Raw genomic sequence first — 56,715 nt, 5'->3', positions numbered from 1 at the left:
ACTGCGGCCGTCACCGCGAACAATGAGGAACATCAGCGCGTCGGCTCGGTCGGTCGACCGATCCCGGGCGTCTCGGTGGCCATCGCCGACGATGGCGAGGTGCTGCTGAAGGGCCCGGTCGTGTTCGGCGGCTACTGGAAGAACGAGAAGGCCAGCACCGAGGCGATCGTCGACGGCTGGTTCCACACCGGCGACATCGGCAAACTCGATGACGGCTATCTCTTCATCACCGGCCGCAAGAAGGAACTGATCGTCACCGCCGGCGGCAAGAACGTCTCGCCGGCACAACTGGAGGACACCATCCGCGCCCATCCCATGGTCAGTCAGTGCCTCGTCGTGGGTGACAACAAGCCGTTCATCGCGGCGCTGATCACCATCGACCCGGAGGCGGCACCGGGGTGGCTGGAGCGCCACGACCTGCCTGCGGACACCTCGATGTCGGATCTCGCGACCAACGAGACGCTGCGGGCCGAAATTGACGAAGCCGTGACGAGTGCCAACACCACGGTGTCCAACGCCGAGGCAATCAAGAAGTTCGCCATTCTGGAGGGTGACTTCACGATCGAGTCCGGTGAACTGACGCCCACGATGAAGCTCAAGCGCAACGTGATCCACGACGCGCACAAGGCGGCCATCGCCGACCTGTACACCTGATCGGATAGCCGACGCGACGCCCGGCTTCCCGCCACTGACACAAGGCGGGAGCCGGGCGTTGTCGTCGCCGACATCACTGTCGCGCGATGACGAGTTCCGACGTGAGCGGCGGTATTCTCACTCGCGATGAATCGAGATCTCGCCATCGACGCGACGCGGGGGCTCGCGATCTGGAGCATGATCTCGCTGCATTTCGCCGCCGGCACGCGTATCGCCGCGCCCACCCACATCTACCCGTACGTCGACGGGATGTCGGCGTTCGTCCTGTTGTCCGGCCTCGTTCTGGGCCTGGTCTATCGGCGGTGGATCGAGCGGCACTCGTTGGGTTTCGCCTACCGACGACTCGCGCGTCGGATCGTGGTGCTCTATCTGTGTCAGCTGACGATCGCGCTCACTGCGGTCGCTGCGGGGATGGCGGGTCATCGATGGCTCACCCTGCTGTTGCCGGTCGATGATTGGTGGCACGGGCTGGAGCTCGCGATCACCATGCGGTACCTGCCCAGCGGCGGCAACATCCTGCTGCTGTACATGCTGCTGATGGCGTCGGCCTACCTGCTGTTCCCACTGCTGATGCGCAACCGGTGGCAACTCATCCTCGCGGGTTCGGTGCTCGCATACGCCATCTCGCTGGTGTGGTCACCGCACTGGTTCTACGTCACCTCGTTCACGGCCGGACACCGGATCCAGAACTGGGCGGCCTGGCAGATCATGTTCGTCCCGGCGGTCGTCGTCGGCTGGAAGTGGCGCGAGTGGGATGTTGCCGGTTTCGTCGACCGCCATCTGGCACCGATCATCGTGGTGGCCGTGGGGTTCGCCCTCGTTCTCCATCTCGGCGTGGATGCCGGACCATGGATCAGGTTCGAACCCACGCTCGCCGACAAACTCGACTTCCGCCCTGCCCGCGCCGTCGGCGCATGGCTGGCGGTACCGGCGGTCTACGGCATCTTCCGCCTCCTGCTGCGCCACTGGCACCGGGACTGGGTACGCCCACTGGTGATGACCGGCACGCGCAGTCTGGATTCGTATGTCCTGCAGGCGCTCGCGCTGGTGGTTCTGCCCATCCACATAGCCCACCGGCCGTGGAACACCGCCACCTCGCTGTGCGTCGTGGTTCTGGTGTTCGGGTTGTGTTGGGCCTGGGCGGAGTTCCGCCAGGAATTCGGTATCGACAAGCTCCACCGGCTACCGATGGTGGTTCGTGATCGCCTGTGGGCAGCCCGAAAACCGACAGCGCCCATTCAGATTCCGGAGCCGAGCTCGCCCGCGACTGTCACCCCTGACCACTGAGGAGCGAGCCTGCGAGCGTCACGAAGGGCGTGGTCGACTCACGTCGCCTCGTACAGAATCCCCCGCCCGATGGCTTCGCGAACCACCGGCAGAGCGGCTGCGGCGAGGGCATCGGGTTCCACTCCATGGAAGCCCGCGAGCAGTTCGAGCAGCGCGCCCAGCGGCACCTGTCCCCGGCACCCGGCCAGCAGGGCCCGCGAGACCTCATCCACCGCGAGGACCGCACCCGGACCGCCCGGACGTCGCACCGTCGCCGAGACCTGTTGCCACCCCTCACCCCCGGGCAAGGACTGTTCCTCCAGAAACACCGGCGATGTCGACAACCGAGTGGCAAGCAACCGTTCGTCGGAGATGTCGCGCAAGTAGTGCCGGCGAGCAAAGAACGCCTCGGCCTCGACCCCTGTCACCTCCTCGCCGGCGCCGGTGATCTCCTCGATCGTCTGATCGGGTTCACCGCCGTCCCGGGAGCGCCTGCGCAACGTGATCGAGCCCATGCCGATTCCGTCGATACCGTTGGCCGCGAACCAGTCCAACCATCGCGCACCCCGGTCGGCCGCCTGTTGTGCCGATTCCCCGGCGTCCGAGAGCCATAACGAGATGTAGGTGATGGGATCGGCGAACTCGCGTTGTACCACCCAGGCGTCCAGGTCGGTGCCGGCCAGCCAGCCGCGCACCCGCTCGCGCCAGTCGGTGTCATGCGGCACTACCCAGTTGGCCAGGATCTGCGCGGTCCCACCCGGATTCAGGTGATCGGGAATCTGCCGGATCAGGTCCGCGCACAGCCCATCTCCGGCAACCCCCGAATCACGGTAGATGTAGTCCTGGCCTCCGGCACCCACCACAAATGGCGGGTTGGAGATGATGAGGTCGAACCTCTCCCCCGCCACCGGCTCGAACAGGCTGCCCGCACGCAGATCCCAGGCCATCTGATTCAGACGCGCTGTAGCCGCGGCCAACGCGAGGGCCCGCGGGTTGGTGTCGGTCGCCACGATCTCGTCACAGTGGTTGTCCAGATGCAGCGCCTGGATACCGCAGCCCGTGCCGATGTCGAGGGCCCTACCCACCGGCGTGCGGATCACCGCCCGCGCCAACGACACCGACGCCCCACCGATCCCGAGGACATGGTCGGCGGCCACCGGACCGGCGCGCATTGCGGAGTCCTGATCGGACACCACCAGGTACTCCCGGACATCGTCGGCGTGGGGGCGGATGTCCAGGGCGGCGCGCAGCGAATCGTCTGCGCCGCCGACCGTCAACACACCCGCGTCGACGAGCGCGTCGGGACGCACCGACGGAAAGGCCCGCGCCACACCATCGGCGGGTTCGTCGGCACCGAGCAAGAACAGCCGGACGATGGCGGCCAGCGGCGCGTCGTGGTCGGGGGCCGCCCGGGTGGCGGCAAGTGCCGGCCACCAGACGCCGCGGCCCAGTGCCTCATTGGCGGATGCGCCGATCAGTTGATTGACGCCTTCGGATGTGTACCCGGCGGCCCGCAGGTCCTGACCGAGACGATCGACGACGGCGTGGTCGGCCAGTGGGTGTGGCCCGGTCATCCGAATCTCCGATACTTATTGCGCATCGCCTGGGTGGACACTCCCAGCACCCTGCACCAGCCATCGTCGATCGTCAACATTGGTTGACATCGGGCCGAGATCTGCCACAACTATGTTGTGCACAACATAAATCGTGTAGGGTCGGATCCGTGACCGACGTTCGACTCGACGAGCAACTGTGCTTCGCGCTCTACTCCGCGTCTCGTGCCGTGATCGCGGCGCAACGGCCGGGGCTCGCCGAACTGGGTCTCACCTACCCGCAGTACCTGGCGATGCTGGTGCTGTGGGAGGAGGACGAGATCACCGTGTCCCGGTTGTGCCGTCGACTGCAGTTGGATTCCGGGACCGTGTCACCCCTGCTCCGCAGGCTCGAGACGCTCGGATACCTGAGCCGGCGGCGGTCCGCCTCCGACGAGCGCTCGGTCACCGTCGCCCTCACCCCCGAGGGCGTCGCACTCGGAGCCCGCGCGGATTGCGTCTACGACTCGCTGACCGCGGCCATCGCGGAGGCGGCCGAAAACCAACGAGACGACGAATTCTCCTTTGACATAGACGATCTCGCCCAACTGCGCTCGACCCTGCATCAACTCACCGACGAGCTCCGTCGACATCTCGACGAACCCACGAAAGGACGCCCGACATGACCCCGATCTACACCGCGGAGGCACTCGCCACCGGAGACGGCCGCAACGGTCACGCACGGACATCGGATGGCAAAATCGATCTCGACCTGGACATGCCCAAAGAATTGGGCGGGTCGGGGGTGGGCACCAATCCCGAGCAACTGTTCGCCGCCGGGTATGCGGCGTGTTTCCACAGTGCGCTGCGTCTGGTCGCCGGACAGGCCGGCGCCGACGTCACCGACTCCTCGGTCGGCGCTCGGGTTTCCCTCGGTTCCAACGATTCCGGCGGTTTCGAGCTCGCCGTGGAACTTGAGGTGATCCTGCCCGCCGTCAGCGCACCCGAAGCTCGCCAACTGGTGGACAAGGCGCATGAGGTGTGCCCGTACTCCAACGCCACCCGCGGGAACATCGAGGTCTCACTCTCCGTGGCCGAAGACTGATCACCCGAACACACTTTTGACCGGAAGGGCACCATGGCCTCCATTCTGCCGAGCAGTGAACCGACGTCGCGGCGAGCCGCACGACTGATTCTGGGCACCATCTTGACGACCGCCGGCATCGGCCATCTCACCTTCCAGCGCAAGGAGTTCCAGGCCCAAGTGCCAGACTTCGTGCCGTTGGACCCCGACCTGACCGTGGTCGGCTCCGGGGTCGCCGAGATCGCCCTCGGCGCCGGATTGATCGCACTGCCGAAGCATCGTCGGATGATCGGAACCGTCGCCGCCGCGTTCTTCGTGGCGGTGTTCCCCGGCAACATCCATCAGTACCGCAACAAGATCGATGCCTTCGGGCTGGACACCGATCGAAAGCGATTCATCCGCCTGTTCGGCCAGCCCGCGCTGGTTGCCGCCGCCTGGCACGCTCGCGGCTGACAATCGACGTCACGGCCGAGTCGCGATTCACCGCGGCTCGGCCGTGGTGCGTCGCACCACCAGTTGCGGTGTGTGCCGATATATCTGCTGCGGGGCGTCGAGCCTGCCCATCCGCCGCAGCAAGAACTTGGCCGCTTGCGCGCCGACCGTGAAGTTGCCATTGTCCACAGAGGTCAACGAAATGTGCCGCAGACTGGCCAATTGCGTGTCGTCGTAGCCGATCAACGACAGATCGCGCGGTATCGACAATCCGCGATCGTCGGCGGCCGACATCGCCCCCAGCGAGGCCATGTCGTTGAACGCCAGGATCGCCGACGGCGGCGACGACGAGTCGAGTAGGCGTACCGTTGCCGCATATCCCCCCTCCTCGGTGGTCCCGCCGTATTCCACCACGCACTCGTCGGCAGCACCCGCCGCGGCAATCGTCTCCTCGAAGCCTTCGCGGCGCAGCCGGCCGACCATTCCCGGCCCCTGGATGTGGCCCAGCCGGCGATGCCCCAGTGTCAGCAGGTGTTCGGTCGCCAGGCGCGCACCGACCCGATCGTCGTCGACTGCGATGTCGACGGTCGGCAGGTCGGGCTCCAGCGTGCCCGCCAGCACCACCGGGATCGATTGCGCCGCACGCTCCACGTCGACCCGCGCGTCGGTGGTGCCGACCACGACCAGCCCGTCGACCTGCCGCGACAGCAGCGTCTCCACGGTGTCGCGGCCGACTTGGTGGTCCAGACGACTGTCGACCAACAACGGCGCGATGTCGACGGCGTCGAAAGTCGTCGCGAGGCCCTCGAGAAGGCTCACGTACCAGGGGTTGCGCAGATCGTTGATGACCACGCCGACCGTGCCGCTGCGCGACTCCGACAGTCCGCGGGCGATGGTGTTGGGCCGGTACCCGAGTTCGGCCATCGCGTCGCGGACCCGCGCCCGCCGCTCCGCACTGACATTCGGCTCATCGCGCAGCACGCGTGACACCACTGACTTCGACACCCCCGCATGAGCGGCGACGTCCCGGATCGTCGCCGGTCGCCGGTTGCCGACGAGGTCGATCTCCGCTTCGTTCTCACTCACGATCGATCATCCTATTGCCTCCGTGATCCACACCACGTATCGTGACTGGGACCGGTCCCAGTCATGTCCCACAGCTGTCTCACACAGGAGTCCCAATTGGTACGCATCGCTCTCGTCGGCGCCGGCTTCATCGGTTCGGTGCATGCGCGGAACCTCGCCGAGCACCCCGAGGTGCGGTTTGTGGGTGTCGGAGACATCGATGCTGCCCGGGCTGGTGACCTCGCCGTCCGGATGGGAACTCACCGGCTCACCGACGCCGAGATCTACGACTCCGACCAGGTCGACGCGGTCCTGATCGCATCGTCGACCGATACCCACGCCGACCACCTGCGTCGCGCGGCCGTAGCGGGACTGCCCACCTTCTGCGAGAAGCCGATCGATCTGGATCTGGCACATGCAATCGACACCGTGGCGCGGGTGACCGCGTCCGGCGTGGCGACCATGGTGGACTTCAACCGACGATTCGATCGCGATCACAGCGAGTTGCACCGGTCGGTCCGTACCGGCGAGATCGGCGGAGTGGAGCTCGTCCAGTTGACCTCGCGCGGCCCGTCGCTTCCGCCACTGGACTACATCGCGACCTCCGGCGGTCAGATGCGCGATCAAACCGTGCACTTCTTCGACCTGGCCCGCTGGATCACCGGCGAGGACCCGATCGATGTGTTCGCTGCCGGGTCCGTGTTCACCGACCCGCGAATGGCCCAATTCGGCGACGTCGACACCTCGGTCGTCACGCTACGGATGCCCAGCGGCGCACTCGTGCAGATCGACAGTGCACGGCGAACGGGGTACGGCTACGACGAACGTATCGAGGTTCTCGGTTCGGATGGCATGATCGAATCCGGCTGCCGCCCAATCGGATCGGTATCCCGTTACGGGCCCGGCCGCATAGTCGGCGACGGGCTGCATGCCGGTTGGTTCGAGCGTGTCGCACCGACCTACCGCGCCGCACTCGATCATTTCCTCGCGGCCCTCACCACCGGCGCAGACATCGGCCCCACGCTCGGCGAGGCGCTCAAGGCGCAGGCCATCGCCGAGGCCGCCGCGCGCTCGCTGCGGACCGGCAACCGCGAAACCATCACCTACCCGGTGACGCCCAGCGCAGTCACCACGCACTGATCGACCCGACCCACCGAAGGGATACACCCACATGAGCAACATCGTCGTCGGCTCCGCACCGGATTCCTGGGGCGTCTGGTTTCCGGACGATCCGCAACAGACCCCGTACACCCGATTCCTCGACGAGGTCGCGGCATCGGGCTACGAGTGGATCGAGCTGGGCCCGTTCGGCTATCTGCCCACCGACCCGAAGCAACTGCTCGATGAACTCGGCGAGCGTGGACTGAAGCTGTCGGCCGGCACTGTCTTCGAGCACCTGCACCAGGACAATTCGTGGGACGCGGTATGGACCCAGATCGAGGACGTCGCCAAACTCACGGCGGCGGTCGGGGGCAAGCACGTCGTGGTGATCCCGGAGATGTGGCGCGATCCTGCGACCGGTGACGTCCTCGAGGACCGCGACCTGACCGAGGAGCAGTGGCGCAAGAAGACCGAGGGCATGGACGAACTCGGCAAGGCGATGTTCGAGAAGTACGGTGTGCGTGCGCAGTATCATCCGCACGCCGACAGTCACGTGGACACCGAGGAGAACATCTACCGCTTCCTCGAGAACACCGACGGTGAGTTCGTCAACCTCTGCCTCGACACCGGTCACGTGAGCTATTGCGGCGGTGATAATCTCGCCATCATCCGCAACCACCCCGAGCGGATCGGCTACCTGCACCTCAAGCAGGTAGACGAAACGGTACGCGCCAAGGTGGCCGCCGACGATCTGCCGTTCGGTGAGGCCGTGCGCCTGGGCGCGATGACCGAACCGCCACGTGGCATCCCGGAGATGCCGCCGCTGCTCGAGGCGGTCGCCGACCTCGACATCGACATCTTCGCCATCGTCGAGCAGGATATGTACCCCTGCTCCCCGGATGCTCCGTTGCCCATCGCCCAGCGGACCCAGAAGTACCTGGGTTCCTGCGGTGTCCCGGCCGTCCGCTTCCGCTGACCACGCTGAGGAGTTTCGACGATGAAGGTTGCACTCGACCCCACCCCGTTCCACCACAGCTATTCACTGCTCGAATTGCCCGGCGTCGTTGCCGATCTCGGCTACGAGTACCTGCAGTTGACGCCGCACGTGGACATGATCCCCTTCTTCAATCACCCCAAGGCCGACGACGCCCTGGTGGCGAAATTCCGCAAGGCCTGCGCCGACGCGGGCGTCGGCATCGCCTCGGTGCTGCCGGTGCTGCGCTGGTCGGGGCCCGACGAGGACGCCCGCGAGGCCGCAGTCCGCTACTGGAAACGGGCGATTCAGATCACCGTCGACCTCGGCGTCAACGTGATGAACACCGAGTTCTCCGGCCGCCCCGAGAAGCCCGAGGAGTCCGAACGGGCCTTCTTCCGGTCGATGGAAGAACTCGTGCCGATCATCGAGCGCGAAGGCATCGACGTCCGGATCGATCCGCACCCCGACGATTTCGTCGAGGACGGCCTGGCCGCCATCCGGATGATCCGCGGCATCAACTCGAAGAACTTCGGGCTGGTGTACGTCGCCTGCCACAGCTTCCACATGGGCGGGAACATGGCCGAGATCATGACCACCGCCGGTGACATGCTGCGTCTGGTGCATGTCGCCGACACCATGGATCATCATGCCTCTCATGGTCTTCGCTACATCACCAATCCGCCCGGAAATGCGGTGCGCGTACATCAGCACCTCAAGATCGGCGATGGCGACGTCAATTGGGACGAATTCTTCGGCACCTTGGGTGAGATCGGCTTCTACGATCGCGACGACACGGTCATGGTCTCGAGTGTGTTCGCGGAGAACGAGAATGCCCACGAGGTCTCGCGCTACCAGTTGTCCGCGATGACCGACTACGTCGCCAAGTACCGGGGCTGACGTGCTGACACGGTTGCCCGCACCTCGCACCCTCGATCCCATGACCGCCCCGGTACTACGTTGGGGTGTCATGGGTCCGGGGTGGATCGCGCAGCGCTTCGTCGAAGCCCTCATTGAGAACACCACCCAGCAGGTCGTCGCGGTCGGATCGCGTTCCGCCCAGCGCGCCGATGATTTCGCCAGGCGAATGGGGGTCGAGGCGGCTCACGGCTCGTACGAGTCGTTGCTTGCCGACCCGCTCGTCGAGATCGTCTATGTCAGCACCCCGCATCCACAGCACCATCGCTGCGCACTGGACGCGATTGCCGCAGGGAAGCACGTGCTGATCGAGAAGCCCTTGGGTATCAACGCCAGTCAGGCGCGCGAGGTGTTCACGGCCGCCCAGAACGCCGGCGTCTTCGCCGGTGAGGCGATGTGGACCCGCTTCCTACCCAAGTTCGACGCGCTCGGTCAGATCCTCGCCGACGGCCTGCTCGGCGAGATCCGCACGGTCGCCGCCGATCACGGCGAGTTCTTCACCACCGACCACCGCATCTACGACACCGCATTGGCAGGTGGACCGATGCTCGACCTCGGCACCTATCCGATCGCCTTCGCTTACTGGACGCTTGGTCACGTCGCTACCGTGTCGGCCATCGGTCAACCGGCGAACGACGAACTCAACGGCCAGGTCTCGGCGACGCTGGGACACGTCGGGGGCAGCCAGTCGTTGGTGCACACGACGATTCTGTCCAACACGCCGACGACGGCCTTCGTCGCCGGCGAGGACGCTTACCTGGAACTGCCTGGGCCGTTCTATCAGCCCGGGCCGTTCCGGCTCGTGCCGCGGACCGGCGACGTGCTCGTCCACGACGAGGAGCCGGGTACCCACACAGACGGGCTGCATTTCTCCGCGGTGGACGCTGCCCGACGGATCGCCGCGGGAGCAGCCGACTCCGAGGTCCACCCGGCTGCCGACGTGATCGAGACGCTCGATGTCATGGATCGCATCAGAGCGCAGGTCGGGATCCTGTTTCCTGGTGAATGATGTTGTGGTGGTGATGGTCTCGATACGGGATCTCGCCTAGCGGCTCGCCCCCTACTCGACCACCAGAATGCTCAACGGCTCCGTTCGCTGATCGAGAAGCGCCGCGAACTCCCGCTGATCGAGAAGCCCGCGAACTCCCGCTGATCGAGTAGCCCGCGAGCCGCCAGGCGAGCGTGCGTATCGAGATCACGCCCGAGGCGCAGCCGTCGTGCCGCGCACCCGCAACGACGGCTCGAGCACCACGTCATTTTTTGCCAGCTCCGCGCCGGTGAGCAGGTCGACGGCGAGTTCCACCGACTGCTCGGCAAGGCCCTGCGCGTCCTGATGGATCGTGGTGAGGTCAATACGGGGGTTGTCTGACAGTCGGCTGTCGTCGTAACCCATCAACGAGACCTCTCCGGGGATGTCGACACCGGCGCGGGTGAAGACGTCGAGCAGACCCAAGGCACATCGGTCGTTGCCGGCCAGTATCGCGGTGGGCAGGTGATCGCTGTCCAGGATCACTTGCGCTGCAACGGCCCCGGCCGCTTCGTTGTGCGCTCCCGACACGATGCGGATCTGGCCCTTGAGCCCACGGCGCCGCATCGATGATCGATACGCGGCCCGCCGGTCGTCGGACGCCGGGTCATTGCCGCCGTCGACATGCAGGATGTCGCGATGCCCGAGGTCAACCAGATAGTCGACGGCCAGCGCCACCCCCTCGGCGTCATCGGTGTGCACCGTCGCAACACGTTCGGTGACCACATCGTCGGGTAACCGCCGTCCGACCACCACCAATGGGGCACGCCCACCCAGCGCGACGAGCTCCGCCGGCGACGCCATCGGTCCGAGCAGGATCACCGCGCCACAGCGATGGTCCAGCAGCGTCTCGACTGCCAACGTCTCGTCGCGACCGGCGAGATTTGCGGTCAGCAGCACGTCGTAGCCGAGCTTCTCGGCCGCTGGATAGATGCCGCTGACCAGTTCGGCCTCGAACAACTGCGAGACATCCATCAGCACACCGAGTGTCCTACTCGTGCCGAGTGCCAGCAGACGCGCAGCGGCATCGGGACGGTATCCGAGCTCATCGGCGACCCGAAGGACGCGTTGCCGCGTGTCCTCACTGGCACCGGGTTTGCCGTCGAGCACGAACGACACCAGCGTCCGCGAGACCCCCGCCCGAGCTGCGACATCGGCCATCGTCGGACGACCGTTGCGGTTCTTGGCCGGCATTGCGCACTCCCTTCGATTGCACCGTGACGGTTGACACAGTGACCCAGATCTCACATGATAGTACTTACGCGCGTTACTAACGCGCGTTAGATGGTCCCCGACACACAGAGGTCCTCCCATGTCCGCTCCGACAGGTACTGCCGCCAACGGGCGTTTCCTGACCAAACTCACCGTCATCGCAACACTCGGCGGCCTCCTGTTCGGCTACGACACCGGAGTCATCTCCGGTGCCCTGCTCTACATGAAGGACGACCTCGCGCTGAACTCCTTCACCGAGGCCATCGTCGTGAGTTCGCTGTTGTTTCCGGGTGCGGCGTTCGGCGCACTGTTCGGCGGCCGTATCGCCGATCGCCTCGGCCGAAAAAGGACCTTGCTGGTATGTGGCGCCATCTTCCTGCTCGGCGCCCTCGGATGTGCGCTGGCACCCACGGTCACCGCAATGGTCGCCGCCCGTATCCTGCTGGGCTTCGGCGTCGGCGCAGCAGCAGTGACCTGCCCGCTCTACCTGGCCGAGATGGCCCCCGCCGACCGCCGCGGCCGGATGGTGACGATCAACGAGTTGATGATCGTCACCGGACAGATGCTCGCCTTCGCGACGAACGCACTGCTCGATCACGTCATCGACGACCCGCACGTGTGGCGGGTGATGCTCGCGGTGGCCGCCATCCCCGCCGTCGCCCTGCTGATCGGTATGCTCGCCCTGCCCGACTCCCCGCGCTGGTATGCCCTCAAGGGGCGAATGGATGACGCCCGAACAGTGCTCGGACGCAGCCGGACACCGGCTGAGGCCGCCGCCGAGTTCGACATCATCGTCGGGCACACCCACCACATGCTCTCCGCCAACCGCACCCCACTGTCGGTGATCCGGGACGTGCCATGGATTCGACGCATCGTGCTGATCGGCTGCGGCCTGGCGATCGTGCAGCAGGCCACCGGTATCAACACCGTCAACTACTACGCCCCGACCATCCTCGAACAGAGCGGACTGGGGGTCAGCGCAGCCTTGGTGGCGACGATTGCGGTGGGCGTCACCTCGGTGGTCACCACCATCATCGGGATCATCCTGCTCGGCTATATCGGTCGCCGCGCCATGCTGCTGACCGGTTTCGCCGGGGTCGCCGCCTCACAGGCCGCCCTGGCCGCGACATTCCTACTCCCCGAATCGACCACGCGCAGCTACGTGATCCTCGCGTGCATGGTGGCATTCGTGGCCTTCGTACAGATGTTCATCGGGACCTGCGTCTGGTTGCTGCTGTCTGAGATCTTCCCGCTCAGCGTCCGCGGATTCGCTATGGGGATCGCCGTTTTCGTGCTGTGGTGCACCAACGCGCTGATCTCCTTCGTGTTTCCGTTGCTCAACTCGGCCCTGGGCTCCACCGGCACATTTGCGCTGTTCGTCCTGGTCAACATCGCCTCGTGGCTCTTCGTCTTCCGCACCGTGCCGGAAACCAAGGGCACCACGCTCGAAGAGCTCGAAGAGCGACTTGAGGCCGACCACACGGACCGGTTCGCGAAGGTCACCGTCGCGGCCTGATCGAGCACACCTCGACCTGCACGAAACGATCATGATCGTTGGGTACCATCGGGCTGTTCGCCACCACCGGCGGACAGCCCGATACTCGCTACGCGCCAAGGATTGACGATGCCCGAGCCGCACGACCCCGAGACGTCGGGATCGCACGGCATGGGAACGCCTGACATACCCGCCCTGTCACCCGAGATCTGGCGACGCCCCGAGGGCCTGCCCGGTACTGTGCCCGTCGGCCACTCACGTGCCGAGCAGGCCGCCAACCAGATCGCCCGCGTGGCTGCCGGATTCAAGGCCGGTGAACGCATCGGCAGCAAGGACGAGATTCGCTCGATGTGCTCCGTGTCGGTCGGCACGGTCAACGAGGCGATCAAACTTGCCCAAGAACGCGGAGTGATCACCTCCCGGCCCGGACCCGGTGGCGGGATCTTCGCCGCCGACCCCTCCCCACTGTCACGCATGAACGGGTGGTTCCGAGACGCCGCCGGCGATCTGGCCGCGCTCGAGGAGTCCATTCAGATCCGCAACGCCCTGGCCCCCCTTCTCGTCGACGAGGTGCTCGCTACCATCACCGACGCCGACCAGGCGTCGTTGGAACTCCTGCTCACCCACGTCGATCGCACCCGCGAGGCCAGAGACATCGCCGGCTTCATCTGGGCCGTGTGGAATGTTCACGCCCGCTTCGCCGAACTCGGTCGTAGCCAACTACTCGACAGCCTCTACCTGAGCATCATGGACGTGGGCACCTCACACCTGCGCGCTCGCCTCGAGGCCGACAGCGACGGCGGTAACACCCACGTCACCGTCTACTTTGACGGACTCGCCGAGGTCGCCGCAGACTTCGTCCACGCTCTCGGCCGACGTGATGCCGACGCCGCGGTTGATGCCCTGCGCCGCACAGATCCCACGATGACGCTGCGTCCGCCGGCACGCTGACCCGCTGGCCCGCTGAACTGGAAAAACAGTCAACCGCTCGCCGGTGACGTGAAATAACCATGATTAATTTCGCGGAATCTATTGACAAGTGAGTCACGTCACCCGCACGCTGTGATCCAAGTAATTAATCATGTTTATTTGGAGGCGGCATGTTGGACCAGAAGTTCCGAGATCTGATGGCCGGGGTGTGCGCACCTGTCAGTGTGGTCACCACCGCCGACATCGAAGGCCCGCACGGTGCGACCGTCAGCTCGCTCGCATCGCTGTCGCTACGACCGGCCCTCGTCTCGATCGCGCTGGACCGGCAATCCGCACTACTGTCTCGAAGCCTGCGCAGCAGGTCGCCACCACCACTCGGTTCGTGTACGTCCGTTGTCGGCAGGCACCTACGACAATCCCAACGAGGCCGGCCGCCGCATCATCCGGTCCTTCGCCTTCGTGCAGGACCACGAGAAGGATCTGCCGTGGGCGCACCCCGTCGACGGGTTGTGCGCTTACGTCGACATCATCAACCGCGAGATCGTCGACCTCGTCGACTACCGGATCTTCGACGTGCCCGCCGAGTCGGGCAACTTCGACACCCCCGAGGTCGCCGGTCCGCCGATGGAGGGGCTCAAGCCGATCGAGATCACCCAACCCGAGGGCCCCAGCTTCACCGTCGACGGTGAGCACATCGAGTGGACCAACTGGAGCCTCGACATCTCCTACGATCAGCGCGAGGGCCTGATCCTACGCAAGCTCACCTACCAGGGGCGCGACGTGAGGTATTGCGCGTCCATCAACGAGATGGTGGTGCCCTACGGTGACCCGTCGCCGAACCGGTATTGGCAGAACTACTTCGACACCGGCGAATACGTCTTCGGCCCCTACGCAAACGAATTGACTCTGGGCTGCGACTGCCTCGGAGAGATCTACTACTTCGACGCCACCCTGGCCGACGAGCAGGGCAGCCCACGCACCATCTCCAACGCAGTCTGCATGCACGAGGAGGACTACGGCACCCTCTGGAAGCACACCGACATCTTCACCGGGATGAGCGAGGTACGCCGGCAACGACGCCTGGTGATCAGCTTCTTCACCACAGTCGGCAACTACGACTACGGCTTCTACTGGTACCTCTACCTCGACGGCACCATCGAACTCGAGGCCAAGCTCACCGGCATCGCGTTCACCGCCGCCTACCCGGAGGAGGGCTCGGACTACCAGAGCCTGGTGGCACCCGGATTGGGACTTCCGTACCACCAGCATCTGTTCAGTGCCCGGCTGGACATGGCGGTGGACGGTGTGCGCAACGCCGTCGAGGAGGTCGAGGCGGCGAGAGTGCCCATGGGCGAGGGTAATCCGTGGGGCAACGCGTTCACCGTCGCCAAGACCCGGATCGGGTCGGAGGCCGACGGTGCCCGCGATGCCAACGCGGCCACCGGCCGGACCTGGCACATTCTCAACACCGAGAAGACCGGCCGAATGGGCCATCATCCCGCCTATGCGTTGCACGCCGAGCAGACCCCGACCCTGCTGGCCGACCCCGCATCGTCGATCGCCGGGCGCGCCGCATTCACCACCAAACAGCTGTGGGTGACTCGCTATGACGCCAAGGAGCGTTATGCGGCAGGCGATTTCGTCAATGAGAGTGCTATGGGTGGCGGCCTACCCGCTTATCAGTCGGCCGACCGTTCCCTCGACGGTGGGGACATCGTCGTGTGGCACACCTTCGGTCTGACCCACTTCCCGCGTACCGAGGACTGGCCGATCATGCCGACCGACTACGCCGGTTTCACGCTCAAGCCCTACAACTTCAGCGACGCGAGCCCGGTGATGAACGTTCCGCCGACCACCGCCAAGCACTGCCATGGTCATGGCAGCTGACCTCGTGGCCGTCGGTCACGCCGCACCCGTTGTCCGCGCCACCCGCGGTCCGCGGATCGCCGGCGTGATGGCCCTGCTGATGGCGCTCGTCTCCGCGGGCGCACATCTGAGCGCACTCGGCCATCTCCGACCGCTCGCCGACGTGCTCTCGGTGGCCATGACCATCGCTTGCGTGGCCTGCGGTGTGCATCTGGTGCGGACACCGTCGGCACGGGCATGGGCGACCACGGCGGTGATGGCGACGGCGATGGTAGCCATCCATCTCACTGCGATGGGCGGGTCGGGTTCGGCGGGGGTGCACCAACATCACCACGGCATGGCCACCGCGGTCCCCGACGCGATGGGCGAGGACACGGGCACAATGGCTGGCTCGCAGATGACAGTGCTCATGGCGACGACCGCAGCGGAGTTGGTGTTCGCGCTGGGCGCGCTGTGGTTCGTCACCCGGTCGCGAGTGCAGCACTGACCGTTGATGGACCAGATCGATGATGCCGCGCACGCCGGCGGTGTGTGCGGCATCATCGTGTCGATGACGGCGAGTGACGCGGAGCTGATCTTCTATCACGGGCCGATGGGCGCCGGGAAGTCCACTTTCGCCTTGCAGACCCACTTCAATCAGGGGCAGCAGGGACGATCGGGGCTACTGCTGACCATGATGGACCGCAGCGCGGAACCGGTGGTGACCAGTCGCATCGGCCTGCGCGCGCAGGCTCTGGCACTCGGGGCCGATGACGACGTGTACGCCATCGTCACCGATCGGCACCTCCACGACCCACTCGACTACCTCGTGTGCGACGAAGCCCAGTTCCTGACGCCCGAGCAGGTGGAGCAGCTGGCGCGGGTCGTCGACGACTGCGGCGTCGACGCGTTCGCCTTCGGCTTGCTCACCGACTTCCGGTCGATACTGTTCTCCGGTTCGGCTCGTCTCGTCGAGATCGCCGACGAGGTGCATCGGATGCAGGCGATCGTGCTGTGCTGGTGCGGGCGGCCGGCGTTTCTGAACGCGCGCATCGTCGACGGACAGGTTGCCCGCACGGGAGAGGTGGTCGCGGTCGGCGACACCGGCGACGGACCGGTCATGTACCGAGCGCTCTGCCGTCGACACCATGTGGCGGGACGCACGAAACCCTGAGGCCGCATCGTCGGGGGCGACGACCGGTGGTGCGCGAGGGGGGACTTGAACCCCCACGTCCTAAGACACTGGAACCTAAATCCAGCGCGTCTGCCAATTCCGCCACTCGCGCGTGTCGCCGGCCACACCGGCGCCCGAGACAGCCTACCGCCCGTGGGCCGATCAGTGCTGGCCAGGTACCGTCGATGGTATGTCATCTGGTTCCGCCACCCCCGGACGTCGACATCGTCCGGCGCTCATCGCGCTGGTGGTCGTTGCCGCCACCGCGTGCCTGGCGCTCGCGTGGTGGCAGTGGGATCGCTACGAGTCGTCGTCGGGCACGGCGCAAAACCTCGGCTATGCGTTGCAGTGGCCCGCCTTCGCCGTAGCCGTGCTGTGGGCGTACCGACGCTTCGTGGTGCTGGAGGGCGACCCCGACGAACAACGCAAGGCGGCCAACGAGGCGAGCGGACCCACCGAGATCCCGGCGGGAATCCTGCCGGACCGGCCCTCGACTCCGAGCGCGTCGTCGCTGACCGGCGCATCGTCGGCGGACGACGACTCCTCGCTGGCCGAATACAACAGCTATCTGGCCGACCTGGACAGGTCCGACACATCCCACAAGAGCAGTGAGGAACACCTGAGGTGACCGAGACGACCGACCCCACCACCGGAACGCCCGTGGCCAAAGTTCGTGGTGCGCTGCTGCGCTACCGCGTGCTGGCCTGGATCACCGGTCTGTGGTTGCTGCTGCTGGTCGCCGAACTGGTGCTCAAGTACGGCTTCGACGTCGACGCACTGGACTTCGTTCCGATCGTGCACGGCTGGGTCTACTTCGTCTACCTCATCTTCACCATCGACCTCGCCATCAAGGTGCGGTGGCCGCTCGGCAAGATCATCCTCACCTGTATCGCGGGCACCATCCCGTTCCTGTCCTTCTGGTTTGAACACGTCCGGACCAAGGAAGTGAAGACCCAGTACGGGTTGTGACGTTCTCGCGCGTGCGATTCCCTTTCGCGCGCGCAACGTAACGCGCGTGTGATCAGCCGGCGCGCGCGAGCTCGTCGGCGCCTCCGATGGACCGGAGTCGCCAGAGCTTCACCAGGTGATCGCCATCGCGTGACCCCGTCGTCGTCGTGCGTTCACGCGCTGCGGACAACACTGAGCGCGTGCGCATCGTGCAGTTGGCCAACTTCTACGGCACCCGATCCGGTGGACTCCGCACGGCGGTCGATCGTTGGGGCGCCGGCTACGTGGCCGCCGGCCACGAGGTCGTATTGGTGGTGCCCGGGGCTCACGACGGCGCCGAGACCCTCGCCAGCGGCGTGCATCGGGTGTCGGTGCGTGCGCCGCGGCTCCCGATGTCGGGCGGGTACCGGGTGGCACCTCCCGGCCGGGTCGCCGACATTCTGCGGCACATGCGCCCCGACGCCCTCGAGGTGTCGGATCGCCTGACGTTGCGGGGCTTCGGGCAGTGGGCACGCACGCGTGACGTCCACTCGACGATGGTGTCGCACGAACGCCTGGATCGACTTTTCGGGATGGTGCTGCCCCGTGCCGCGGCCCGGTCGATGGCCGACGAGGCCAACCGACGCACCGCCCGCTCCTTCGATGCCGTGGTGTGTACCACTGACTTCGCCGCGGCGGAATTCGGGAGGATCGGCGCCACCAATGTCCGACATGCTCCACTGGGCGTAGACCTCGACGTATTCGATCCGCGCCATGCCGACCCCAATGTCGGCGCGCGCTACGCCGACGACACCACCACACTCATCACCCATTGCGGACGGCTGTCGCCGGAGAAACGCGCCGACCGCAGCATCGCAGCGATCGCCGAACTCCACTCCGCACGGCGCCGGGTGCATCTGGTCGTGGCCGGTGACGGGCCGCGCCGTCCCTCGCTCGAACGCGCCGCCCGGGGCCTGCCGGTGACCTTCCTCGGTCACGTCGCCGATCGTCGGCAGGTCGCCGCCCTGCTGGCGACCACCGAGATCTCCTTGGCACCGGGCCCCCACGAGACCTTCTGTCTCTCGGCGTTGGAGTCGTTGGCGTCGGGCACACCCGTCGTCGCGTCACGCTCGTCCGCCGTTGCCGGCCTGGTGGATCCCACGTGCGGTGCGCTGGCCCACAACACCCCCGCCGGATTCGCCGCCGCCATCGAACAGGTCCTCGAACTACCCCGACCGGAACGGGAGTGGGCGGCCCGCCGACGCGCGAGCGGCTTTCGCTGGCCGGATTCGGTCGCCAGGATGCTTGCCGTACATCACGGCGCCGACGACGGGCCGATCTCAGCCGGCCAGCGACCGTAGGACGGGCACCAACTGCGCCAACGCTTTTCCGCGGTGGCTCAACGAGTCTTTCTCGGCGGCCGACAATTCCGCCGACGACCGGCCGGCGGCCACGTCATCATCGGGCACGAACAACGGGTCGTATCCGAAACCGTTGTCGCCCCGCGGCGCCCGCAACAGGGTGCCGCGCCATTCGCCGCGGACCACGGTCTGTTCGCCGGACGGGGTCACCAACGCACATGCCGACACAAAGGCGGCGCCACGACGCTCGTCGGGCACGTCGCCGATCTGAGCCAGCAACAGATCGTTGTTGGCCCGATCATCACCATGGCGACCACTCCATCGTGCCGACAGCACCCCCGGCATACCGTTGAGTGCGTCCACGGACAATCCCGAATCATCTGCCAGACAGGTCATTCCGGTCGCGCGCGCACCAGCGACGGCTTTGATCAGCGCGTTGTCCTCGAAGGTCGCGCCGGTTTCCGGTTCCTCCGGGTACTCGGCGACCGCATCGAGTCCGATTACGTCGACACCGGTGATACCGGCACCGTCAAGGACGCGGCGCAGTTCGGCGAGCTTCTTGGCGTTTCGGCTCGCGACCAGCACTGTCGACATCAGGACGGGCTGGGCAAGGTGCCCGGATAGGGCTCGGCCAGCACCTCGCGCTGCGCCTCGAAGAGCTTGTCGGTGCCCACCATCGCGATGTCGAGCAGTTTGTCGAGGGTGGCGCGCGGGAAGGTGGCGCCCTCACCGGTGCCCTGCACCTCCACGAGCGTGCCGGCGTCGGTGGCGACCACGTTCATATCGACCTCGGCGCGGGAGTCCTCCTCGTACGGCAGGTCGAGACGGACCCGGCCGTCCACCACGCCGACGCTCACCGCGGCGATCATGCACGACAACGGCTGCGGGTCCTTCAGTCGCCCGGCCGCCTTCAGATAGGTGACGGCATCGGCGAGCGCGACGTAGGCGCCGGTGATCGCCGCGGTTCGGGTTCCGCCGTCGGCCTGCAGCACATCGCAGTCGATGGCGATCGTGTTCTCTCCGAGGGCGGCCAGGTCGATGCACGCTCGCAGCGAGCGCCCCACCAGCCGACTGATCTCGTGGGTGCGGCCACCCACCTTCCCCTTCACCGACTCGCGACTGGAGCGCTCATGAGTCGACGACGGCAACATCGCGTATTCGGCGGTCAGCCAGCCCAATCCAGAACCGCGCCGCCAGGGCGGCACGCCCTCGGTGACGCTGGCCGTACACATCACCCGGGTGTCGCCGAATTCGACCAGCACCGACCCCGCCGGATGCGAGGTGAACCCGCGGGTGAAGGTGATCGGTCGCAGTTCGTCGTCGGCCCTGCCGTCAGCTCGTGTGGTCACGGATTCAACTGTAACGATCGGCCTCCCGCGCCGATCGAGGCGGGAGCGCGCTCACTCGACCAGGTCGAACACCTGTCCGGGCCGCACCAGGTCGACGGGCCCGGCGAAGGTCGACCTCGCCTCCGCGAGAATCTCCTCGGCATCAAACCAGGGCGCGAGGTGCGTCAACGCCAGGCTGCGAACACCGGCTTTCGTCGCGATCTGACCGGCTTCATACCCGGACAGGTGCAGGTTCGGTGGCCGCTCGTCGGGTGCATGTGTCCAGGTGGCCTCACACAGGAACACGTCGGCTCCCTCGGCGACCTCCACCACCTCGTCACACATCCCGGTATCGCCGCTGAAGGCCACCACTTGCCCCTGCGGCCCGGTCACCCGCAGCCCGTAGGTCTCGGGTGGATGGTTCACCCGGACGGGGGTGACCGTGAGACCGTGAAGCTCCACATCGACGCGGTCCTGCCACTCCACCGCGTCGAAGGTGTCGGAGATGTCGTCGACCTCGCCGGCGACCTCGGCCGACGCCGCCCCCACGCGCACCGCGGTGCTCGACGGCCCGTACAGGCGAGCCCGGTTGCCGGCCGGATTCGGCGCGTACCGACGCCACACCAGCATGGCCGGCAGATCCAGACAATGGTCGGCGTGCAGATGACTGAGCATGACGTCGACGTCGACGGGATCGACGCGGCTCTGCAGTTCACCGAGGACCCCGGGTCCGCAGTCCATCAGGACCGGTCGTTGTCCATCCACCGCGACGAGGTATCCCGAGCAGGCGCTCCCGGGCCCGCCCACACTTCCGGAACAGCCGAGGACGGTGAGACGCATACGCCCTACTGTGCCACGCCGCGGCGCCGCGATGTCCGGCTACGGGGTCACGAGTGTCCAACGATGGTCTGGGCGCGAGCTGAGAATCTGCTCACGAATTACAGGTGTTGCACCTGTCCGATCGTGGGACCGAGGAAGCGGGTCGACAGGCGGGCGAAGAACTCCGGGTCGCCGGTAGCCCGGAACTCACGTACCGCATCGCGATCGCCGTGCGGGTGCAGCAGATCGAGCTCGGTGAGTACCCGGAAGAGGTCTTTGGCGGTCTCCTCGGCGCTGGACACCAGGGTCACCTGATCGCCCATCGCGAGTTGGATCACCCCTGACAACAGTGGGTAGTGGGTGCACCCGAGTACCACGGTGTCCACGTCGGCCTGCTGCAGCGGTTCGAGGTAGCCCTGCGCCAAACCGAGGATCTGGCGCCCGCTGGTGATCCCGCGCTCCACGAAGTCGACAAAACGCGGACACGCCACGGCGCTGATCTCCGCGTCGCGGGCCGCGGCGAACGAATCCTGGTACGCACGCGAGGCGATCGTTGCCTGCGTCCCGATCACGCCGATGCGTCCCGTCTTGGTGGCCACCACCGCACGCCGCACCGCCGGCAGAACCACCTCGACGACCGGAATCGGCGCGTAGCGTTCGCGGGCATCGCGCAGACAGGCGGCCGAGGCGGTGTTGCACGCGATGACAATCGCTTTCACCCCCCGTTCGGCCAGGTCATCGCCGATCGCCAGGGCGTGCCGCCGGATGTCGGGGATCGCCAACGGGCCGTAGGGACCGTTGGCGGTGTCACCGATGTAGACGACGTCCTCGTCGGGCAGGAGGTCGATGATGGCGCGGGCCACCGTCAGACCACCCACACCGGAGTCGAAGATGCCGATGGGGGCCTGTTGTGCCGTTATGAGCGCACCCCCGGGAACTGCTGGGGCGCAGACTTCTTGGCCTTGCGACGGTCTCTGTCGGCGAGGTACCAGGCGGCCAGGATGCCACCGATGGCACCGAACAGATGCCCCTGCCACGACACGGTCGGATTCGTCGGGAGCACTCCCCACAGAATCGAGCCGTAGATGAGGAACAACACCACCCCGCCGAGAATCTGCCAGATGTCGCGGTTGAACAACCCGCGCACCAGCAGGTAGGTCAGCCAGCCGAAGATGATCCCGGAGGCACCCACGGTGACCGTGTACGGCGGCGCGAACAGCCAGACACCCAGACCCGACACCAACCAGACGATGGCAGTGACGATGACGAACCGCCGCGTCATCAGCAGCAGAAAGCCCAACACCAGTCCCGGCACCAGATTGGCGAACAGGTGAGCCCAGTCGTCGTGCAGGAACGGCGCCCACAGGATGCCGTCGAGCCCGTCGACCTGACGCGGGACGATACCCGCCTGGTCGAGATCGTAATTGGTGGCCGCGTCAATCCCCTCGATCACGAACATCAGTGCGGTGATCGCGGCCATGATGATCACCGACCGCTGCCAGAGCGGGCGGTCGCCCGTGGTGGCTGTGCCAGGCGACGCGGGATTGACGGTCATGGCTCTTCCTGTCGGTGCGATCACGCCCAGAGCTGGCCTTCGAGGGCCTGCTCTGCTTGTTCCAGGCTACCTTCGTACGCCCCGGTCGACAGATACTTCCATCCCGCGTCCGGGATCACCAGCCCGATGTCGGCGCGCTGACCGTTCTTCATCGCCTTGCGGCCGATGCCGCGCGCGGCCTGCAGGATGGCTCCGGTCGAAATCCCGGCGAAGATGCCCTCGGTGTCGATCAGTTCACGCACCCGGGCCACGGCGTCGACCCCCTGCACCGAGAAGCGGCGGGTGAGCACTGCGTCGTCGTAGAGCTCGGGCACGAAGCCCTCGTCGATGTTGCGCAGGCCGTACACCTCGTCGCCGTAGCGGGGCTCGGCCGCGACGATCTCGATGTCGGGGTTCTGCTCACGCAAGTAGCGACCCACGCCCATCAGGGTTCCGGTGGTCCCGAGGCCCGCCACGAAGTGGGTGATCTCGGGCAGATCCGTGTACAGCTCGGGGCCGGTGCCCTCATAGTGGGCAAGCATGTTGGCCGCGTTGCCGTACTGATAGAGCATCACCCAGTCGGGGTGTTCGGCGGCCAGTTGCTTGGCCATGGCGACGGCGGTGTTGGAGCCACCCGCCGCCGGCGACGAGATGACCTGCGCGCCGAACATCGTCAACAGCGATCGGCGTTCTTCCGAGGTGTTCTCGGGCATGACACAGATCAGCTGATAGCCCTTGAGTTTGGCGGCCATCGCCAACGAGATCCCGGTGTTGCCGCTGGTGGGCTCCAAGATGATGGAGCCGGGCGACAACAAACCGTCCCGTTCGGCCTGCTCGATCATCCGCAAGGCGGGGCGGTCCTTGATAGAGCCGGTCGGATTGCGGTCCTCGAGTTTCGCCCATAGCCGCACGTGCGGACCGCCGTCGGGATCACTCGGGTCCGATGCGTCCCACCGTGGTGACAGTCTCCGCAGACCGATCAGCGGGGTGTGCCCGACCGAATCGATAAGTGAGTTGTAGCGCGCCACGGCCTACTGGCCGCCGGCGACGGCGGGCAGAATCGTGACGTCGTCGCCGTCGTCGATCGCGGTGCCGAGACCTCCGGAGAACCGCACGTCCTCGTCGTTGACGTACACGTTGACGAATCGGTGCAGCTTGCCGTCGGCGACCAGGCGTTCCTTGATGCCCGGGTTGGCCGACTCGAGGTTGTCGATGACCTCCGACAGTGTCGAACCGTTCGCCTCGACACGCTTCTCACCTCCGGTGTGGGTGCGCAAGATGGTCGGGATGGACACGGTTACGGCCATGGTGGCTCAGCTCCTGATCTCGATCGGTTCTTCGGTCACCACGCCATCGACGATGCGATAGCTGCGGATTTCCGCGTTCTCGGCGTCCCGCGTGGACACCAGCACATAGTGGGCGTTGGGTTCGCTCGCATACGAGATGTCGGTGCGACTCGGATAGGCCTCGGTAGCGGTGTGCGAGTGATAGATCACCACGGGCTCCTCGTCGAGCCGGTCCATCTCTCGCCAGACCTTGAGTTGCTCGGCAGAGTCGAAGCGGTAGAACGTCGGTGACCGCTCCGCGTTGATCATCGCGATGAACCGCTCCGGCTGATCCGAACCCTCCCGACCCGCGATCACACCGCAGGCCTCATCAGGATGGTCGGCACGCGCATGCGCGACCATCGCATCAACCAGTTCCTGGCTGATCGTCAACACTCGTGGTCCTCCTGCTCCACCGCTGTCGGTCACCGCTTTGGGGTGCGGTTGCACGGTCAACGACAACGTCGCCGCCGACCACGCTATTCCCCGCCGACCGGCCGGGTATACGGACCCGGCGGCTCGACGAGCTTCGTCCACAATTTGGCACACTGGTCTCCATGGCACAGATCACATTGGGCGGCAACCCGATCAACACCGTCGGCGACCTGCCCACAGTCGGCTCACGCGCTCCGGAGTTCACCCTGACCGGCGGCGACCTGTCATCGCTGACGAGCGCCGACTTCGGGTCGCAACCAGTGGTCCTGAACATCTTCCCCTCCGTCGACACTCCGGTGTGCGCCGCGAGCGTGCGTACGTTCAATGAACGCGTCGGCGAGTCGGGGGCGGCTGTCGTGTGTGTCTCGAACGACCTGCCGTTCGCGCAGCAGCGATTCTGCGGCGCCGAGGGAATTGAGAACGTCACGGCAGCGTCCGCGTTCCGCGACACGTTCGGCGCCGACTACGGGGTGACCATCGCCGACGGACCGATGGCGGGGTTGTTGGCGCGTGCGATCGTGGTGATAGCCGACGGCATCGTCACCTATACCGAGTTGGTCCCCGAGATCGGCCAGGAGCCGGACTACGACTCCGCGCTGCGTGCGGTTCCCCAAGCACAATAGGCCCCCGCGTCCACCAAACGGAGGGGCAGAAACGCCGAAAGCCACTTCAGTCGCGCGACGGCAGATGTTTCCGGGAACCGTTCAGCACGACGGCGAACGACACCCCCAGCAACGCCGCGAGGATCAGCAACAACCCGATGGTGGTGAAGGGCGGCGTCAGGGCTGCGAGGATGGTCGGAGCCGCGAATCCGGTGTAAGCCACCGCATAGAACACCCCGGTCAGCTTCGCCATTTCGTGTGGTGGCGCGATCCGCTGCACCTCCATCAGCCCGGACACCAGGCCGATGCCGAAACCGCAGCCGAGTACCACACTGGCGGCCACGCCGACCAACAGATCCTCCGTGGAGACCGCGAGAATCATGGCCGCAAGCCCGCCGACCAGGGTCAGCAGCGCGACGATGAGTCCACGCGCACTCGAGTGTGAATCGATCCTGCGGGCCACCGGCTGGATGAGCGCGCCTGAGCTCAGCGCGATCACGCTCAGCAGTGTCGCGTAAGCCAGGCCCAAACCTCCTGCGGCATCGGCCAGGAGCACCGGCTGATACCCGTAGGACAGACCGCAGGCGATGAACAGCCACGGCCCACAGATCATCACCACACGAACGAACCGTCGATGACGCACGGACGTGACCCGCAGCCGGGCCAACAGCGGGGCCGGTGGCCCGGCGGTCACCGTCTCGGGCGGTCGCCGGAGCACCCACAGGAATGGAATGGTGACAATGATGTGGACCACGAACGGCAGGATCTGTGGGTAGGGGCCCCACTGTGCGATGCAGCCGGCGACGAGTGCCCCGAGGGCGGAGCCCAGTGTGAAGGCAAGCGACGCCCGACGCGCGCCCGCACCGGCGTCAACGCCGACGTCGTGCGGCGCCATCGAGAGTTCCTTGAGCCAGCTCGACCCGACCGTCATCGCCGTGCCCACCGCCATCCCTGCGAACAACCGTCCGAGGATGATCGGGACCTGCCCGTACTCGTCGAAGGCCAGCAAGAGGCTGCCCAACACGCCGAAGGCCACACCCGCGATCATCGACGGCCGCCGACCCTGATGATCGGAGACCGCCCCCGCAACGACCAGTGCCGGCGCCAGACCCGCAACGTACACAGCGAGAAAGAGGGTGACCGTGGCCGCCGAATAGTGTTCGACGTCGCGATACATCAGCAGCAGCGGGCTGAACTGGTTGCCCGACCACGCGCACACGAACAGCGCGCCGAAGACCAGCAGCCACGGACGAGTCGTCTTCGCATCCGAAGTGCCTGCCGACACCGAGATGTGTTCCCGCACAGTCACATCGCACCCCGATACCGAGCGAAATGCGCTGTGAGCAGCTCACGGTATCGCGACTGATCTCCGTCGAACAGCGCCTGGGCCAGCTGTATGTGGTCATCATGGGCCGCCGCCAGATTGGCCGGATCGACCGCCAGCAGTACATTGCGCAATCGCTGCTGGCGGCTTCGGAGCTGTTCGTAAAAGTGTACGGCGATGGGGTTTGCCGAGGCCGCCACGATGTGCGCATGGAACTCGTCGTCGGCGACAACGAAACCGGCGAGGTCCGATTGCGCGACACAACGCGCCTGTCGAGCAAGGTTGTCGCGGATCGCCGTCTGCTCGGAATCGCTCGGGCCCCCGGCTACGCAGACCTGCCCGGCCGCAGCACATTCCACGCCCTCGCGCATGGCCAACACATTCGAGACTTCCGCCGGATCGACCGGGGTCACCACTGCTCCCCGACGCGGGATCAACCTGAGCAGCTGCTCGGCGCCGAGCCTCAGAAAGGCCTCGTGCGTGGGGGTCCGGCTGATGCCGAGTTCGTGGGCGATCTCAACCTCGCTGAGCAGTTCGCCGCCGGACCACTCGCCGGTGACGATCCGGTCACGAACCGTCGAGTACGCCAGGTCGACGGCATTGAGGGCTTGCTTAGCCATGCGAAGCACCGTAGCACCATCTTGCATGCAAGCATGCATCCAAGCTCTCGGATCGAACTGCGGCGCTCGACCTCGCGACCGTTCAGCTCAGCGCCGACGGCAGTACCTCGACAAAGGAAGGAATTCCCGCCACTGACCGCGCACTGATCACCGCGTTGACGATCGCCCGCTGCACGACGATCGCGGCCACCCGACTCACCTCTGCCACCACCGCGACGTCGGGATTCATCCCCGCCGGAACCTCGGCGACCCGCTCGATCCGACGGTCACCGGTGGCGACGGCAAAGATCGTGTCGCCGTCCAGCGGTGAATGCGCCGGCACGATCGCTCTGGCCAGCCCGTCATGTCCGGCCATCGCGACGCGCTTCAACGAGGCCGAGTCCACCGCCGCGTCGGTCGCGACCACGCCGATCGTGGTGTTGAGCACGCTCTGTTTGGCCGCCAGTTCGGCGTGACGGCGAATCTCCGCAGACACCGGCGCGACCAGCCCGTGGTGAGCCGCGTCGGCGGCCGTCACCGACCACGGCAACCCGGTCGCCGGGTCGATCACCGCACCGACCGGATTGGCCACCATCAACGCACCCATGGTGACGCCGGCCGCCGGCCCGTGCTCGATGACGATCGACGCGGTCCCCACACCACCTTTGAGAGCACCCGCCCGCGCGCCCGCACCCGCGCCGACACTACCGACGGCCACCTCCGCCGACGCCGCCGACAGCGCCTCGCGACCGAACGCGGCATCGGGCCGGTGATCCCATGCCCCCACCGGAAGGTCGAAGACGACCGCGGCCGGGACGATCGGCACCACGTGGCCCGCGGTGTCCATCGCCAGTCCGCTGCCCGACTCCTCCAAACCGGCCATCACTCCGTCGGCAGCCGCCAGACCGTATGCGCTCCCGCCCGACAGCACGATGGCGTGCGCGGTCTGCACCGTGTTGACCGGGTCGAGCAGGTCTGTCTCGCGCGTACCGGGGCCGCCGCCGCGCACGTCGACCGCGCACGTCGCGGCGCACGAAGCGATCCGCACCACGGTGGTACCGGTGGCCCAGCCTCTACCCTCGACACCGTCGTCCGGCGAGGCGACCACCGCGTCGTCGTCGATCCGATATGCGTGACCGACCTCGATGCCGACGACATCGGTGATGCGGTTGCCGGCAGGCGCCAGAGTCTCGCCCGCGTGTGACGACCTGGTCACATCAATGCCTCGACCAGCAATTCCTGCATGACCGTGAGCCAGTGATACACGTCGAGGTGGGCGGCATGCGGATGTTCTGGCGGAAGTTGATCCGGCGTGTCCTCGGAAATGCCGAGCATCGCGCCCAACGCGAGCCGCACATCGTTGAGCGCGGTCAACCACTGCATCGCCTGCTCTTCGGTGAGCGCCAGATCGCCACCACCGCGCGGCAAGGTCTCGAGCACGACCTGCCCGGCAGTCAACTTGGCCTCGATGATGTGCGGCTCGTGCACACTGCGCAGCGCACTGTTGACGTCTCCGTTCACCACATCGGCCGACAGCTGCCGATCCTGGTCGGGCCGATGAAAGTCCGGTAGCAGCCGCCCCAGCGTGACGTCGGAGGGAGCTTCGGTGTGCCCGACCCGAATCCCGGTGATCTCCGACAACTCGTCGCGGGGTGCCGAGGCGTCGCGTTCGGTCAAGAGCTCCTGCATCGAGCCGATCATCGACACCAACAGTTCGACCTCATGAGGATCGAGTTGTGAGCAGATACGCAGCGACGAGCCGCGGCCCTTACGTTTCCAAGTTCGCACGTGGTTGCCGATTCCCCGCTCAGCTGTCCCGCTGCATCGTCGCCCACAGCCCGGCCGCGTGGAGTTTGCGGACGTCGCCTTCCACCTTGTCGCGCTCACCGGCCGACACCACGGCCTTCCCCTCGGTGTGAACCTGCATCATCAGCTGATTGGCGTGCGACTCCGAATAGCCGAAGACCTTCTGAAATACGAAGGTGACGTAGCGCATCAGATTGACCGGATCGTCCCAGACGATGGTGACCCACGGCCGATCGAGGGCCGCGGCGTTCTCCGCGACCTCCGGGTCCGCAACGGTGGCACCTCCGGGCCCACCCACGTCGCTTCGCTCGCTGCGACAACCCCCGTCGCTTCGCTCGCTGCGACAACCCCCGTCGCTTCGCTCGCTGTGGAATCTCCCGTCGCTTCGCTCGCCCTGGAAGGTAGCCTCGTGCGCACTAGTCTCGTCAGGCGCCATACGACATAGGGTAAGCGATTGTGACCGTCGACAACACCGCCCTGCTCACCGACCAGTACGAACTCACCATGGTCTCGGCAGCGCTTCGCCATCCGATGGCGCATCGGCCGTGCGTCTTCGAGGTCTTCGCGCGCCGACTGCCCGACGGTCGCCGCTACGGCGTCGTCGCCGGCACCGGCCGACTGCTCGAAGAACTGGCGCGGTTCCGCTTCGGTGAGGACGAATTGGCGGTGGTCAGCCGTTTTCTCGACGAGGACACCGTTCGCTGGCTGGCCGAGTATCGCTTCTCCGGAGACATCGACGGATACCGCGAGGGTGAGCTGTACTTCCCCGGCTCCCCCATCCTGACCGTGCGGACGACGTTCGCCGAAGGGGTGCTGCTGGAAACGCTGGTGCTGTCCATCCTCAACCACGACAGCGCGATCGCGTCGGCCGCCGCCAGGATGGTCAGCGCCTCGGCCGGCCGGCCGATCATCGAGATGGGTTCGCGCCGCACCCACGAACGTGCGGCGGTGTCGAGCGCACGCGCGGCCTATCTGGCCGGGGTGGCTGCCACCTCCAACCTCGAGGCCGCGCGCACCTATGGCGTCCCGAGCGCCGGCACGGCCGCGCATGCCTTCACGCTCGGGTTCACCGGGCCCGACGGACCGGACGAGAAAGCGGCGTTCGCCGCGCAGGTCGAGGCCCTCGGCGTCGGTACGACCCTGCTCGTCGACACCTACGACATCACCCAGGGCGTCCGCAACGCGATCGAAGTCGCGGGGACCGGCTTGGGCGCGGTGCGCATCGACTCCGGCGACCTGGGAGTGCTCGCGCGTCAGGTGCGTGAACAACTCGATTCGCTCGGCGCCCCCGACACCAAGATCGTGGTGTCCGGCGACCTCGACGAGTACGCCATCGCGTCGCTGCGCGCCGAACCCGTCGACACCTACGGGGTGGGCACGTCGTTGGTGACCGGCAGCGGCGCACCAACCGCTGGCATGATCTACAAGCTCGTCGAGGTGGACGGAATGCCGGTGGCCAAACGGGCCAGCCACAAAGAATCCAAAGGTGGCGCGAAACGCGCGGTGCGTGCCGCACGACCGTCCGGCACGATCGTCGAGGAGATCCTCTACCGCTCCGTCGACGAGCCGCCGTCGGTGGATGGATTATCGTTGCGGCCGTTGCAGATCCCGTTGGTGGCCAACGGCGAGGTGGTCGGCGCTCTGCCGACACTCGAAGACGGACGCACACACCTCGCGGATGCATTGGTGAGCCTGCCGTGGGAGGGTTTGGGCCTGTCGCACGGAGATCCAGCAGTGCCCACCCGCTACGTACTCGGCTAGGAAGGACACCCGCACAGTCATGGCAGAGCACGCCCCCAAAGACCACGCCCTGATCGTTGTCGACGTCCAGAACGACTTCTGCGAGGGCGGAGCGCTGGGCGTCAACGGCGGCGCGGCCGTAGCGCGCGCCATCACCCAGATCCTTGGCGATTACCGGACCGTGGTCGCCACCCGCGACTACCACATCGATCCCGGCGATCATTTCTCCGACAAACCCGACTACGTCGACTCCTGGCCACCGCACTGCCGGGTCGGTACCGATGGCGTTGCCTTCCATCCCGACTTCGACCACACCGTCGCACAGCAGGTTTTCGACAAGGGCCATTACACTGCCGCATACTCGGGCTTCGAGGGTGCCGACTCCGACGGCACCGCACTGGCCGATTGGCTGCGCAACCGACGCATCACCCACGTCGACATCGTCGGAATCGCCACCGACCATTGCGTTCGGGCGACCGCACTCGACGCGGTCCGCGAAGGTTTCGACACCCGAGTGCTGTTGAATTTCACCGCCGCCGTTGCCTCCGAAACCGCCGAGGAAGCGCTCAAACAGATGCGTTCGGCGGGTGTGGCACTCGACGGCGACCTGCTCTACGACGGTTCCTCCGGCATCGGATGACAACCACCACATGACCTCCACCCCCTCGGTGACCTCGCTGCTCGACAGCGCCGTCACCGCCCTCGGCGGACGCCGGCGCGACGGCCAGGTCCGGATGGCCTCAGCGGTCGCCCACGCCATCGACACCGGCGAACATCTCGCCGTCCAGGCGGGCACCGGAACGGGAAAATCGCTGGCCTACCTGATCCCGTCCATCCGTCACGCGATCGTCTCCGGGCGCACCGTGGTGGTGTCGACCGCCACGATCGCGCTGCAACGACAGCTGATCGAACGTGACCTGCCGCGGGTGGCAGCCGCGCTGGCCGGCCCACTCGGTCGCGAACCCACCTTCGCGATTCTCAAGGGACGCGGAAATTATCTGTGCCTGAACAAGATCCACAGCGGAACCGCGGAGGAACCGCCGAGCGAGCTGTTCGACGCGTTCGAGTTGTCACGCACCGGACGCGAGGTGACCAGGCTGCGGGAATGGACGTCGGACACCGAGACCGGCGATCGCGATGACCTGACCCCGGGGGTCTCGGACCGATCCTGGCGGCAGGTGAGCGTCTCGGCTCGAGAATGCCTCGGCGCCGGCAATTGCAGCTACGCCGACGACTGTTTCGCTGAACGGGCGCGCCGCGCGTCGGGCCAGGTCGATGTCGTCGTCACCAACCACGCCCTGCTCGCCATCGACGCGACCAGTCCGGCCAATATCCTCCCCGAACACGACGTAGTGGTCATCGACGAGGCCCACGAGCTCGTGGACCGCATCACGTCGGTGGCCACCGCCGAGCTGTCGGGGGCCGGCATCACACTGGTCGCCCGCCGCTGCGGCAAGCTGCTCGACGACGAGACCACCGACGCACTGCTGGGTGCGGCGGAGATGCTCGACGGACTGCTCACCGAGCTGCCGCCACGAGAGTGGACCCGGCTCCCCTCAGGCGTACCCGAGACCCTGGCGAGCCTGCGTGATCGGTTGTGGCTCGCCCGCAACGAGATCGGTCCGGTGCGCATGCCCGGCAGCAGCGGCGCCGACGAATCGGCCGCGGCCCGCTCGGCGGCACTGACGTCGTTGGAGGACGCCCACGACACCGTCGTGCGCCTGCTCGGTGCATTCGACAACCCCGACGAGTCGAAACGGCGCGATGTCGTGTGGGTCGCCCACGACCGGGTGGGTAGCGACACCCGGGCGATCCTGCGCATTGCACCGTTGTCGGTCGGCGGACTGCTCCGCGCCTCCTTGTTCGCCGACGCCACCGTGGTGCTCACCTCTGCCACCCTCACGATCGGCGGCAATTTCGACGCGCTCGCCGCGACCTGGGGACTGCCGGCAGCAGGCCGCCGCGACACCGACGGCGCCGATCCACAGTCCGAGGCGCCGCCGGTGGCCGACATCGGCGCCATGGCACACGGCGCCCCCGCCCCCGCCGACAACGCTCCGCCGCGCTGGCGTGGACTCGACGCCGGATCACCATTCGACTACCCGAAGTCGGCGATCCTCTACGTCGCCCGGCACCTGCCGCGACCGGGACGTGACGCGATCGCCGAGCAGACGCTCGACGAACTGGCCGGGCTGGTGACCGCGGCCGACGGACGTACCCTCGGGCTGTTCTCGTCGATGCGCGCGGCCCGCGAGGCCGCCGAGGCCATCCGAACGCGCTGCGATCAGCCGGTGCTCTGTCAGGGCGAGGACACGACCGCGGCGTTGGTCAAGAAGTTCGCCGATGATCCGCAGACCTGCTTGTTCGGCACCCTGTCGTTGTGGCAGGGCGTCGACGTGCCCGGTGCGTCGTGCAGCCTGGTGGTGATCGACCGCATCCCGTTCCCTCGCCCGGACGACCCACTGCTCACCGCACGGCAGCGGGCTGTCGAAGCACGCGGTGGCAACGGTTTCCTCACGGTCGCCGCCAACCACGCGGCGCTGTTGTTGGCCCAAGGTGCGGGACGGTTGTTGCGCTCCACCGACGACCGCGGTGTCGTCGCCGTACTGGACTCCCGGCTGGCCACCGCCGGATACGGTGGATACCTGCTGTCGTCGCTGCCACCGTTCTGGCGCACGACCGACGGTGATCTGGTCCGTTCTGCGTTGGGCAGACTGGCCGAGATCCCCTACGGTTGAGACGGGCAGGGACGCCGGCGCCACCGAGCACCGCGGACATGAGGCATGTCAGGGGTTGGATGAGAGGAGGCCGCCGGTGATCGGGCGGATGGGGATCGACGATATCGCGCCTCTGGTGTCCGCCGGGCAAGTGCCGGCGAAAGCTGTTGTCGGTGAGCTGATCCCGATATCCACCACGGCGTGGCGGGAAGGTCACGACGCGATCGGGGTGACCGTGCATGTGGACGGTCCCGATCGACGCAGCCTGGACGTGCGGATGGAACCGGCGAGCGAACCCGATGTGTTCAACGCCGCCTTCGTGCCCGACACAGTGGGCTACTGGGTGTTCCGGATCGAGGCGTGGAGCGACCCATATACGACGTGGCGATCCGCGGTGCTCAAGAAGGTCGATGCCGGCCAGGGAGCCGGTGACCTCGCCAACGACCTCGAGGTCGGCGCACGGGTACTCACCGCCGCCCGTGATGTGGTACCGGTCGACGCCCTGGAGATCCTCGACGACGCCATCGACCAGTTGCGCGCCCGCCGCCGCCGGGTGGAGAACCGGATCAACCTCGCTGTCTCCGACGAGGTGGCGGACCTGCTGACGACCTATCCGGTCCGCGAACTGGTGACCAAATCGCGGTCTTACCGGGTGTGGGTCGATCGCCGGCGCGCACTGTTCGGATCGTGGTACGAGTTCTTCCCGCGGTCTACCGGCGGGTGGGACAACGAGGGCCACCCGGTGCACGGAACGTTCCTGACCGCCGTCGACGACCTGCCGCGCATCGCGGGGATGGGGTTCGACATCGTCTATCTGCCGCCGATCCATCCGATCGGCAAGGTCAACCGCAAAGGCCGCAACAACACGCTTGTCGCCGGTCCCGACGATGTCGGCTCACCGTGGGCGATCGGCTCCGACGAGGGTGGTCACGACGCCATCCATCCGGCGCTCGGTACCCGGGAGGATTTCGCGTACTTCATCGCCCGGGCCGCCGAACTCGGCCTGGAAGTTGCCATCGATCTGGCGCTGCAATGCGCACCGGACCATCCGTGGGCCCGCGAACATCCCGAGTGGTTCACCACCCAGCCCGACGGCACGATCGCGTTCGCGGAGAACCCGCCCAAGAAATATCAGGACATCTATCCGCTGAACTTCGACAACGACCGCAACGGCCTCTATCGGGCGGTGCTGACGATGGTGCTCGGCTGGGTCGACCTGGGTGTCAAGATCTTCCGCGTCGACAACCCGCACACCAAACCCCCGAACTTCTGGGAGTGGCTGATCACCGAGGTGAAAAAGCGCAACCCGGAGGTGCTGTTCCTGTCCGAGGCATTCACCCGACCGGCGCGCCTGTACGGACTCGCGCGCATCGGCTTCACGCAGTCCTACACCTACTTCACCTGGAAGACCGAGAAGTGGGAGCTCGAACAGTTCGGACGCGAGATCGCCGACCACGCCGATGAGGCACGACCCAATCTGTTCGTGAACACGCCCGACATCCTGCACGCCAGTCTGCAACACGGCGGCCCGGGCATGTTCGCGCTGCGGGCCGCGCTGGCCGCCACACTCGCACCGACCTGGGGTGTGTACAGCGGATACGAACTGTACGAACACGTTGCCGTCGCCGAGGGCAGCGAGGAGTATCTGCACTCGGAGAAGTACGAGCTCCGGCCGCGCGACCACAAGGCCGCGACGAGCCGAGGCGAGTCGTTGGAGCCGTGGATCACCAGCCTCAACGAGATCCGGCGGCGCCATCCCGCATTGCAGCAACTGCGTCACATCACCTTTCACCACATCGACAATTCCGCGCTCATCGCCTACTCGAAATTCGACCCGGTCAGCGGTGACCGGGTCATCGTGGTGATCAACCTCAACCCGTTCGGTACCGAGAGCTCGACCGTCTGGCTGGACATGCCCGCGCTGGGCTTCGAATGGCAGGACCGTTTCACCGTCGTCGACGAGGTCTCCGGTCAGGAGTTCCATTGGGGGCAGGCCAATTACGTGCAGCTGGAGCCATGGCATGCGGTGGCGCACATCCTCGCACTCCCGCCCCTGGACACCGCCGCGGCCCGACGACTCGCCTACCGGATGCAGTGAGGTTGATGTGACCACCACCGACAACGGCCCCCGCCCCGAACCCTCGGCGTCGGATCACGACCTACGCCGACTGTTCAGCTTGACCCATCCCGACCCGCACGCCTTCCTCGGCGCGCACGAGGCGTCGGGTGGATGGACCATTCTGCGGACGCTGCGTCCGGACGCCACGACCGTCGTCGCGGTGATCGGCGGGGTCGATCACCCGATGGCGCGCCAAAGCGACGACCTGTGGGTGGTCGCGGTGCCGTACTCGGATCTGATCGACTATCGACTTCGGGTGACCTACCCGAACGCCCGCGGCGGGAATGACGAGTACGTCGTCGCCGACGGCTACCGGTTCCTGCCGAGTATGGGCGAACTCGACATCCATCTGTTCTCCGAGGGTCGCCACGAGTCGCTGTGGGATGTCCTCGGCGCACGGATCGTCTCGTACACGACGCCCGACGGCGAGGTACGCGGAACCGCCTTCTCGGTGTGGGCGCCCAATGCGCACGGTGTCGCGGTGATCGGCGATTTCGACAACTGGACCGGCCGGCAGGCACCCATGCGGATGATCGGCAGCAGCGGTGTCTGGGAGGTCTTCATCCCCGATGTCGCCGCCGGTATGCGCTACAAGTTCCGCGTCCATGGCGCCGACGGCGTGATCCGCGACAAGGCCGATCCGATGGCCCGGCAGACACTGCCACCACCGTCGACGGTCTCGGTGGTCGGCGAATCGTCGTACACCTGGTCCGACGACGACTGGATCGCCCGTCGTGCGGCCACCGACGTCGCAGCCGAACCGATGAGCGTTTACGAGGTGCACATCGCGTCATGGCGTGCAGGTCTGTCCTACCGGGAACTCGCACACCAACTCGGCGACTATCTCGTCGAGAAGGGTTTCACCCACGTCGAGTTCCTGCCGGTCGCCGAGCATCCGTTCGGCGGATCGTGGGGGTATCAGGTCACCTCGTACTACGCACCGACCGCACGCTTCGGCTCTCCCGACGACCTGCGCTATCTGATCGATCACCTACATTCTCTGGGCATCGGTGTGATCGTCGACTGGGTACCGGCGCATTTCCCGAAAGACGATTGGGCGTTGGCCCGATTCGACGGGACCCCACTGTACGAAGACGGCGACCCCATGCGCGGCGAGCAGTTGGATTGGGGCACTTACGTCTTCAACTTCGGCCGGCGCGAGGTCCGCAACTTCTTGGTCGCCAACGCGCTGTTCTGGTTCGACCAGTTCCACATCGACGGCCTGCGCGTGGATGCGGTGGCCTCGATGCTCTATCTCGACTACTCCCGGCCGGCCGGCCAGTGGCGACCCAACATCTACGGTGGTCGCGAGAACCTCGAGGCCGTCCAGTTCCTGCAGGAGACCAACGCGACGGTGCACAAGCACTTTCCCGGCGTGGTCACCGTTGCCGAGGAATCCACCGCGTGGCCGGGCGTGACCCAGATGACCAATCTCGGCGGCCTCGGATTCACCTTCAAATGGAACATGGGGTGGATGCACGACACCCTCGGCTACCTCGGTCGCGACCAGATTCATCGCAGCTTCCACCACCACGAAATCACCTTCTCGCTGATGTACGCGTGGAGCGAAAACTTCGTGTTGCCGATCTCCCACGACGAGGTGGTGCACGGCAAGGGCACCCTGTGGAGCCGGATGCCCGGCGATTCGTTCACCAAGGCCAGCGGGGTCCGGGTGCTGCTGGCCTACATGTGGGCGCACCCCGGCAAGCAACTGCTGTTCATGGGCCAGGAGTTCGGTCAGACCGGTGAGTGGGCCGACAACCGCAGCCTCGACTGGTTCCAGATGGAGGGATGGGAAGGCGAACTCCACTCCGGCATCTCGGCATTGGTGGGCGATCTGAACCGGGTCTATCGCGCCAGCCCGGCTCTCTACAGCCAGGACACCACCCCTGACGGCTACGAGTGGATCGACGCCAACGACACCGCGAACAACGTGATCAGCTTCTTGCGGTTCGGCCGTGACGGCTCGGTGATGGCGTGTCTGTTCAACTTCTCCGGCAGCGAACGCGCCGACCACCGCGTCGGGCTACCCCGGTCGGGGACCTGGAACGAAGTCCTCAACACCGACTCGACCGACTACAGCGGGGCGGGCAAGGGCAACCTCGGCAGTGTCGTCGCCGATGGACCCGGCTGGCATGGGCGCGAGACGTCGGCGCAGGTGACGATCCCCGCCAACTCGGCCGTCTTCCTGGCGCCCGCGGAGGCTCGTCCCACCACCACTCCCTGACGAGGGCCACACCCGCGAACGCCCCGCAACCACCACCCGCTCACAGGAGGGCCGGGCCCGTCACCCCCGCCCCCTGATGACGGCCGGAGCCTGCGGAGGCCCGTCACGAAGGGCATCGCAACCAAGCTTCCTCGGCTGCCGATCGACGGAAAACGCCGCCCAGTCAACGAAAAGCGGCGCCCAGTCAACGAGAAACGGCGCCCAGTCGACGAATAAGGATCAGTAGAGCGCGGTGGCCAGCTTCCGGCGCGCCGAGACGACGAATGGCTCCGCCGGGTCGAAGAGCTCGAACAGCTCCAGCAACCGGGTACGCGCGCGAGTGCGGTCGTCGCCGGCGGTGACCTTCACGACCGCGATGATCCGGTCGAAGGCGGCCTCGGGCTGCTGGGCGAGCAACAGTACGTCGGCCGCCGCCAGCTGAGCGTCGACGTCGGCGGGCGCGGCGGTATCGACGATGGCCGGGTCATGGGCCTGCGCGCGCAGCACGAACTCGAGGTTGCGTGCGGCCGATGCCGCCTCCACGTTCTGCGGCTCGGCTTCGGCGATCGCCCGATAGTCGTCGAGTGCACCGGCGAAGTCGCCCGCGTTGAGCTTCTCCTCGGCGGCGACCATGCGCGGATCGTCGGCTTCCGGCTCGGCGTCGACTGGGGCGGCGCCGGGCAGCACATCACCGAGTTGGGAGAGGATCTCCCCCACCCACTGGGAGATCTCGGCCTCCGAACGGACACCGTTGAACGCCGCGACCGGCTGCCCCTGCGCGATCGCCACCACCATCGGGATGGACTGGGCACGGAACGCCTGCGCGATCCGGGGATTGGCGTCGACGTCGACCTTGGCCAGCACCCAGCTTCCCTGCGCCTGCCCGGCCAGCTTCTCCAGCACCGGCGACAGTTGTTTGCAGGGTTCGCACCACTCCGCCCACAGGTCCACCAGCACGAGCTGCTGCTGTGATCGCGCAAGCACCTCGGTCTCGAACGTTGCCTCGGTGATGTCGAGGACTGCCCCGCCATGCGCAGCTCCCGAGGCCGGTGCACCGTCGTCGGTCGGCGGTGCCGGGCGCGGGGTCTGGTTGGGGCGCTGCGCCTGCTGTCGCTGCGCGTCGGCACGTTCCTTGAGGGCGGTCAGGTCAACCGCTCCCGACATGGCGACGGCCGCCGCCTGCTGCCGGGCGGCTGCGGCCGCCTGCTGCCGATTCGTTGGTCGAGTCACCCCTCTAGTGTGTCATGCCGCGATCGCGGGGAGCTTCCGCGGCGGCCGGTGCACGGACCACGCCCGCCGCGGCCGCAGCAAAGGCGAGGGCACCCACCGCGACGAGCAGGCCGATGCCGAGACTGGTACGGCTGCTGATGAACCCGACCACCGCCGGACCGGCGAGCATTCCCAGGTAACCGCATCCGACCACCAGGGAGATGGCGCGTCCGCTCGATTCGGTCGTCAGGTTGCCCGCAGCGGTGAAGATCTGCGGGATGAGCCCGGCCAGGCCGATACCGAACACACTCCATCCGGCGATCGCCCATCCCACTGACGGCGCGAGAACAGCCATCCCCATGCCGACGAGGCCGATCAGGGCACCGACGCGCACCACCACCATCGGTCCGACCGCCGCCGCGATGGGATCGATCCCGAATCGCGCGACGGTCATCGCTGCGCTGAACGCACCGAAGGCCACCGCGCCGAGCGATTCGGCAGTACCGAACGTGTCGACCACGTGCAGGGCGCTCCAGTCGTAAGCGGTGCCCTCGGCAAGCATGAGCGCGAATGCCACCGCCGCCAGCAGGACCAGTCGCCGACGATCGATCCCGCGCCACCAGCGGCCAGACGATTCGGCCGGCCGTGACCCCGACGGTGTCCGCATCGAGGCATCCACCGTGACCAACAGGTGTGCACTGGTGATCGCGGCGACGGCGAACCCGACGATCGTGGCCGCACCGACCGTGGCAATGACACCGACATCACGCCAGAGGGTGAGTGCCACCACGCCCGAGCCGATGAGGCTGCCGATGGAGAAGAATCCGTGAAACGACGACATGATGGGCCGGTCGTACCGCCGCTCGACGGCCACTGCCTGTGCGTTCATCGAGACGTCGAGAGCACCGTTGGCGAAACCGAACCCGGCCAGCGCCAGGGCCAGGGTCGCCAGGTCGTGCGCGGCCACCGGGCCAAGGATCACCGCGGACAGCACGGCTGCGGCGACTGTTGTAGTTGGTTTCGATCCCCATCGATCGATGATCGGTCCGCACACCTGCATGCCGACGAACGCGCAGCCCCCGAGCAACAGCAACAAGGCGCCGAGCTGATCCTCCGACACCCCGGTCCGATTCACGATCACCGGGATGTGGGCGACCCACATCGCTGCCAGAAAACCGTTGAGGGCAAAGACCGCGGACGCCGCGGTGCGCGCTCGGCGGTCACGAGTCGTCGTGTCGGCGCGAGTGGACCTCATGGCGCCATCGTGTCAGTCCGGCTGCCGGGTCAGTCCAGCAGCCGGTCGACGCGGGCGACCTTGCCGGCGAGTTCGTCCGTGTGGCCCGGACGGATGTCGGCTTTGAGGACAAGGCCGACGCGCGGCGCCTGGGCCGCGACGGCGTCGGTGGCACGTTTGACCACCGCCATCACCTCATCCCACTCGCCCTCGAGATAGGTGAACATCGCGGTGGTCTGATGGGGCAACCCCGATTCGCGCACCACGGCCACGGCCGCAGCAACCGCAGCGCTCATTCCGCCGTCCGAGTCGACGGCATCGCCCCCGGAGGGGCTGAGGCTGAAGGCGACGATCATCGCGCCACCACTCCTCAGGCGGCCACGCGCTGCGGCGTGGTGTCCGCCGACAACTCGGCCAGATGACCATTGCGCTGCGCCCACCACTCGAACACCAGGGTGCCGAAGGGCGGGATCGAGGACACCAGCGCCCATGCCGTGACCTTCAGACCCCACCGCAGCTGCACTGCGGTGATCAGTGAGACCACCACGAACACGACGAAGACGATGCCGTGAACCATCCCCGGGATCGCCACCGCCTCCTCGTGGCCGAGAACCCACTTGAAGAACATGGCGATCAACAGGGCCAGCCACGTGATGGCCTCGAGGACGGCGACCAGTCGGAAGCGCTTGGCCGGAGTGGTGAGATCAAAGAATTGCGACATGTGTCCCATTGTGCCGAATCGGACAGAAAACTACGACGATGTGTAGTAGAAATCTCGCCAGAGACCGTCGGGGCTCAACTCTTGGGCACCCGCACGATCAAGGCATCGCCCTGGCCACCGGCCCCGCAGAGCGCGGCCGCACCGACGCCGCCGCCGCGTCGCTGCAGTTCCAGCGCCAGGTGCAGGGTGATGCGGGCACCGGACGTCCCGATCGGATGCCCGACCGCGATGGCCCCGCCGTTGACGTTGACAATCTCCGGGTCGACGCCGAGCTGCTTGGTGGAGGCGAGTCCGACCGCCGCGAAAGCCTCGTTGATCTCGATGAGATCGAGATCAGCGGGCGTGATACCCGCCCGTGCGCACGCCTTCTCGATCGCGTTGGCGGGCTGGGCCTGCAAGGTCGAGTCCGGTCCGGCGACCACGCCGTGCGAACCGATCTCGGCGAGCCAGGCCACCCCCAGTTCGGTGGCCTTCGCCTTGCTCATCACGATGACTGCGGCCGCACCGTCGGAGATTTGCGACGAGTTGCCCGCGGTGATGGAGCCGTCCTTACGGAAGGCCGGTCGCAGCCCAGCCAGCGAGTCGGCGGTGGTGTCGGCGCGCACACCCTCGTCCTCGGCGAACGAGATCGGGTCACCCTTGCGCTGCGGAATGCTGACCGGAACCACCTCGTCGGCGAAGACACCGTTCTTCCACCCGATCGCCGCACGCTGGTGGCTGCGCGCCGCAAATTCGTCCTGCTCGGCCCGGGTGAACCCGTCGGTGTCGTTGCCCTGTTCGGTCAACGCACCCATCGGCTGATCGGTGAACGCGTCCCACAGGCCGTCGTAGGCCATGTGATCGACGAGTTCGGTGTTGCCGTACTTGAAACCATCGCGGCTACCGGGCAACAGGTGCGGGGCCTGCGTCATCGACTCCTGACCACCGGCGACCACGCAGTCGAACTCGCCGGCCCGGATCAGCTGGTCGGCCAATGCGATCGCGTCGATGCCCGATAGACACATCTTGTTGATGGTCAATGTGGGCACATCCCACCCGATGCCCGCCTTGACCGCGGTCTGGCGGGCGGGCATCTGGCCGGCTCCGGCGGTGAGGACCTGACCCATGATCACGTACTCCACGGCCGAGGCGGGCACTCCCGAACGCTCCAGCGCGCCCTCGATGGCCACGGCGCCGAGATCGACGGCACTGAAACCCTTGAGTGAGCCCTGCAGTCGACCGAAGGGCGTCCGCGCCCCGGCGACGATGACCGTCGAGAACTGATCGGTGGACGTGGACATATGAGGACCTCCAACATCGGCCGAGCAGGCAGACCGAGCGCCCGCTCTGTGAGCTTCTACCCTCAACGCTACCGTTAGGACATGAGCACCTCAGCAACAGACCCCGCAGCCTCGGCGACCGCCGTCATCGCCGACCTCGTCACCGCCATCGACCATGTCGGGATCGCGGTCCCCGATCTCGACGCAGCCAAGAAGTGGTACCTCGACCATCTCGGCTTCGCGACGCTGCACGAGGAGACCAACAGCGAACAGGGCGTCATCGAGGCGATGGTCGGCCCGCAGTCGGCCAGTTCCACTGGCGGCGCGGTGATCCAGCTGCTCGCCCCACTCAACGACGAATCGACCATCGCGAAGTTCCTCGACCGCAACGGACCGGGACTGCAGCAGCTCGCGGTGCGGGTCACCGACGTCGATGCCGTCACCGAGCGTCTCACCGCAGCTGGCGTGCGAGTGCTCTACCCGCAGCCGCGTCGTGGCACCGCGGACTCGCGGATCAACTTCGTGCACCCGAAGGACGCCGGCGGGGTACTGCTGGAATTGGTCGAGCCTGCGACCGGTGCCGCAGCGCACTGAACTGCCTGTGCACTGATCGCCGCAGCTCACCGATTCCTGAGGTCGCGGCGGTTCGCCTCTGAGTTAGACTGTGCCGCATGTCAGCTCCGGCACCGCGAAACCTCCCGTTCGCAGTCGTCATGCGTGGTTTCGACCGTGAGCAGGTGACCGAACATCTGCAACGGGTTGATGCCGAGTTGCGGGTGCTCGCGGCCGATCGCGACGCCGCCACCGCGAACGCGCACGAACTCGTCGCGCACCTCGAGGAAGCCCGCGACGAGATCGAGGAGTTGCGCCGTGAGGTCGACAAGCTGTCGGTCCCGCCGACCACTGCGCAGGGGATGAGCGAGCGTCTCGGTCGCATGCTGCAGCTGGCGTCCGACGAGGCCTCCGAGATCCGCGCGGACGCCGCCGCCGAGGCGGCCGAGCTCACCTCGATCGCCCGGCAGGAGGCGGCAATGGCCCGCGACGATGCCGAGGCCGACGCCACACGCATCCGCGAGGAGGCGCAGGAGACGGCTCGCAAGACCATCGCCAAGGCCGACGAGCACGCCCGCAAGGTCCGCGAGGACGCCGACGCGTTGGCGGAACGGTCTGCGGAAGAGGCGGACGAAGCCGCGCGACTCATCGCCGAACGGACCGCGGCGATGGAAGCCGAACACAAGGAAACGATGACCGCCGCCCGCGACGAGGCGCGGCGGATAGTCACCAAGGCCAAGGGCGAGGCGGCCGAACTCGAGCTACAGAGCACCCGCGCGCGCCAGTCCGAGCGCGAGCGCCATGATGCCGAACTCGCCGCGCAGCGCGACCGGGCCCGCCATGAGGCGCAGCGGATGAAGGACACCGCGCAGGAGATCGCCATCGAGCGACTGGCGCGATCCCGGGAACTCGCCGCTCAGGCCGACCAGGCGCGGAAACAGATCGCCGAGCAACTGAGCCGGGTCCGTGATGAGGTGGCCAAGCTGCCGGTGCAGTTGTCCGAACGGCATCAAGACCTCGCCGACCTCACCGAGACCGACGACGCGGAGCTACTCAACCGCGCACTGTCTGCGCAGTCGCAGATCAAGCGTTCGGGCGCCAACGGAACAGGTGCGTCGTCGAGCGCATCCCCGGTCGGAGCCGGCGGCGAGGCGTCAGCACGCTGACCCTGCACTGATCGCGGACGGGCGACGCTCTTCGAAACGGCTGCGCAGAGCGGCTGCCGGAGTCAGAACAGTCGGAACTCGGTGCTCTCGGCACCACGCAGTTCGTCGTAGTCCAGAACCAGGCACCGAATTCCGCGATCCTCGGCAAGGGTGCGGGCCTGCGGTTTGATCTGCTGCGCGGCGAACACCCCGGAGACCGGGGCCAGAATCGGATCCCGGTTGAGCAACTCCAGGTAGCGGGTGAGTTGCTCGACGCCGTCGATCTCCCCCCTCCGCTTGATCTCGACCGCCACCGTCGCCCCTTCGGCATCCCGGCACAACAGATCCACCGGGCCGATCGCGGTCATGTATTCGCGACGGATCAGTGTGTGTCCGGTGCCCAGCGTGTCGACATGTTCGGCCAACAGTTCTTGCAGATGCGCCTCGACCCCATCCTTCACCAGGCCTGGATCCACCCCGAACTCGTGGGCCGAGTCGTGTTCGATCGAGGCGATGGTGATGCGGAGCTCTTCGCCGGTCTTGTTGGTGACCACCCAGTAAGCCTCGGCCTCGACCCCGTCGGGCACCGGCGCCTCGGTCATCCAGCACGGCGGGCTCATCCAGTTCAGCGGCTTGTAGGCACGGTCGTCGGCGTGCACGCTGACCGACCCGTCGGACTTGATCAGCAGCAACCTCTTCGCCATCGGCAGGTGTGCGGTCAAACGGCCGACATAGTCCACTTGGCATTCCGCGATAACCAGACGCACGGGGGTCAGCTTAACGGTGACCGCCCGCGCCACCGGTCACGCCCCGCCGAACATCTCGCCACGGGTGTAGCGACGTTTGAGCTGAAACGCCTCGGCATCACTCACCGCATCCTCCATCGTGGCGTGCACGTGTGGCAACGTCGGGTCAAAACCTCGAAGCGCTTCGGGCGCAATGATATCGGGGACAACATGGTCGTGTCGGTGTCGTTCTACACTGGCCCGGAGAACGCCGTCGGGGTCGACGACCATCGCCTTGCGACCGCGCTCGGCGAGTCGGTGTTTGAAGGACAACACCATCGTTCGCGCCACCGGGTCGATGATGCCGATGCGCGAGATGTCGATGATCACCAGGTCGTAGTGGTCGGCGTCGGTTTCCAGGCGTCGCATCGCCGCCTCCGCGCCGGAGAAGGTCAGGTCGCCCTGCAGTTCGTAGACCCGCACGCGATCCCGGCAAGTCCGCAGGTAGCCGCGCTCGCGTTCGGTCCAGTCCGCGCCGACCTCGAACTCCCCGATGTCATAAGTGGCGCGCATGGTCACCCGGCTCTCCCGCGTCACGTTGAACATGTGCAACCCCAGATCGGTGGACAGATGGCGACAGGTGTCGATTCCCCGCACGCTGTTGCCGTGCGCATCCAGCCGCGGCGAGTACACCCCGATCCCCAGCTGCCCGGGCAGGATCGCGAGGATCCCGCCTCCCACGCCGCTCTTGGCCGGCAACCCCACCGACGACACCCAGTCCCCCGCTCCGTCGTACATTCCACAGGTGGTCATCACCGAGAGCACCCGCTGCGCCACCTCCGGAGACACGATCTGACGACCGGTGCGCGGATTGACTCCACCCGTGGCGAGCGTGCAGCCGATCACCGCGAGGTCGTCGGTGGTCACCCGCAGCGAACACTGCCGCAGGTAGAGATCGAGCGCCGCCTCCGGATCGGCGTCGAGAACCCCGAAGCTGTCGAGCATGTAGGCGATCGCCCGGTTGCGGGCACCGGTACGCCTCTCGGACCGATAGACCGCGTCGTCGATGTGCAGTCGCCGACCCGCGCATGCCGAATAGAACGACACGAGGTCGTCGAAGACGGCGTCGACAGTCCGGACCTCGGGGGATTCGCTGCCCATGGTTGCGGAGTCGGCGTCGCGGACCTGCGGCAACAACAGCGACGCGGACATGATCGCACCCGCGTTGATCATCGGGTTCTTCGGTCTGCGAGCACCGTCCACGCTGATCTCGTTGAACGCCTCCCCCGAGGGCTCCACGCCGATCTTGGCGTCGACCTCCCGCGGACCGAGCCGCGTGAGCACCAGCGCGTAGGTCAACGCCTTCGAAATCGACTGGATGGTGAACTGCTCGGCACTGTCGCCGTGGGAGTAGAGATGCCCGTCGTGCATACACAGCGACAACCCGTAACCATCCGGGTCCACCCGCGTGAGTTCGGGAATGTAGTCGGCGACCGCGCCCGCCCGATCGGTGGCGCACAGAGTCATGATGTGGCGGAGATATCCGTCGACAGGGGTGCTCACCCACCGAATGTAGCGAGCCGACGCGCCCCGGCCCGAGTTACCCGACGCGCAGAACGCGCCGGGTGGCGTCCGGTCAGCCGACGGACGCGTCGGGGCCGTGGTCGACCCGAGCCGAGACACCAGCCACGAAGCGATAGGGGTTGGCCGCGAGCAATCCACCGAGATGCTTTCGCAGCCGGGACATCTCAGCCCGCACCGTGATCGTGCGATCGTCGACGCCGAACAGGTGCCGCGACATCTGCGCTGCGCTGCAGCCGTCGGGATGGTGCGCGAGGAGGGCCAGGATCTCCGCGTGCCGGGGCGACGGTGTGATCGTCCATTGCCCGCTGCTACCGGTCACCGTCACCGACGGTGACCGGCGATCACGCCAGTCGAGGTGCAGCACCGTCTCCGACGCCACGGAGTCCACCGCCGCGACCCGCACCAGCCAGCCACCGGGCAACGGATCGAGGTCGCATTCGCCCAGGCTCCGCACCCAGACCCGGCCGGGTTCGGCATGGCGGGGCAGACTCAGCCGGCTGCACGGAGTGACGGCGTCCACCGCCGCCACCCATCCATCGTTGTCCACCGCCAGCGCAGGACTGTTCAGGCGCGAAAGCATCGGCGCCGCGACGGACCGGAGCTGATCGAGCGAGCGACGGTGGTGGTCACGCAGGTGCGCCTCGGCGAGCTTGGCGACCACGTCGACCAGGGCGACGGTGGTCGGGTGGATGGTGGCTGCCGGCCCGCTCACGTCGACGACGCCGATCAGATCACCGGTCCGCGGATCCCGGATCGGCGCCCCGGCGCACGTCCACGAATGGTGGGTGCGCACGAAGTGTTCCGCGGAGAAGACCTGCACGGCGTGGCCGGACATCAGTGCGGTGCCGATGGCGTTGGTGCCGACCGCATTCTCTCCCCAGTTCGCACCCTCGACGAACCCGAGTCTGTCCGCCCGGTGCATCACTCGCGGCGCCCCGCTGCGCCAGAGCACGCGCCCGTGCGCATCCGCGACGACGAGGATGTTGTCGCCATCGGCGATCACCGAGTCGAGCCCGGCGGTGAGGTCGTCGAGCACGGGCGCCAACCCGGAGTCGAGTCGGCGGGCCTCGAGGTCGGCGACGTCGAGACCGGCCCCGGCGGCTCCGACATCGGGATCAACCCCGGCGTGCAGTACGCGATCCCACGACTCGCCGATCACCGATCGCGGCCGAGCGGGCATCTTCTCACCGGCCATCGCGGCGTCGTACACCGCACAGAGCAGCTGTGCGTAGTGCCGCGGGTCGTCGGCCGCGGACACCGCGGGCTCGATTCCGGCGTGCGCATCAATTGTCGACACACCTCGATTGTGCTCCGGATCACAGCCGCGCCGCAAAATTCGATCGGGGTTGCAGAGGGTTGCAGCCGCTCGACCCTGGGTCGCAACCCGATGCAACCCTTTCGCCACAACCTAGGCGCACGGTGTGCTGTGGATCACACAGAGCAACGTCAACCCGAGGAGAAACCATGACCCAGACCTTGGAGCCACCGGTCACCGGGACCGTGAACGACCCACAACAACGCGTCGACATCTGGCTCACCGAGTTCGAGGCCGCCCTCGTCGCCCGCGACGTGGCCCGCGCGACCGGCCTGTTCGCCACCGACAGCTTCTGGCGCGACCTGGTGGCGTTCACCTGGAATCTCAAGACCGTCGAAGGTCGCGAACAGATCGGCGACATGCTGAACGCGCGTCTCGACGACACCGCTCCGCACGCGTTCCGGACGAGCGAACCCCCAACCGCCGACGACACAGGCGTGGTCACCGCCTTCATCGAGTTCGAGACCGCAACCGGGCGCGGCGTCGGACATCTGCGCATCAAGCCCGACGACGAGCAGGGCACGGATCTCGGGTGGACGCTGCTCACGACGCTGCAGGAACTCAAGGGTCACGCGGAACCGGCGGGTCCGACCCGGGTGATGGGTGCCGTCCACGGCTCCGACCCCGACCGCCGATCCTGGGCGCAGAAGCGCGACGACGAAGAAGCCGCGTTGGGCCGGACCGTCCAGCCGTATGTTCTCGTGATCGGCGGTGGACAGGGCGGTATCGCGTTGGGGGCGCGCCTGCGTCAGCTCGGCGTGCCCTCGATCGTGGTCGACCGACACGACCGCCCGGGCGATCAATGGCGCAAGCGGTACAAGTCGCTGTGCCTGCACGACCCGGTGTGGTACGACCACCTGCCCTATCTCCCGTTTCCGGACAACTGGCCGGTGTTCGCACCCAAGGACAAGATCGGCGACTGGCTGGAGTTCTACACCAAGGTGATGGAGGTGCCGTACTGGAGCAAGACCACCTGCACCTCGGCGTCCTACGACGAGGATGCCGGGCAGTGGACCGTCGAGATCGACCGCGACGGCGAACCGATGACCCTGCATCCCACCCAGTTGGTGCTCGCGACCGGCATGTCGGGTAAGCCCAACGTGCCAACGATCCCTGGCCAGGACGTCTTCGCCGGCGACCAGCACCACTCGAGCCAGCATCCGGGTCCGGACGGTTATGCGGGCCGCAAGGTGGTGGTGATCGGTTCCAACAACTCGGCTCACGACATCTGTAAAGCCCTGGTGGAGAACGGGATCGACACGACCATGGTGCAACGATCGTCGACCCACATCGTGCGCTCGGACTCGCTGATGGAGATCGGCCTCGGCGCCCTCTACAGCGAGGAGGCGGTGGCGTCGGGGATGACCACCAAGAAGGCCGATCTGACCTTCGCGTCCCTGCCGTACCGGATCATGCACGAATTCCAGATCCCGCTCTACGATCAGATCCGCGAGCGCGACAAGGACTTCTACGATCGTCTCGAGGCCGCCGGGTTCGATCTCGATTTCGGCGACGACGACTCCGGGCTGTTCATGAAGTACCTGCGTCGAGGGTCCGGCTACTACATCGACGTCGGCGCGTGTGAGCTGATCGCCGATGGCTCGATCACGCTCGAACACGGCGAGATCGACCACCTCACCGAGCGCAGCGTGGTCCTCGCCGACGGCACCGAACTCCCGGCCGACGTGGTGGTCTACGCGACCGGCTACGGATCGATGAACGGCTGGGCGGCCGACCTGATGGGCCAGGACGTGGCCGACCGCGTCGGCAAGGTGTGGGGCCTGGGGTCTGACACCACCAAGGATCCCGGCCCGTGGGAGGGCGAGCAGCGCAACATGTGGAAGCCGACACAGCAGCCGGGCCTCTGGTTCCACGGCGGCAATCTGCATCAGTCACGCCATTACTCGCTGTACCTTGCCCTGCAGCTCAAGGCCCGCTACGAGGGCATCCCGACGCCGGTGTACGGCCTGCAGGAGGTCCACCACCTCAGCTGATCACGACCGACCGGGAGATCATCGCGCCACCGCGCCGGGTCCGCCACGAGCGGGTCCGGCGCGGTTGCATCGTCAGGCCTCCATCACCTTCTCGGTCGGCAGGTCGTAGACCGGGCACTCGGCAACCCCGATCGTTTCGCGGGTGATGGCCTCGACCTGTCGCTGGGTGGCCTCGGCGTCGGTTACCCAATTGCGGTAGAAGTCGAAGGGGCACTCGGCAACCCCCTTGTCGCCATCGCCACCGGCGAGTACACCCGTGTAGCCACGGTGGAGCAACTTGAACAAGTGGTTCTGCGACTGATCGTGGCGGCGGGCGTCACGGATCGTGGACAACGACAACTGCGCGTACTGCACCCCGTACTCCTCCTCGCCGCATTCGCCGAGGGTGCGGCCATCGAAGCCGATGATCGAGCTGTGCCCGAAATAGGAATACACACCGTCCCACCCGGTGGCGTTCGCGACGGCGACGTAACAGTTGTTGGCCCAGGCCATCGCCTTGGCCATCAGGACCTGCTGGTCCTTGGCCGGATACATGTAGCCCTGCGGCCGGACGACGAGTTCGGCGCCCTTCATCGCGCAGTCCCGCCAGATCTCCGGATAATTGCCGTCGTCGCAGATGATCAACGAGATCTTGAGACCCTTGGGCCCGTCGGTGACATAGGTTTGGCTGCCCGGATACCACCCCTCGATCGGCGTCCATGGCAAAATCTTCCGATACTTCTGCACGATCTCGCCTTCGTCGTTGATGAGCACGAGCGTGTTGTATGGCGGCTTGTTCGGATGGTCTTCGTGCCTCTCCCCGGTGATCGAGAAGACACCCCAGGTCCCGGCCTCCCGGCAGGCGGTGGAGAAGATGTCGGTTTCGTCGCCGGGAACCGTGGCGGCGGTGGCGTACATCTCGTCGTTGTCGTACATGATGCCCTGCGTCGAATACTCCGGGAACACAACCAGATCCATGCCGGGTAACCCGGACTTCATGCCGCGCACCATCTCCGCGATCGCTTTGGCATTGTCGAGGACCTGCTCGCGGGTGTGCAACCGGGGCATCTTGTAGTTCACCACCGCGACGCCGACGGTGTCCGGGCTCGATGAGATGTCGCCGTGACGCATAACAACTCCTTGTTGTGGTTGATCGTGAACTGATGTCGTCGTAGCGGAAATTACTTTCAAACGGAAGCTTGTCCGCGCTCGACACATAACCGGTCCGGTGTTGCCACAAAGTTTCCACGCCATGGAGATCACATGAAGCGCGCGCACGGTGGGCGCACGGGCCGCAGATGATCTACTTTCAAACGGAAGCGAAGGAGGAAGACCATGTCGGGACATGCCGCGGTGAAGTTCTCCGACCTCGACACCACGAACGGATTCCGCCTCGGTGACCTGCGCTCCCCGGCCTACCTCGCCGCCTCGCTGCGCGGGTCGATCATCGGACAGGACACCGCGGTCGACGCGGTCGTGCGCGCCGTGACCATTGCCGCGGCGGGCTTGCATGATCCGCACCGGCCGATCGCGTCACTGCTCCTCGTGGGTCCGACCGGGGTGGGCAAGACCGAGCTGGCCCGACAGGTCGCACACCACATCCGCGGGGATGCCGACAACCTGTGCCGGGTCGACATGAACTCATTGGCGCAGGAGCACTACGCCGCATCACTGTCGGGCGCCCCACCCGGCTATGCCGGTTCCAAGGAACAGTTCACGCTGTTCGATCGGGACAAGGTCGAGGGCAGTCTCTCGCGTCCGGGAGTGGTGCTCTTCGACGAGGTCGAGAAAGCACACCCCACCGTGCTGCGGTCGCTGCTGCAGATCCTCGACACCGGCACCCTGCGTCTGGCTTCCGGGACCACGACCATCGACTTCCGTAATGCGATCGTGCTGTTGACATCGAACCTCGGCTCCCGCGAGGTGCACGACATGCGACGCCCGTGGCGCGAGCAACCGGCTCGACTGCTGACCCGCAACGCGCTCGACGGCGTCTTCGGCCGACGCCGGGACGAAACCCGCGTCGTGCTGGATTCGGTGCGGGCGTTCTTCGACCCGGAGTTGTTCAACCGCTTCGACGAGGTCATCACGTTCACGTCGATCGACGGCGGCGTCGCGCATCGAATCGTCGATCTGGAGGTCGACCGCCTGGTCCGCTCCCTGGCCACCCGCAATGTGCAATGTCAGGTCAGCACGGCCGCACGCGAACGGCTCGCCGAGGTCGGATTCGACCCCCGGTACGGCGCGCGAGCGCTTCATCGGGTCCTGCGACACGAGCTCTGTGCGCCGATCGCGACGCTGATGGTCCGGCCCGACCGAGACCCCGCGCGACCCGTGCGCATCATCGTCGATCGCGACGGGGACAACCTGTCGTTCTTGGATACGACCGAGGAGAGCATCGATGCCCGCTGACCCGAATCCCGACCCGACGCTGCTGCAACTGCTGCGCGCGGTCGCGCTCCTCGAGGACCAGATGGCACCGGTGTTCGATGAGCTCGGCGTCACCGCCGAACAGTGGCGGATTCTGGTGATCCTCGCCGGGGCAGAGGGCGACGGACACACGATGACCGAACTGTCCCGTCTGGCCGTGTTGCCGCCGGCCACGACCACGCGCGCAATCGACAAACTGATCTCGCTCGCCCTCGTCTACCGCCGCGTCGACCCCGCGGATCGACGGCGCGTGATGGTGTTCCTGAGTCCGCACGGCTCCGGTGCGCTCGCCGCGGTCGACGATCGCCAACGGCAGATCGAGCGCGACTTGGCGACGTCAGTCGGCTCTCGCCGGTATCTCGCACTCGGGGACAGCCTGGCCCACTTGACCCGGTGAGCAGCACCCGGCATTCACTGCGATCGCTTCCGAAGGACGACACCCGACAGACGCAAATGTCGCGCAACGACCTGATCTGTGCGAAACCCGCTGGAAACGCGTCTGGCGCACACTGGAATCGGTCTCCACAGCACACGAGGACTCACACTGATGCACCTGGGCATGGTCATTCCGCAGAGCGGTCCCTCGGGGATCTTCGGGCCGTCCTGCGCGGCGAGCGCGCAACTGGCCGTGGAGGAGATCAACCAGCGCGGCGGAATCCTCGGTCGCGAGGTCACCGTGACGACGATCGACGGTGGCGCACCGGTCGAGCAGGTCGCCGCCGCCGTCAGTACACACCTCGGCCCGAGTTGTGGATCGATCCCCCGGTTCGATGCCGTGATCGGCTGGCACACGTCAGCTGTAAGACGCCGGTTGGTCCGTGTCCTGCGCGGCGAGATCCCGTACGTCTACACGGCGGTGTACGAGGGCGGCGAAGGTGCGCGGGGCACGTTCATGACCGGCGAGGTGCCCGACGCGGCCCTGCTGCCCGCATTTGAGTGGCTGTCCCAGCAGCTCGGTGCGCGCCGATGGGTGGTTGTGGGCAGCGATTACATCGGCCGCGTGCCACGGCAGCGACGGTTACCGCGCACCTCCATGCCGACTCCTCGCCGACGCAGGTGCAATCCCAGATCTTCTGCCCACTCGGCACCTCCGAGTTCGGCGATGTTCTCGACCATATCGAGGCGTCCGGTGCGACGGCAGTTCTCGTGCTGCTCCTGGGCGAGGACGCGGTGCAGTTCAACCGTGCGTTCGGCGCCCGCGGGCTCGACGGACGCTGTGTACGGCTCTCATCGCTCATGGACGAGAACATGCTGTTGGGTTCCGGCGACGGCGGTACGCGAAATCTCTACTCGGTGTCGGGGTACTTCGAGTCGCTCGCGACCCCGTACAGTCTCGACTTCGAACACCGTTACGTGCGGCGCTTCGGGGTGGCCGCACCGCCGCTGACCTCACCGGGCGAGTCGTGCTTCGAGGGCGTGACGTTGCTCGACGAACTGATCCGTCGGGCCGGGTCCACGCATCCGCGGGCGATCGAGCGGGCCGCAGGCGAATCGCCGGTGTATACGAGTCCTCGCGGCGAAGTTCGATTCTCGGCACGGCATCTGCGTCAGGCGATGTACGTCGCGCAGGCCGATGGCCTCGAGTTCGACATCCTGGCCCAGGTCGGCGACCCATCAACGGCCGCCTGATCTCGCTCTGGCGGCCATCGCGACGGTTTCATCATCGCGCTCCATGCATCCCGCAGCGGTGAATGTGTCCCACAGCGCTGCGTGGCACAGTGGTCGCATCGTAGGATTTCACGGGCCCACGATCGGAGTACACGATGAAGTTGCTCGTCGCCTACCTGGCCACACCCGGCGGGGAGGACGCAGTCGCCTTCGGCGCATGCCTTGCCCGGACCTTCGGCGCCTCACTGGACATCGCAGTCGTCATACCTCCGGACCCGCCCGAGACCACCACGAGCGCGGCAGGGTTCGCCGAGGCGCTCGACGAAGCGGCCAGACAGTGGGTCGCCGGCGCCGCAGACCTGGTGCCCGGCGATGTCGTCGCAGAAACGCATGTCGTGGTCGACGAGCATGTCGCCCACGGCCTGATCACCGAGATCGAACGGGTCGGCGCCACGATGCTGGTGGTCGGTGCGTCCGGGGGCGGCATCACCGGGCGCCATTCGCTCGGTTCGGTTGTCAACGACCTCTTGCATTCATCACCGGTTCCCGTCGCGCTCGCGCCCCGAGGCTTCAGCCACACCGGGGCAGAGCGAATTCGCGAGATCACCACCGCAATCGGCAGTCGCCCCGGCGCCGAGATCCTCCTCGACACCGCCCTCGCCCTCAGTGCTCGCGGCGACCTCCCATTACGCCTGCTGTCGCTTGTTTCCCGCGACGACATCACCGGCCGCACCACTGACGACGAGGCGGTTGCCCGTGCCGTGGACCTCGCCAACACTTCGTTGGAGACGGCCCACAAGCGGCTGTCCGATCAGACACCGATCGCGTCCACCCTCGCTCAGGGACGCAACGTCGAGGAGGCGGTCAGCAGTGTCGAGTGGCACGACGGAGACATGATCATGGTCGGTTCGAGCAGACTCGCGGCGCCGGGCAGGCTGTTCTTGGGGGCCACAGCCGCCAAGATGATGAGCGTCCTCGCGGTTCCGCTACTGGTGGTGCCCGGACCCGACCGCGAGTGACCGCCTCGCGTCGACGCCGTGAGCGCCGTCGCAGGGTTCAGAGCAACGAAGGGACCGCCGCGTTGATCGCGACTTCCAGCAGCGTCGGTCCTGAACGGTCCCGTGCTGCGGCGACCTCGGCGGCCACCTCCGCCGGAGTCGACGCCCGCACACCATGGCATCCGTATGCCGTGGCCAGTGCCACGAAATCGATACCGGGTATATCGAGACCGGGCACTCCGGGAGTGTCCTCCAGCTCCGCGAAGGCCTTGAGGATCGCGTACTCGCCGTTGCGTGGCACCACGAACAGGATGTCCAACCCGTGTTGCGCGGCGGTCCAGATCGACTGCACCGAATACTGGAACGAACCGTCACCGATGATGGCCACCACCGGTCGCCGCCGACCGCTGTCGCTCTCCGCCAACGCGATCCCGACACTGGCAGGCAGGTTCCACCCCAACCCGCCACTGGCAAAGGTATAGAAGGAGTCCGGCTCGGTGATCGGCCACTCCGCGTGCAGGTCGGCCAGGTTCGACGGTGACTCCTCCACCAACACGGTGTCCGCCTCGCACGCACTGCGCAACGTCGCGAAGAGTTGCCGCGCACTCATCACCGCATCCGCGGCCGTCGCGTCCGTCGGCGGGTGCGGCGCCATCCGATGCTCCTGCGGGGTCAACGCCTCCGGCGCACGCCGGTCCCGCCGCAGCGCGCCGACCAGCATCTGCATCGCGACACCCGCACTCGAGACCAGGCTGTCACCGACGGGCGCCCGTGCCGCCTCGGCAGGGTCGTCGGTGATGTGCAGCAGACGCAGGCCGTCGGGGAGGTAAGGGCCGGCCACGTATGGGTAGTACCGGAACACCGGTGCCCCGATGATCACCGCGAGGTCGTGCCCGCGCAGACGTTCGGCGAGTGGACCCGTTGCAAACGGCAGCCCACCCACGTACAGCGGATGGTCCTCGGGAAACGGGGCACGCTCTGATGCCGGAGCGGCCCACACCGGGGCCCCGACCCTCTCCGCGAGCTCCACCGCGACATCCCATGCCCGATCCCGGGCGACCGCTGCGCCGAAGATCAACACCGGACGCTCCGAGTCGTCGATGGCGGTGGCGAATTCCTGCAGTCGGACCGGATCGGCGGCTACGTCGGTGGCGACCGTACGCACATCAGCGCCCCCGATCGCCGGCTTCTCCCAATCGTCGAGCGGCAGCGAGAGAAACACCGGCCCGGCCGGCGGTTGGACCGCTGTCGCGTAGGCCCGCATGAACGCAGCCGGAACGTCCTCGGCGCGCACCGGTTGGTAAGCCCACTTGACCCACGGCCGCGGCAACAACTCCGGCTCAACATTGGTCAGCCACGGCTCGAGCAGCAGCATCTCTCGAGTCTGCTGACCCGCCGTCACAATCAACGGCGTCCGATTCATCGACGCCGAGATCAGGTTGCCCATCGCATTGCCCAAACCGGCCGCGGTGTGCACATTCACCAGGGCGGGATGACCGGTGCCCTGGCTGTAGCCGTCCGCGATCGCCATGACCGAGGCCTCCTGGAGCGCCAGGACAAACCGGAAATCGGACGGGAAGTTCTTCAGGAAGGTCTCTTCGGTGGAACCGGGGTTGCCGAAAACCGTTGTCAGGCCGAGTTCACGCAGCAGTTGATGGGTGACGTCCCGGACGGTCGGCACGGCTTACCTCGTCTCGACGAAGGCGGACTTCGGAGTGCTCGTGATCTTCAACGCTAAGGCATCACGGCTGCAGGTGTCGCCGATCCGGCAGAACGGTCAGACCTGAGTTGGACCTCCTGACCGGATTTTCGGGGTTCGGTTGATTGTTGGTGCTGGTCAGGGCGTTGGTGGCCTCGAATCTCGAGCACTAAATGTGTCGGATATGGTCGGTTGGTGAGCCCGTATGTCCGGAAGGTGAGGACCGCGTCGGGGGCGACCGCGGTGCAGATCGCCGAGACCGTGCAGGGTCGCCGGCGGATCGTGGAACATATCGGTTCCGCGCATACCGAGGCGGAGTTGGCGGCGTTGATCGCGGTGGCCAAAGGCAAGATCGACGCCGGCCAGCAACACCTTGACCTGCAATTATCGGGGGCAGAACAGGTGCGGGCCGCGGGCGAGGCGGTGATCACCCGCTATTCCAGCGAACTGTTGTGGACCACTTTGACCAGCTCGTATCGGCGGCTGGGCTTCGGTGTGCTCGGCGATGACACCTTCGCCGCGGTGGTGTGCGCGCGGCTGGTCGAGCCGACCAGCAAACTCGACACCGGGCGCGTGCTCGACGACATCGGCATCGATGCGCCGCACCTGTCGAGCATCAAACGCGCGTTGGCCCGATGTGTCGACCGCGACTACCGCCGCCAATTATCGAGAGCCTGCCTCGATCACGTCACCGCGCAGGGACCCGGTGTGGC

General features: G+C 66.6%; 55 protein-coding genes, 1 tRNA gene and 4 pseudogenes (1 of these 60 only partly in view). 33 read left to right on the top strand and 27 right to left on the bottom strand.

Annotation, left to right across the window (positions count from 1 at the left end):
• Both ACIGKQ_RS19645 and opgC read left to right on the top strand, forming a co-directional pair.
• A protein-coding gene (locus ACIGKQ_RS19645; protein WP_235725150.1) for a long-chain fatty acid--CoA ligase crosses the window boundary here: on the top strand, positions 1-654 show its final stretch. Its footprint begins 1,131 nt before the window's first position; only the last 654 of its 1,785 coding nucleotides appear in the window; the start codon falls outside the window, past its left edge; it ends in the stop codon at positions 652-654.
• Between the two features lie 126 nt (positions 655-780).
• Entirely contained in the window at positions 781-1,941 is a 1,161-nt protein-coding gene (gene opgC / locus ACIGKQ_RS19640; RefSeq protein ID WP_235725151.1) for an OpgC domain-containing protein, read from the top strand.
• Positions 1,942-1,979: 38 nt separating this feature from the next.
• On the opposite strand, the gene ACIGKQ_RS19635 is transcribed toward opgC, so the two are convergent.
• Positions 1,980-3,494: a methyltransferase gene (locus tag ACIGKQ_RS19635; RefSeq protein WP_396574710.1), complete on the bottom strand. Its 1,515-nt coding sequence runs from the start codon at positions 3,492-3,494 to the stop codon at positions 1,980-1,982.
• Positions 3,495-3,643: 149 nt separating this feature from the next.
• On the opposite strand from ACIGKQ_RS19635, the gene ACIGKQ_RS19630 reads away from it, so the two are divergent.
• The 3 genes from ACIGKQ_RS19630 to ACIGKQ_RS19620 are packed head-to-tail and all read left to right on the top strand — an operon-like array spanning position 3,644 to position 4,989.
• Positions 3,644-4,138: a MarR family winged helix-turn-helix transcriptional regulator gene (locus tag ACIGKQ_RS19630; RefSeq protein WP_235725153.1), complete on the top strand. Its 495-nt coding sequence runs from the start codon at positions 3,644-3,646 to the stop codon at positions 4,136-4,138.
• Entirely contained in the window at positions 4,135-4,557 is a 423-nt protein-coding gene (locus ACIGKQ_RS19625) for an organic hydroperoxide resistance protein (protein WP_235725154.1), read from the top strand. The genes ACIGKQ_RS19630 and ACIGKQ_RS19625 overlap by 4 nt, the downstream gene beginning before the upstream one ends.
• A gap of 33 nt (positions 4,558-4,590) precedes the next feature.
• The gene (locus ACIGKQ_RS19620; protein WP_235725155.1) at positions 4,591-4,989 is read left to right on the top strand and encodes a hypothetical protein; all 399 of its coding nucleotides are present in this window, start codon (positions 4,591-4,593) and stop codon (positions 4,987-4,989) included.
• 27 nt (positions 4,990-5,016) lie between these two features.
• Here ACIGKQ_RS19620 and ACIGKQ_RS19615 read toward each other — a convergent pair whose 3' ends face one another.
• Positions 5,017-6,054, bottom strand: coding sequence for a LacI family DNA-binding transcriptional regulator (locus tag ACIGKQ_RS19615; RefSeq protein ID WP_235725156.1), 1,038 nt, complete (start codon positions 6,052-6,054; stop codon positions 5,017-5,019).
• A gap of 96 nt (positions 6,055-6,150) precedes the next feature.
• Between ACIGKQ_RS19615 and ACIGKQ_RS19610 the strand changes: the two genes are divergently transcribed.
• The 4 genes from ACIGKQ_RS19610 to ACIGKQ_RS19595 are packed head-to-tail and all read left to right on the top strand — an operon-like array spanning position 6,151 to position 10,034.
• Positions 6,151-7,173 carry a Gfo/Idh/MocA family oxidoreductase gene (locus tag ACIGKQ_RS19610; protein ID WP_396574709.1) on the top strand — a complete coding sequence of 341 codons (1,023 nt, stop codon included), beginning with the start codon at positions 6,151-6,153 and terminating at the stop codon, positions 7,171-7,173.
• Between the two features lie 31 nt (positions 7,174-7,204).
• Entirely contained in the window at positions 7,205-8,110 is a 906-nt protein-coding gene (locus tag ACIGKQ_RS19605) for a sugar phosphate isomerase/epimerase (protein ID WP_235725158.1), read from the top strand.
• A 21-nt stretch (positions 8,111-8,131) separates the two neighbouring features.
• Positions 8,132-9,007, top strand: a complete 876-nt coding sequence (locus ACIGKQ_RS19600) for a sugar phosphate isomerase/epimerase family protein (RefSeq protein ID WP_235725159.1) — start codon at positions 8,132-8,134, stop codon at positions 9,005-9,007.
• Positions 9,008-9,047: 40 nt separating this feature from the next.
• On the top strand, positions 9,048-10,034 hold the full coding sequence (locus tag ACIGKQ_RS19595) for a Gfo/Idh/MocA family protein (RefSeq protein ID WP_235725160.1): 987 nt from the start codon (positions 9,048-9,050) through the stop codon (positions 10,032-10,034).
• 186 nt (positions 10,035-10,220) lie between these two features.
• Here the strand turns inward: ACIGKQ_RS19595 and ACIGKQ_RS19590 are convergent, their stop codons facing one another.
• Positions 10,221-11,246 carry a LacI family DNA-binding transcriptional regulator gene (locus ACIGKQ_RS19590; protein WP_396574708.1) on the bottom strand — a complete coding sequence of 342 codons (1,026 nt, stop codon included), beginning with the start codon at positions 11,244-11,246 and terminating at the stop codon, positions 10,221-10,223.
• Positions 11,247-11,364: 118 nt separating this feature from the next.
• On the opposite strand from ACIGKQ_RS19590, the gene ACIGKQ_RS19585 reads away from it, so the two are divergent.
• The 6 genes and pseudogenes from ACIGKQ_RS19585 (at position 11,365) to ACIGKQ_RS19560 (ending at position 16,708) form a co-directional block, all read left to right on the top strand.
• Positions 11,365-12,780, top strand: a complete 1,416-nt coding sequence (locus tag ACIGKQ_RS19585; protein ID WP_235725162.1) for a sugar porter family MFS transporter — start codon at positions 11,365-11,367, stop codon at positions 12,778-12,780.
• Between the two features lie 108 nt (positions 12,781-12,888).
• Positions 12,889-13,710 (top strand): FadR/GntR family transcriptional regulator, encoded by an 822-nt coding sequence (locus ACIGKQ_RS19580; protein ID WP_396574707.1) that lies wholly within the window; start codon positions 12,889-12,891, stop codon positions 13,708-13,710.
• A gap of 149 nt (positions 13,711-13,859) precedes the next feature.
• Positions 13,860-14,018, top strand: a pseudogene (locus ACIGKQ_RS19575) (flavin reductase); the annotation flags it as partial.
• Between the two features lie 49 nt (positions 14,019-14,067).
• Positions 14,068-15,576 (top strand): annotated as a pseudogene (locus ACIGKQ_RS19570) (primary-amine oxidase); the annotation flags it as partial.
• Complete coding sequence (locus tag ACIGKQ_RS19565) at positions 15,566-16,042, top strand: hypothetical protein (RefSeq protein WP_396574706.1); 477 nt, start codon at positions 15,566-15,568, stop codon at positions 16,040-16,042. The pseudogene ACIGKQ_RS19570 and the gene ACIGKQ_RS19565, both read left to right, overlap by 11 nt.
• A gap of 6 nt (positions 16,043-16,048) precedes the next feature.
• Positions 16,049-16,708 carry a thymidine kinase gene (locus ACIGKQ_RS19560; protein ID WP_396574705.1) on the top strand — a complete coding sequence of 220 codons (660 nt, stop codon included), beginning with the start codon at positions 16,049-16,051 and terminating at the stop codon, positions 16,706-16,708.
• A gap of 27 nt (positions 16,709-16,735) precedes the next feature.
• Here the strand turns inward: ACIGKQ_RS19560 and ACIGKQ_RS19555 are convergent.
• Positions 16,736-16,820, bottom strand: a tRNA-Leu gene (locus ACIGKQ_RS19555).
• A gap of 78 nt (positions 16,821-16,898) precedes the next feature.
• Here ACIGKQ_RS19555 and ACIGKQ_RS19550 point away from each other — a divergent pair.
• From ACIGKQ_RS19550 to ACIGKQ_RS19540, 3 genes are all read left to right on the top strand, one after another.
• Positions 16,899-17,336: a transcriptional regulator gene (locus ACIGKQ_RS19550; RefSeq protein ID WP_235725166.1), complete on the top strand. Its 438-nt coding sequence runs from the start codon at positions 16,899-16,901 to the stop codon at positions 17,334-17,336.
• Positions 17,333-17,677 carry a DUF3817 domain-containing protein gene (locus ACIGKQ_RS19545; protein ID WP_235725167.1) on the top strand — a complete coding sequence of 115 codons (345 nt, stop codon included), beginning with the start codon at positions 17,333-17,335 and terminating at the stop codon, positions 17,675-17,677. Before ACIGKQ_RS19550 ends, ACIGKQ_RS19545 begins: the two co-directional genes overlap by 4 nt.
• A gap of 179 nt (positions 17,678-17,856) precedes the next feature.
• Positions 17,857-18,996: a glycosyltransferase gene (locus ACIGKQ_RS19540; RefSeq protein WP_396574704.1), complete on the top strand. Its 1,140-nt coding sequence runs from the start codon at positions 17,857-17,859 to the stop codon at positions 18,994-18,996.
• Here ACIGKQ_RS19540 and rdgB read toward each other — a convergent pair.
• The 8 genes from rdgB to ACIGKQ_RS19500 all read right to left on the bottom strand — a co-directional run bounded on the left by rdgB (position 18,976) and on the right by ACIGKQ_RS19500 (position 24,398).
• Complete coding sequence (gene rdgB / locus ACIGKQ_RS19535; protein WP_235725169.1) at positions 18,976-19,590, bottom strand: RdgB/HAM1 family non-canonical purine NTP pyrophosphatase; 615 nt, start codon at positions 19,588-19,590, stop codon at positions 18,976-18,978. The two genes, ACIGKQ_RS19540 and rdgB, sit on opposite strands and share 21 nt — an antisense overlap.
• The gene (rph, locus tag ACIGKQ_RS19530; protein WP_235725170.1) at positions 19,590-20,345 is read right to left on the bottom strand and encodes a ribonuclease PH; all 756 of its coding nucleotides are present in this window, start codon (positions 20,343-20,345) and stop codon (positions 19,590-19,592) included. The genes rdgB and rph overlap by 1 nt, the downstream gene beginning before the upstream one ends.
• 51 nt (positions 20,346-20,396) lie before the next feature.
• Positions 20,397-21,164: a cyclic nucleotide-degrading phosphodiesterase gene (locus ACIGKQ_RS19525; RefSeq protein ID WP_396574703.1), complete on the bottom strand. Its 768-nt coding sequence runs from the start codon at positions 21,162-21,164 to the stop codon at positions 20,397-20,399.
• 98 nt (positions 21,165-21,262) lie between these two features.
• Positions 21,263-22,063 (bottom strand): glutamate racemase, encoded by an 801-nt coding sequence (murI, locus tag ACIGKQ_RS19520; RefSeq protein WP_328715876.1) that lies wholly within the window; start codon positions 22,061-22,063, stop codon positions 21,263-21,265.
• Positions 22,060-22,698: a rhomboid family intramembrane serine protease gene (locus tag ACIGKQ_RS19515; RefSeq protein ID WP_235725172.1), complete on the bottom strand. Its 639-nt coding sequence runs from the start codon at positions 22,696-22,698 to the stop codon at positions 22,060-22,062. The genes murI and ACIGKQ_RS19515 overlap by 4 nt, the downstream gene beginning before the upstream one ends.
• Before the next feature lie 20 nt (positions 22,699-22,718).
• Positions 22,719-23,705, bottom strand: a complete 987-nt coding sequence (locus ACIGKQ_RS19510) for a PLP-dependent cysteine synthase family protein (protein ID WP_235725173.1) — start codon at positions 23,703-23,705, stop codon at positions 22,719-22,721.
• A 3-nt stretch (positions 23,706-23,708) separates the two neighbouring features.
• A complete protein-coding gene (locus ACIGKQ_RS19505) occupies positions 23,709-23,984 on the bottom strand; it encodes a MoaD/ThiS family protein (protein ID WP_235725174.1) in 276 nt (91 codons plus the stop codon).
• A 6-nt stretch (positions 23,985-23,990) separates the two neighbouring features.
• Positions 23,991-24,398, bottom strand: coding sequence for a M67 family metallopeptidase (locus ACIGKQ_RS19500; protein WP_266061194.1), 408 nt, complete (start codon positions 24,396-24,398; stop codon positions 23,991-23,993).
• A 161-nt stretch (positions 24,399-24,559) separates the two neighbouring features.
• On the opposite strand from ACIGKQ_RS19500, the gene tpx reads away from it, so the two are divergent.
• On the top strand, positions 24,560-25,060 hold the full coding sequence (gene tpx / locus ACIGKQ_RS19495; protein WP_235725175.1) for a thiol peroxidase: 501 nt from the start codon (positions 24,560-24,562) through the stop codon (positions 25,058-25,060).
• Positions 25,061-25,106: 46 nt separating this feature from the next.
• On the opposite strand, the gene ACIGKQ_RS19490 is transcribed toward tpx, so the two are convergent.
• The 5 genes from ACIGKQ_RS19490 to clpS all read right to left on the bottom strand — a co-directional run bounded on the left by ACIGKQ_RS19490 (position 25,107) and on the right by clpS (position 29,066).
• Positions 25,107-26,348, bottom strand: a complete 1,242-nt coding sequence (locus ACIGKQ_RS19490) for an MFS transporter (RefSeq protein WP_235725176.1) — start codon at positions 26,346-26,348, stop codon at positions 25,107-25,109.
• Positions 26,345-26,983 (bottom strand): GntR family transcriptional regulator, encoded by a 639-nt coding sequence (locus ACIGKQ_RS19485; protein WP_235725177.1) that lies wholly within the window; start codon positions 26,981-26,983, stop codon positions 26,345-26,347. Before ACIGKQ_RS19485 ends, ACIGKQ_RS19490 begins: the two co-directional genes overlap by 4 nt.
• An 82-nt stretch (positions 26,984-27,065) precedes the next feature.
• The gene (locus ACIGKQ_RS19480) at positions 27,066-28,178 is read right to left on the bottom strand and encodes a P1 family peptidase (RefSeq protein ID WP_396574702.1); all 1,113 of its coding nucleotides are present in this window, start codon (positions 28,176-28,178) and stop codon (positions 27,066-27,068) included.
• Positions 28,175-28,750 (bottom strand): DUF2017 domain-containing protein, encoded by a 576-nt coding sequence (locus tag ACIGKQ_RS19475; RefSeq protein WP_235725179.1) that lies wholly within the window; start codon positions 28,748-28,750, stop codon positions 28,175-28,177. Before ACIGKQ_RS19475 ends, ACIGKQ_RS19480 begins: the two co-directional genes overlap by 4 nt.
• Before the next feature lie 19 nt (positions 28,751-28,769).
• Complete coding sequence (gene clpS, locus ACIGKQ_RS19470) at positions 28,770-29,066, bottom strand: ATP-dependent Clp protease adapter ClpS (protein WP_235725180.1); 297 nt, start codon at positions 29,064-29,066, stop codon at positions 28,770-28,772.
• A gap of 158 nt (positions 29,067-29,224) precedes the next feature.
• On the opposite strand from clpS, the gene ACIGKQ_RS19465 reads away from it, so the two are divergent.
• From ACIGKQ_RS19465 to glgB, 5 genes are all read left to right on the top strand, one after another.
• Positions 29,225-30,529, top strand: a complete 1,305-nt coding sequence (locus ACIGKQ_RS19465) for a nicotinate phosphoribosyltransferase (RefSeq protein WP_235725181.1) — start codon at positions 29,225-29,227, stop codon at positions 30,527-30,529.
• A gap of 19 nt (positions 30,530-30,548) precedes the next feature.
• Positions 30,549-31,148, top strand: coding sequence for an isochorismatase family protein (locus tag ACIGKQ_RS19460; RefSeq protein WP_235725182.1), 600 nt, complete (start codon positions 30,549-30,551; stop codon positions 31,146-31,148).
• A 10-nt stretch (positions 31,149-31,158) separates the two neighbouring features.
• Positions 31,159-33,246, top strand: a complete 2,088-nt coding sequence (locus tag ACIGKQ_RS19455) for an ATP-dependent DNA helicase (protein ID WP_396574701.1) — start codon at positions 31,159-31,161, stop codon at positions 33,244-33,246.
• Positions 33,247-33,322: 76 nt separating this feature from the next.
• Entirely contained in the window at positions 33,323-35,323 is a 2,001-nt protein-coding gene (locus ACIGKQ_RS19450; RefSeq protein WP_396574700.1) for a maltotransferase domain-containing protein, read from the top strand.
• Positions 35,247-37,571: a 1,4-alpha-glucan branching protein GlgB gene (gene glgB, locus ACIGKQ_RS19445; RefSeq protein WP_372475245.1), complete on the top strand. Its 2,325-nt coding sequence runs from the start codon at positions 35,247-35,249 to the stop codon at positions 37,569-37,571. Before ACIGKQ_RS19450 ends, glgB begins: the two co-directional genes overlap by 77 nt.
• 219 nt (positions 37,572-37,790) lie before the next feature.
• Here glgB and ACIGKQ_RS19440 read toward each other — a convergent pair whose 3' ends face one another.
• The 5 genes from ACIGKQ_RS19440 to ACIGKQ_RS19420 all read right to left on the bottom strand — a co-directional run bounded on the left by ACIGKQ_RS19440 (position 37,791) and on the right by ACIGKQ_RS19420 (position 41,994).
• The gene (locus ACIGKQ_RS19440; RefSeq protein WP_235725209.1) at positions 37,791-38,714 is read right to left on the bottom strand and encodes a tetratricopeptide repeat protein; all 924 of its coding nucleotides are present in this window, start codon (positions 38,712-38,714) and stop codon (positions 37,791-37,793) included.
• 70 nt (positions 38,715-38,784) lie between these two features.
• Complete coding sequence (locus tag ACIGKQ_RS19435) at positions 38,785-40,014, bottom strand: MFS transporter (RefSeq protein WP_235725186.1); 1,230 nt, start codon at positions 40,012-40,014, stop codon at positions 38,785-38,787.
• A gap of 29 nt (positions 40,015-40,043) precedes the next feature.
• Entirely contained in the window at positions 40,044-40,349 is a 306-nt protein-coding gene (locus tag ACIGKQ_RS19430; protein ID WP_235725187.1) for an MTH1187 family thiamine-binding protein, read from the bottom strand.
• 14 nt (positions 40,350-40,363) lie between these two features.
• Positions 40,364-40,723, bottom strand: a complete 360-nt coding sequence (locus ACIGKQ_RS19425; RefSeq protein ID WP_235725188.1) for a DUF3817 domain-containing protein — start codon at positions 40,721-40,723, stop codon at positions 40,364-40,366.
• A gap of 65 nt (positions 40,724-40,788) precedes the next feature.
• Entirely contained in the window at positions 40,789-41,994 is a 1,206-nt protein-coding gene (locus tag ACIGKQ_RS19420; protein WP_235725189.1) for an acetyl-CoA C-acetyltransferase, read from the bottom strand.
• Positions 41,995-42,075: 81 nt separating this feature from the next.
• Here ACIGKQ_RS19420 and mce point away from each other — a divergent pair, with 81 nt between their 5' ends.
• Entirely contained in the window at positions 42,076-42,567 is a 492-nt protein-coding gene (gene mce, locus ACIGKQ_RS19415) for a methylmalonyl-CoA epimerase (protein WP_235725190.1), read from the top strand.
• Between the two features lie 77 nt (positions 42,568-42,644).
• The gene (locus ACIGKQ_RS19410) at positions 42,645-43,691 is read left to right on the top strand and encodes a hypothetical protein (protein ID WP_235725191.1); all 1,047 of its coding nucleotides are present in this window, start codon (positions 42,645-42,647) and stop codon (positions 43,689-43,691) included.
• 62 nt (positions 43,692-43,753) lie between these two features.
• Here the strand turns inward: ACIGKQ_RS19410 and nucS are convergent, their stop codons facing one another.
• The 3 genes from nucS to ACIGKQ_RS19395 all read right to left on the bottom strand — a co-directional run bounded on the left by nucS (position 43,754) and on the right by ACIGKQ_RS19395 (position 47,276).
• Positions 43,754-44,437, bottom strand: coding sequence for an endonuclease NucS (gene nucS / locus ACIGKQ_RS19405; protein WP_287015101.1), 684 nt, complete (start codon positions 44,435-44,437; stop codon positions 43,754-43,756).
• 36 nt (positions 44,438-44,473) lie between these two features.
• Positions 44,474-45,958 (bottom strand): glutaminase A, encoded by a 1,485-nt coding sequence (gene glsA / locus ACIGKQ_RS19400; RefSeq protein WP_396574699.1) that lies wholly within the window; start codon positions 45,956-45,958, stop codon positions 44,474-44,476.
• A gap of 73 nt (positions 45,959-46,031) precedes the next feature.
• Positions 46,032-47,276 carry a helix-turn-helix domain-containing protein gene (locus ACIGKQ_RS19395; protein ID WP_235725194.1) on the bottom strand — a complete coding sequence of 415 codons (1,245 nt, stop codon included), beginning with the start codon at positions 47,274-47,276 and terminating at the stop codon, positions 46,032-46,034.
• A 167-nt stretch (positions 47,277-47,443) separates the two neighbouring features.
• On the opposite strand from ACIGKQ_RS19395, the gene ACIGKQ_RS19390 reads away from it, so the two are divergent.
• The gene (locus tag ACIGKQ_RS19390) at positions 47,444-49,288 is read left to right on the top strand and encodes an NAD(P)-binding domain-containing protein (RefSeq protein WP_396574698.1); all 1,845 of its coding nucleotides are present in this window, start codon (positions 47,444-47,446) and stop codon (positions 49,286-49,288) included.
• Between the two features lie 72 nt (positions 49,289-49,360).
• On the opposite strand, the gene ACIGKQ_RS19385 is transcribed toward ACIGKQ_RS19390, so the two are convergent.
• Positions 49,361-50,398, bottom strand: coding sequence for an aliphatic amidase (locus tag ACIGKQ_RS19385; RefSeq protein ID WP_235725196.1), 1,038 nt, complete (start codon positions 50,396-50,398; stop codon positions 49,361-49,363).
• Positions 50,399-50,602: 204 nt separating this feature from the next.
• Between ACIGKQ_RS19385 and ACIGKQ_RS19380 the strand changes: the two genes are divergently transcribed.
• The 5 genes and pseudogenes from ACIGKQ_RS19380 to ACIGKQ_RS19360 all read left to right on the top strand — a co-directional run bounded on the left by ACIGKQ_RS19380 (position 50,603) and on the right by ACIGKQ_RS19360 (position 54,324).
• Complete coding sequence (locus ACIGKQ_RS19380; RefSeq protein WP_235725197.1) at positions 50,603-51,679, top strand: AAA family ATPase; 1,077 nt, start codon at positions 50,603-50,605, stop codon at positions 51,677-51,679.
• Positions 51,669-52,094 (top strand): MarR family winged helix-turn-helix transcriptional regulator, encoded by a 426-nt coding sequence (locus ACIGKQ_RS19375; RefSeq protein WP_287015104.1) that lies wholly within the window; start codon positions 51,669-51,671, stop codon positions 52,092-52,094. Before ACIGKQ_RS19380 ends, ACIGKQ_RS19375 begins: the two co-directional genes overlap by 11 nt.
• A 150-nt stretch (positions 52,095-52,244) precedes the next feature.
• Positions 52,245-52,631: pseudogene (locus ACIGKQ_RS19370) on the top strand (ABC transporter substrate-binding protein); the annotation flags it as partial.
• Between the two features lie 122 nt (positions 52,632-52,753).
• Positions 52,754-53,326 (top strand): ABC transporter substrate-binding protein, encoded by a 573-nt coding sequence (locus ACIGKQ_RS19365; protein WP_396574697.1) that lies wholly within the window; start codon positions 52,754-52,756, stop codon positions 53,324-53,326.
• Between the two features lie 134 nt (positions 53,327-53,460).
• Positions 53,461-54,324, top strand: coding sequence for a universal stress protein (locus ACIGKQ_RS19360; RefSeq protein WP_396574696.1), 864 nt, complete (start codon positions 53,461-53,463; stop codon positions 54,322-54,324).
• Between the two features lie 37 nt (positions 54,325-54,361).
• On the opposite strand, the gene mdlC is transcribed toward ACIGKQ_RS19360, so the two are convergent.
• Positions 54,362-55,984 carry a benzoylformate decarboxylase gene (gene mdlC, locus ACIGKQ_RS19355; protein ID WP_396574695.1) on the bottom strand — a complete coding sequence of 541 codons (1,623 nt, stop codon included), beginning with the start codon at positions 55,982-55,984 and terminating at the stop codon, positions 54,362-54,364.
• 213 nt (positions 55,985-56,197) lie between these two features.
• On the opposite strand from mdlC, the pseudogene ACIGKQ_RS19350 reads away from it, so the two are divergent.
• A pseudogene (locus tag ACIGKQ_RS19350) lies at positions 56,198-56,715 on the top strand (IS1634 family transposase); the annotation flags it as partial.

It is taken from the genome of Gordonia sp. NPDC062954, assembly GCF_044543825.1.
GTDB classification, from domain to species: Bacteria; Actinomycetota; Actinomycetes; order Mycobacteriales; family Mycobacteriaceae; genus Gordonia; species Gordonia tangerina.
The sequence above is the reverse complement of the archived record's forward strand: the minus strand, read 5'-3'. Positions and strand labels throughout refer to the sequence as shown.

Excerpts from the sequence above, each read along its gene's own strand:
- ACIGKQ_RS19590 (WP_396574708.1), bottom strand. The coding sequence starts at position 11,246 with ATGCCGGCCAAGAACCGCAACGGTCGTCCGACGATGGCCGATGTCGCA.
- ACIGKQ_RS19560 (WP_396574705.1), top strand. The coding sequence starts at position 16,049 with ATGGACCAGATCGATGATGCCGCGCACGCCGGCGGTGTGTGCGGCATC.
- ACIGKQ_RS19360 (WP_396574696.1), top strand. The coding sequence starts at position 53,461 with ATGAAGTTGCTCGTCGCCTACCTGGCCACACCCGGCGGGGAGGACGCA.
- ACIGKQ_RS19505 (WP_235725174.1), bottom strand. The coding sequence starts at position 23,984 with ATGGCCGTAACCGTGTCCATCCCGACCATCTTGCGCACCCACACCGGA.
- ACIGKQ_RS19385 (WP_235725196.1), bottom strand. The coding sequence starts at position 50,398 with ATGCGTCACGGCGACATCTCATCGAGCCCGGACACCGTCGGCGTCGCG.
- opgC (WP_235725151.1), top strand. The coding sequence starts at position 781 with ATGAATCGAGATCTCGCCATCGACGCGACGCGGGGGCTCGCGATCTGG.
- ACIGKQ_RS19485 (WP_235725177.1), bottom strand. The coding sequence starts at position 26,983 with ATGGCTAAGCAAGCCCTCAATGCCGTCGACCTGGCGTACTCGACGGTT.
- ACIGKQ_RS19440 (WP_235725209.1), bottom strand. The coding sequence starts at position 38,714 with ATGTCGGGAGCGGTTGACCTGACCGCCCTCAAGGAACGTGCCGACGCG.
- ACIGKQ_RS19425 (WP_235725188.1), bottom strand. The coding sequence starts at position 40,723 with ATGGGACACATGTCGCAATTCTTTGATCTCACCACTCCGGCCAAGCGC.
- ACIGKQ_RS19605 (WP_235725158.1), top strand. The coding sequence starts at position 7,205 with ATGAGCAACATCGTCGTCGGCTCCGCACCGGATTCCTGGGGCGTCTGG.
- ACIGKQ_RS19635 (WP_396574710.1), bottom strand. The coding sequence starts at position 3,494 with ATGACCGGGCCACACCCACTGGCCGACCACGCCGTCGTCGATCGTCTC.
- ACIGKQ_RS19550 (WP_235725166.1), top strand. The coding sequence starts at position 16,899 with ATGTCATCTGGTTCCGCCACCCCCGGACGTCGACATCGTCCGGCGCTC.
- ACIGKQ_RS19375 (WP_287015104.1), top strand. The coding sequence starts at position 51,669 with ATGCCCGCTGACCCGAATCCCGACCCGACGCTGCTGCAACTGCTGCGC.
- ACIGKQ_RS19455 (WP_396574701.1), top strand. The coding sequence starts at position 31,159 with ATGACCTCCACCCCCTCGGTGACCTCGCTGCTCGACAGCGCCGTCACC.
- ACIGKQ_RS19625 (WP_235725154.1), top strand. The coding sequence starts at position 4,135 with ATGACCCCGATCTACACCGCGGAGGCACTCGCCACCGGAGACGGCCGC.
- ACIGKQ_RS19380 (WP_235725197.1), top strand. The coding sequence starts at position 50,603 with ATGTCGGGACATGCCGCGGTGAAGTTCTCCGACCTCGACACCACGAAC.
- ACIGKQ_RS19390 (WP_396574698.1), top strand. The coding sequence starts at position 47,444 with ATGACCCAGACCTTGGAGCCACCGGTCACCGGGACCGTGAACGACCCA.
- ACIGKQ_RS19435 (WP_235725186.1), bottom strand. The coding sequence starts at position 40,014 with ATGAGGTCCACTCGCGCCGACACGACGACTCGTGACCGCCGAGCGCGC.
- ACIGKQ_RS19420 (WP_235725189.1), bottom strand. The coding sequence starts at position 41,994 with ATGTCCACGTCCACCGATCAGTTCTCGACGGTCATCGTCGCCGGGGCG.
- ACIGKQ_RS19460 (WP_235725182.1), top strand. The coding sequence starts at position 30,549 with ATGGCAGAGCACGCCCCCAAAGACCACGCCCTGATCGTTGTCGACGTC.
- ACIGKQ_RS19620 (WP_235725155.1), top strand. The coding sequence starts at position 4,591 with ATGGCCTCCATTCTGCCGAGCAGTGAACCGACGTCGCGGCGAGCCGCA.
- ACIGKQ_RS19565 (WP_396574706.1), top strand. The coding sequence starts at position 15,566 with ATGGCAGCTGACCTCGTGGCCGTCGGTCACGCCGCACCCGTTGTCCGC.
- glgB (WP_372475245.1), top strand. The coding sequence starts at position 35,247 with ATGCGGTGGCGCACATCCTCGCACTCCCGCCCCTGGACACCGCCGCGG.
- ACIGKQ_RS19600 (WP_235725159.1), top strand. The coding sequence starts at position 8,132 with ATGAAGGTTGCACTCGACCCCACCCCGTTCCACCACAGCTATTCACTG.
- mce (WP_235725190.1), top strand. The coding sequence starts at position 42,076 with ATGAGCACCTCAGCAACAGACCCCGCAGCCTCGGCGACCGCCGTCATC.
- ACIGKQ_RS19595 (WP_235725160.1), top strand. The coding sequence starts at position 9,048 with ATGACCGCCCCGGTACTACGTTGGGGTGTCATGGGTCCGGGGTGGATC.
- ACIGKQ_RS19515 (WP_235725172.1), bottom strand. The coding sequence starts at position 22,698 with ATGACCGTCAATCCCGCGTCGCCTGGCACAGCCACCACGGGCGACCGC.
- ACIGKQ_RS19430 (WP_235725187.1), bottom strand. The coding sequence starts at position 40,349 with ATGATCGTCGCCTTCAGCCTCAGCCCCTCCGGGGGCGATGCCGTCGAC.
- tpx (WP_235725175.1), top strand. The coding sequence starts at position 24,560 with ATGGCACAGATCACATTGGGCGGCAACCCGATCAACACCGTCGGCGAC.
- ACIGKQ_RS19410 (WP_235725191.1), top strand. The coding sequence starts at position 42,645 with ATGTCAGCTCCGGCACCGCGAAACCTCCCGTTCGCAGTCGTCATGCGT.
- ACIGKQ_RS19525 (WP_396574703.1), bottom strand. The coding sequence starts at position 21,164 with ATGCGTCTCACCGTCCTCGGCTGTTCCGGAAGTGTGGGCGGGCCCGGG.
- ACIGKQ_RS19585 (WP_235725162.1), top strand. The coding sequence starts at position 11,365 with ATGTCCGCTCCGACAGGTACTGCCGCCAACGGGCGTTTCCTGACCAAA.
- rdgB (WP_235725169.1), bottom strand. The coding sequence starts at position 19,590 with ATGTCGACAGTGCTGGTCGCGAGCCGAAACGCCAAGAAGCTCGCCGAA.
- ACIGKQ_RS19580 (WP_396574707.1), top strand. The coding sequence starts at position 12,889 with ATGCCCGAGCCGCACGACCCCGAGACGTCGGGATCGCACGGCATGGGA.